The following is a 57,671-nucleotide window of genomic DNA, read 5'->3' as shown; positions in this document are numbered from 1 at the left end:
GAACTGGCGGAGCCAGACAATGGAGTCCGCATCCAGGTGGTTTGTCGGCTCATCGAGGAGCAACGTGGTTTGGGACTTACCCGAGCCCTCGCTGGCGGCAAAAAGGATCTGCGCCAGCTCCACGCGGCGGCGCTGGCCACCCGAGAGCGTCTTGAGCTGCTGGTCTAAAACGCGCTGCGGCAGCCCCAAGTTATCGCAGATTTGAGCGCACTCGGAGTCGGCCTCGTAACCGCCCAAGGAATCGAATTGTTCTTCCAGGCGGGAATATTTACGGATAGCTTTGTCACGGAACTTCTCATCCGTGGCCGTTTCCATCAGCTCTTGCTGCTTGGCCATCCGCCGCTTAATATCATCCAGCCCACGGGCAGAGAGCACGCGCTCGCGCGCGGTTTGCTCGATATTGCCTTCACGCGAATCCTGCGGAAGGTAGCCAATCGGACCCGAGCGAGAAACCGCGCCCCCATAAGGCTCGGTCTCACCGGCCAAGATGCGCATGGTCGTGGTCTTTCCCGCACCATTGCGGCCCACTAGTCCGATGCGGTCGCCGGGTTGGACGCGGAGGTGCTGTCCGGGGGCATCGAGAAGCGTGCGGGCGCCTACGCGTACCTCAAAATCATTGGTCACAATCACGACAAGCCAGTCTAGCAACCAAAGCACAAGGCACTAATTCACGCAGAAAAGCGGCGGTAGTACTACCGCCGCTTTCCCGCTATTCCGTGGTGATTAAACCGCGAAGCCCAGAGCTTGGAGCTGCTCGCGGCCTTCTTCGGAAATCATGTGTGGGCCCCAAGGCGGCATCCACACCCAGTTGATACGCACGCCATCGGCAAGCTTCTTGCCGGTAACGATGTCCTCAACCTGCTCCGCAATGACATCGGTCAAAGGGCAGGCCGGCGAGGTCAGCGTCATGTTAATCATGGCGAGCTCTTTGCCATCTTCTTCTTCCAGCCACAGGTCATAGACCAAGCCCAAGTCAACAACGTTGATGCCGAGCTCCGGGTCGATGACATCGCGCATGAACTCGGTGATGTCAAAGGCCCTCGACAGCTGTTCTTCCGTCTGCTCCGGCCGCTCACCGCCTGCGCTGAAGGACGAATTCTCGTTCTGGTAAGGATCTACGGGATCGGTCATTTACTTCTCCACTTCATTGAGCGCATCTGCGGTGGCGGCCTGAAAAGCCTTCCACCCTAGCAGCGCGCATTTAACTCGTGCCGGGTATTGAGAAACGCCTGCAAAGGCAACACCATCGCCGATGATGTCCTCATCGCCTTCGTCCTGGCCACGCGAGGTAACCATCTTTTCAAACTCGGCAAGCTTTTTATTGGCTTCCTCCAAGGGCAGGCCGACGATCTCTTCCGCCATGACGGACGTCGATGCTTGGGAGATGGAGCAGCCTTCGGCGTCGTAGGACACATCCTCAACGGTCTTGCCATCTGCGGAAAGGTTGACGCGCAACGTGAGCTCATCACCGCATGAGGGGTTCACGTGGTGGACCTCTGCCTGGAACGGCTCGCGCAACCCCGCGTGTTGCGGATTTTTATAGTGATCCAAGATCACGTCTTGGTACATCGAATCAAGATTCATTAGGCAACTCCAAAGAAATCGCGGGCGGCCTTAATGGCTTCTACCAGCTTATCTACTTCGGCTTCCGTGTTGTATAGGTAAAAGCTGGCGCGCGCGGTGGACTGTGCACCGCAGGCGCGGTGCAGCGGCCATGCGCAGTGGTGACCTACGCGGATGGATACGCCCTGGTCATCGAGCACCTGCCCCAAATCGTGCGGGTGAACGCCTTCCACGGTAAAGGAGATGGCCGCGCCACGGTTTTCAGCCGTTTCTGGGCCGATGATGCGCAGGCCAGGAATCTCACGAAGCTGCTCCAAGGCATAGGCGGTGAGCTTCTGCTCGTGGGCATGGATATTATCCATCCCCACCTCCTCGAGGAACTTCACCGCTGCACCGAGGCCGACGACCTGGCTGGTCATCTGCGTTCCGGCTTCAAACCGCGTTGGCGGTTCCGCGAAGGTGGTGCCTTCCATCTTCACTACCTCGATCATGGATCCACCCGTGAGGAATGGAGGAAGCTTGCGCAGCAACTCGTCCTTGCCGTAGAGCACGCCCACACCACTGGGGCCACACATCTTGTGGCCTGAGAATGCGGCGAAATCCACATCCAAGGCATGGAAATCTACCGGCATGTGCGGGACGGATTGGCAGGCATCGAGCACCACCATGGCATTCACCGCGCGGGCGCGGCGCACCATCTCCTCGACATCGGATACCGCTCCAGTCACATTGGACTGATGAGTAAACGCAACAACCTTGACGGACTCGTCGAGCTCAAGCGAATCCAAGTCGATGCGGCCATCGTCAGTCAACGAGTACCACTTCAAGGTGGCACCGGTGCGCTCACAGAGCTCTTGCCACGGCACGAGGTTAGCGTGATGCTCGAGCTCCGTGATGACGACGGTATCGCCCTCTCCTACATAGAGCTCGCCCGCGCGCTCATCAGAAAGCGTATAGGCAACCTCATTAAGCGCCTCGGTGGCGTTTTTCGCAAAGGCAATCTCATCGCGATCCGCGCCAACAAAGGCGGCAATGGCCTGCCGGGCCGACTCATAGGCGTTATCCGCCTCCTCAGCCAGCTGGTACGAGCCGCGGTGAACCGGGGCGTTGGTATGGAGAACGAACTCCTCCTCTGCCTTCCATACCGGCAGCGGGCGCTGGGAGGTAGCCCCCGAATCCAGGTACACCAGCGGCTTATCGCCGCGCACGGTGCGCTGCAGGATTGGGAACTGCTCCCTAATTGCGTTTACATCAAATCCAGACATAAAACTTCTTCGATTCATCGAGGATGAACCAGCACTGGGCTGGTCTTTACTGCAGGAACTGGTCGTAGCCGTCAGACTCAAGCTGGTCTGCCAACTCGGCCCCGCCGGTCTTAACAACCTGGCCGTTAGCGAATACGTGCACGAAATCAGGCTGGACGTAGTTCAGGATGCGCTTGTAGTGGGTAATCATCAAGATGCCGCCATTGGTGTCATCCTGGTAGCGGTTGATGCCATCAGAAACAATGCGCAGCGCGTCAACGTCCAAGCCGGAGTCGGTCTCATCCATGACCGCGAACTTGGGCTTTAAGATGTCCAGCTGCATGACCTCGTGGCGCTTCTTCTCGCCACCGGAAAAGCCCTCGTTGACGGAGCGGGAGATGAAGGACTTATCAATCTTCAGGTTCTCGCGAGCCTCAGTAAGTTCCTTATTCCACTCGCGCAGCTTGGGGGCCTCGCCGCGGATGGAAGTCACGGCGGAGCGCATGAACTGCGATACCTTCACGCCAGGGACCTCGGTGGGGTACTGCATGGCCAAAAACAGGCCGGCGCGAGCGCGCTCGTCAACGGGCATGTCGAGGAGATTTTCGCCATCGAGAAGCACCTCGCCCTCGGTGACCTCGTACTTCGGGTGACCGGCAATGGTGTAGGACAAGGTGGACTTGCCGGAGCCGTTCGGTCCCATGATGGCGTGGATCTCGCCGGAGTTGATGGTGAGGTTGACGCCCTTCAGGATTTCCTTGGGCTCGCCGTTTTCTTCATTCGGCAGAACCTGGGCGTGGAGATTCTTAATTTCCAGAGTAGACATAGTTTTTGTGGGTTTCCTTCTGTAAGTGCGTTAAGCGGAGATCTTTTCCAGTTCTTCGGAAATGCGGTTTTCCAGTTCCTCGGACAGGGATTGCACCGGAATGCGGTGGATGACCTCATTGAAGAAGCCACGAATGATGAGGCGACGAGCCTCTGCCTCCGGAATGCCGCGGGACATCAGGTAGAACAGCTCGATATCGTCAAAGCGTCCCACCGTTGCGGCGTGGCCGGCGCCGGTGATTTCACCGGTTTCGATTTCCAAGTTCGGGATGGCGTCAGCGCGCGCACCGTCCGTGAGGATGAGGTTATTATTCGTCTCATAGGTATCGGTGCCCTGTGCGTTGGAGCGGATAAGCACGTCTCCTACCCAGCAGGTACGAGCCTCGTTCTTCTTCTCGCCCTGCAAAGCGCCCTTGTACAGGACATTTGAGCGGCAATTCGGAACCGAATGATCTACGAGCATGCGGTTTTCGAAGTACTGACCAGAATCGGCGAAATACACGCCCAGCAATTCGGCGTCGCCGCCGGGAGCGGTGAAGTTCACGCGCGGGACGATGCGCACGACCTCGCCGCCGAAGATGGCGGAGTTATGGCGCAGCACGGCATCGCGTCCCACCTGTGCCACCTGGTTAGACAGGTGCACCGCGTCGTTTTCCCAGTCGACATCCACGATGACGGTCAGGTGCGCGCCATCGCCGAGGATGAACTCCACGTTATCCGCATGGGTGCCAGAGCCAACGTACTTCAGCACAACGGTGGCCTCCGCATGGTGGCCAACCTCAATGGAGGTGGCGCCGAACGAGGTCACGTCCTCGCCCTTGCCCGTATAGGTAATGGTGATGGGATCTTCCACCTGCACCTCGGGGTCAACGGTTACCACTTGACCTTCCGGCATGGAGGTCCATGCCTGGGCGGCCACGCGGTCAGAAGGCTTGCCTACGCGGCCAAGACGCTCATCGTCGCGGCTTACAGTCTCCGCAGAAACGCCGGGGTGCTCGCTTACCTTCACATCCTGGGCCACCGCTTGAGCAAATTCCCCGTTGTGCAGGCCCCGCAGCTTGCGGAGGGAAACAAAGCGCCACACCTCGTCGCGGCCGTGCGGTACCGGGAAATCCTCCACGTTAGTAGAGGTAAAGACGTCACCCTTGGTGATCTTATCCGGATTGAATTCGTTCGAAGCGACCATTTCTTTAGCCGACCGATCCTTCCATTTGCAGTTCGATGAGGCGGTTGAGCTCGAGGGCGTACTCCATCGGCAGCTCCTTAGCAATCGGCTCAACGAAGCCACGCACGATCATTGCCATTGCTTCTTCTTCCGCAATGCCGCGGGACATGAGGTAGAACAGCTGTTCTTCAGAAACCTGCGAAACGGTAGCCTCGTGGCCCAGCGTGACGTACTCGTTGCGGATGTCGTTATACGGGTATGTGTCCGAACGCGAGATATTGTCCACGAGCAAGGCGTCACATTCCACGTTGGACGTGGAGTGGTGCGCATTTTGGTTGACCTGCACCAGTCCGCGGTAGGCAGCGCGACCGCCGGCGCGGGCAACGGACTTGGAGACGATATTGGAGGAGGTGTAGGGCGCCATGTGCGTCATCTTCGCACCGGTGTCCTGGAACTGTCCCTCGCCAGCGAAGGCGACGGAAAGCACCTCACCCTTAGCGTGCGGACCGGTCATCCACACGGCCGGGTACTTCATGGTGACCTTGGAGCCGATATTGCCATCGACCCATTCCATGGTGCCGCCCTCTTCCACCTTGGTGCGCTTGGTCACCAGGTTGTAGACGTTGCTGGACCAGTTCTGAATCGTCGTATAGCGGCAGCGGCCGCCCTTCTTCACGATGATCTCCACCACCGCGGAGTGCAGGGAGTCCGACTTGTAGATGGGCGCGGTGCAGCCTTCCACGTAGTGAACGTAGGCATCCTCATCCACGATGATAAGGGTGCGCTCGAACTGGCCCATGTTCTCGGTATTAATACGGAAGTAGGCCTGCAGCGGGATATCAACGTGCACGCCCTTCGGAACGTAAATGAAGGAGCCGCCGGACCACACTGCAGAGTTAAGCGCGGAGAACTTATTGTCACCGGCAGGAATAACGGTGCCGAAGTGTTCCTTAAAAAGCTCTGGGTAATCGCGCAGCGCGGTATCGGTATCAACGAAGATAACGCCCTGGCTTTCCAAGTCTTCGCGAATCTGGTGGTAGACAACCTCAGACTCGTACTGTGCTGCCACGCCGGCAACTAGGCGCTGCTTTTCCGCCTCTGGGATGCCCAGCTTATCGTAGGTGGCCTTAATATCATCCGGGAGGTCGTCCCAGGTCTGCGCCTGTTCTTCGGTGGACTTGACGTAGTACTTGATCTGGTCAAAGTCGATGCCGGAGAGATCCGCGCCCCAAGAAGGAATAGGCTTCTTGTCAAAGATATTAAGAGCCTTGAGACGCTGGTTCAGCATCCACTCCGGCTCACCCTTCTTTGCGGAAATATCGCGGACAACGTCCTTGTTCAGGCCACGGGCGGCAGAAGCGCCGGCCGAGTCCGAGTCGTGCCAGCCGTACTCATACGCACCAATAGAATCGATGATCTCATCATCGGTCATCTTATTATCAGGTGCCGATTGTGCCTGGGTCATGACTCGCTCCTTTCAGTATTAGTTTTGACAGGTGTCAAGGGGATATTCGTGGTACAAATTCCGTGGCCATCTGCGATAGAAGCCAGAGGTTGTACGTGTTTGCCTAAGAGGGCGGAAAAGACTTCCTGCTCTGCCTCGCACAGTTCGGGATGCTCGGCCGCCACATGGGCTACCGGGCAGTGGTGTTGACAGATTTGCACGCCCTGTCCAGCACGGTCCACGGTTGCGGCGTAACCGTGCTTATCTAGGGTTTCAGCCAGTTTGCGCGCCACTTCCTCAACCGATTCTCCCGAGTCCACAAAGGGACGCGCATCGGCGATAATGCGCTCAAACCGAGCCTTAGCGAAGTTCTTTACAGCCTCTGAACCGCCCGCAGAGCGCAGCGCGGTCAACGCTTCAGAAGCTAATTCATCATAGGCGTGGCCAAATTGCGCACGCCCACGATCCGTCAGGCGGAAGTGTTTTGCCGGTCGCCCACGACCCGCTCCGGAATGCATCCGCGAACGAGAAACTGGACGGCGCTCGACAACTTCCGTTAGTTCTTCTTCCACCAGAATGTCTAAATGCCGGCGGATCCCGGCGGTCGAAAGACCAAGGCGCTCACCCAGGTAAGAGGCGGTTACAGGGCCGTCCTTAAGCAATAGCAGCAGTACCTGGCGGCGGGTATCACCATCCGTGGACCGTGATTCTTTCACCGCCACATGCGCCGCTGCCGCGCGCTGTGAGTTAGCCATGCCCTAAAACCTCCCTTCCTTAGGTCAGTTGCCTGCAGTCACCGCGCTCCGTCGCGCCGGAAATGCCGTCGCCACGCAAGCGCCATAACTGCGCTTTCATCATTAGACAACACTAGTGTTCCTTAATTCATTCCGGAATGCCACCATTGCAGTCACCGGGCGTGGCGGCGGGGGTAAATTTCCCACCCCACGGTCCTCGCGTAAGGTCTTAAGCCATGAAAGGGAAACTACGGGGAGTGCTCGAGAGCGTTAAGGCAGAATTGCCGCGCTTGGGCACCGCAGGTTCTCGTTCCGCGCAGCTGCACGCCGAAGGCACCGGCGCGCAAGCCGGGGATACTCGCTACGATTTCATCACCCAAGCGCCAGAGGAACTGCAGCACACCACGGTCTCCCAAAAGCGCACCTTTTTCATCTTGCGGTGGGCCGGAACCGTCGGTTCCCTCCTCATTGCCTTTGGCGCTTTGGGAGCAGGCGCGCTGCCTGTAGTGGGCAACCCTTATGACAATGTGCCATTTGGCTCGCTCATGTCGCGTATGCTGCAGACCTCGTCTGCGCTTGTCATGGTGGGCGTGGGGCTTTTAGTAACGGCCTGGATTTTCCTCGCCCCCTTCGTGGGCACCCCGCTGCGCCAGGCGCGACCCGGCGAGCCCACCAGCGATCGCTCCCGCCGGCTGGTCTCCCCGCGCCAGCTGTGGATCACGTGGGCTGGGTGGATCATCCCCCTCATCTTTACCGCACCCTTATTTACCCAAGACATCTATTCTTATTTGGCCAATGGCTCCATCGTGGCCCAAGGGATGGATCCCTATTCCGCCGGCCCAGTTCAGCTCTTGGGCGCTGGCAACGAGCTCGCGCGCTCCGTTCCGTTTATCTGGGCGAATTCACCGTCACCATATGGGCCCGTTGCCTTGGGGCTGGCGGCCATCGTCAGCATCATCACCGGAAATTCCATTGTCTTAGGCGTCATCGCCCACCGCCTACTTTCCATCGTGGGCATCATCGTGGCCGGCTGGGCCATCACACAGCTTGCTCAGCGATGCCGCGTCTCCCCTGCCTCCGCACTATGGCTCGGCATCTTGAACCCGCTGACCATCCTTCACCTCGTCGGCGGTATCCATAATGAATCCATCATGCTTGGATTGTCGTTGCTGGGCATGGAGCTTGGATTAAGGGGCATCGATAAGCTGGGGCAGGATAAAAGAGGAGCCTACGTTGCGCTTATAGCCTCTGGCTTTTTCCTATCCTGCGCCGGAATGGTCAAGGTCACCGGCTTTATTGGGCTCGGCTTTATCGGCATGGCGTATGCCCGCCACCTGCACGTGCAGGCGCGCGTGCCGCGCTGGCGGGCCTTATTTATAGCCATTGCCGTGCAGGGCGCGGTGCTCGTAGTCACCATTGCGCTCATCAGTATCATCACGGGCATTAACCTCGGGTGGATTACCGGGCAAGGCGGAGCCGCCACGATTCGCTCCTGGCTTTCCCTATCCACGGCCACGGGAGTGGGCGCCGGTTTCCTCGGCATGTTTTTAGGCCTTGGGGACCACACCGATGCCATATTGACCATCACGCGCAGTTTCGGCGTCTTGGTCGCCGTCGCCTTCATGTCCCGCATGCTCTTTGCCACGCTGCGCGGATATATCCACCCCGTGGGCGGGCTGGGAATCTCTACCCTCGTGCTCGTTATCTTCTTCCCAGTGGTCCACCCGTGGTACATCCTCTGGGCCGTTTTGCCGTTGGCGGCGTGGGCGAACCGGCACATCTTCCGGTTTAGCGTCGTTGCCTATACCGGCGCGATGAGCTTTTTCGTCCTACCGCGCGGCTTGGGTTTGCCTGCCGGGACGGTGCTTTCCATTTATATCGCCGCTGCCTGCACATTCGCCGTAGTAGCCGGCGTGTGGTGGGTTGCAATGCGCCGAAACGGAATCCGTGTCTTAAACTAGGCACCCGTGAATGCAATTCCAGCTGATAACCCCGCCCTGTCCTTGGACGGTGTGGTAAAGAAATTTGGCCCCACGGCAGCCGTCAATGGGCTCAGCCTGAGCGTTGCACACGGCGAAATATTTTGCCTGCTCGGGCCCAATGGTGCTGGCAAGTCCACCACCATCGAAATGTCTGAAGGCTTTATCCACCCCACCGCCGGATCCATTAAGGTCTTGGGCCTTGACCCCAGCACCGCACCAGATAAGGTGCGCGAAAAAGTGGGAATCATGCTACAAGGCGGCGGGTCCTATTCAGGCATCCGCGTGCTAGAGATGCTGGAATTGACCGCTCGCTATAACGCCAATCCACTGCCACCGGAATGGTTGCTCGAGACCCTCGGCTTGCAAGGCGTGGCACGCACGTCCTACCGGCGGCTGTCCGGCGGGCAACAACAGCGGCTATCGCTGGCACTCGCGGTCATCGGCAGGCCCGAGCTGGTTTTCCTCGATGAACCCACCGCAGGCATGGACGCCCAATCCCGCCTCGCCGTGTGGGACCTCATCCGCGCCCTCAAGCGCGACGGGGCCACCGTTATTCTGACCACCCACCTGATGGATGAGGCTGAATCACTGGCGGATCAGATCGCCATCATGGATCACGGCGCGCTCGTGGCGCAGGGAACGCCGGCGGAACTTACCGCCCAGGGCGAGGGCGCCGGTTTTAGTTTTAGTGCCAACTCCGCAGTCGATCTGGACGCCTTGCAGCGAATTGGGATCCCCACGACCGCCTCGCGGCCACTGCACTACCGCGTGAGCCAGCCCAGTTCACCGGAACTGATTTCCGCCCTCGCCGCCGAGCTCGCCCGGCAAGGAGTGCTTTTGCGAAGCCTGGAATCCCACCACCGGAACCTCGAGGAAGTATTCCTTGATCTCACAGGCAGGCACTTGCGCAGTTGATGAAGCCTCGTGCCTTGTCTTCATCCTAGAATCACCAATACACGCACCCACTACAAGCGAATTTTCAAGGAATAGGCCCCCGATTATGAGCACAACGTTTTCCCCCGGCACCTTCCGCCCAGCACCCAAGCGGGCGAGTGCGGGCGCCATCATCCTTGCCCAAGGCGTCATGGAAGCCAAGCTCATGCTGCGCCACGGCGAACAACAACTGCTCAGCATCGTTATCCCACTCGCCATCCTGATTGGGACCGCCCACCTGGAATCAACCACAGGCCATGGTCTACACGAGGTCTTTCCCATGGTGCTTGCGGTAGCGGCGACGTCGGCTGGTTTCACCGGGCAAGCAATTTCCCTGGCCTTTGACCGCCGCTATGGGGCCTTAAAGCGCACCGGCGCTTCCGGCGTACCGGCGTGGGCGATTATCGGCGGCAAGATCATAGGCGTGCTGACGATGGTGGTATTCCAGATTCTGGTGCTCGGTGCCACGGCCTTTGCCCTGGGTCTGCGCATCAGTGTGCCCGGTATTTTGCTCATGATCGTCTCGCTCATATTTGGCGTCGCCGCCTTTACCGCCATGGGTTTGGTGCTTGGCGGCACCCTTAGCTCTGAGGCCGTACTCGCGCTGGCCAACCTCATTTGGTTCATCCTGCTGGCGATCGTCGGCTGGACTCTTTACTCCCAGGGTTTGGGGGATAATGGCCTGCTCAACATCGTGCCCACCGTGGCGCTAGCGGGCGCGCTTGCCGATGCCTCCAATTCCACCTTTCCTGGCATCGAACTCATTTCCTTGACCGCGTGGCTGGCAGTGGCGTCGTATGCGGCCGTTCGTTGGTTCCGTTTCGACGGCTAAATGTGAGTTATACCCAGTTCCCCGCGAAATAGAGCCAAAGGTTTCGGCTCGCTACACACCCCCTAGTAAGATGCAGCTTGTGAATTACTGGACCAGAACTAAACGCTTTTTTAAAGAAGCCGTCCCTACCGTGGAGCAACAGCGACTTATCGCGCTGATCCTGATCTTCTGCCAAGGCGGCATCACCGTATCTGGTTCCATCGTCCGCGTCACCGGTTCCGGCCTGGGTTGCCCCACCTGGCCCCAATGCCAGCCTGGTTCCTTGGTACCGGTAGAGGGCGCAGCACCGGCAATCCACCAGATCATTGAGTTTGGTAATCGCCTGCTCACCTTCGTCGATTCCGCCGCAGCAGGCGCGGCAGTCATCGCCATGTATATGGCGTGCCGCCGGCCTGAGCTCAGGGTCTATGCATGGCTCAACGTGGCCGGCATCGTCCTGCAGGCCGTCATCGGCGGCATCTCCGTGCACTTGGATCTGCGCTGGTGGTCCGTGGCTCTTCACTTCCTGCCTTCCATGGTGCTGGTGTGGCTTGCCTGCATGCTGTATGCCCGCATCAAAGAACCCGATGATGGCACCGCCCAGCCGCGGTTCCCGCAAGCGATTCGCATCCTCGCCGTCATCGCGACCATCGCCCTCTCGATCGTCCTGATCACCGGGACGATGGTGACCGGTTCCGGCGTCCACTCCGGCGACTCCGGCGTGGGAATGGACGGCCGCTTGGATGTGGATACCGAGTCCATGGCCATCGCCCACGCCATGTGCATGTACGTCTACCTCATCTTTACCGCCATTACCGTCTTCCTGCTGTACAAGCACCGCACCCCGCAGGAGACCAAGAAGGCAGGGTGGGTCCTTATCGTCTGCATCCTCATCCAGTGGGCCGTGGGCGTCTTGCAGTTCTACCTGGGCGTGCCGCGGTGGACGGTCCCCTTCCACATAGGTATGTCCGCCGTGGTCACCGGCTTTACCGCCCTGCTCTGGGCACACGGGCGCCACCGCGTCGGTGGCACGCCAGACCTCATCTCGGGCTCTCCCGCCGGCGACGATAAATACGCCGTTCGCCAGCAATCATTAAATGAGGAACGCGCCGCCGTCTAGGATTTAGACAGCACAATTTTTCTGCAGCTACTGCGCTTTGTGGGATAGCATGGCCTTATGCATGCTATCCAGATCACAGAAACGGGCGGGCCGGAAGTCCTGCGCTACGCCGAGGTTCCTGCGCCCACGCCTAGTGAGGACGAAGTCTTAGTTGATGTCACCGTGGCGGGCGTGAACTATATCGATACCTACTACCGCGAGGGTATCTATAACGCCCAGACGCCTTTTATCCCTGGCTTTGAGGGAACGGGGCGCGTTGTCCACGATCCCAAGGGGGAAATTGCGGAAGGCTCCCTAGTGGCATGGCACCACGCCTTTGGTTCCTATGCCGAGCAGGTCTGCGTCCCCCGGAACGGCCTTGTCGCTGTACCGGATGATTTCCCCACCGAGATCGCTGCCTCCATGCTGCTACAGGGCATGACCGCCCACTTCCTTTCCCACGGCGTGTATGAGCTTGGCGAAGGCGCTACCTGCCTCATTACCGCTGGTGCGGGCGGTGTGGGCCAGCTGTTGACCCAAATGGCATCCTCTTTGGGGGCAACGGTCTATACGGTTGTCTCCACCGATGAAAAGGAAGAGATCTCGTATAAGTGCGGCGCCGACCATGTCTTTCGCTACAGCGATGGTTTGGGCGAGCAGGTTCGTCGGTTTAATGGCGGCCGCGGCGTCGATGTGGTCTATGACGGCGTGGGGCAAGCCACCTTCTTCGAATCGCTCGAGGCCGTTCGCCCGCGCGGCACCGTCGCGCTCTTTGGTGCCGCTTCTGGCCCGGTTGAGCCCATCGATCCGCAGCTGCTCAATAAGCATGGCTCCATCTTCTTGACCCGGCCTTCGCTCGGCGCGTGGACGGCGCAAGAGGGCGAATTCCAGATGCGTGCGCAAGCTGTCGTCCAGGCCGTGATGGACGGGGACCTCAAGTTCAACGTATCGGCCTCCTATCCCTTGGAAGAAGCAGAGCAGGCCCACCGCGACCTACAATCGCGTAGCACCACCGGTTCTATTGTTCTGCGGGTAAAGCAGGACTAAGGAAGAATAAAGCGCGAGCCACACGGGCTCGCGCTGCAGCGTGCTACTGGGTTCTAAAACAGGGTGGCGGACCAACCAAGCATCCGGCCGATTGGCTCCCAACCTATGACGGCATCGATGGACAGGCCAATAAAGAGTACCGACAGGTAGTTATTTGAATAGATAAACAGGCGCATGGGTTTTACCTTTGCGCCTTTCTTTACGCCTTGGTGCAGGCGGATGGCTAGCCATAAGAAAACCGCGCCAGAAGTTACGGCGGCAATGAGGTAAATCCACGATGCCGCGGGGACGATCAGCAGCGTGACGATAACCGTGCCAACGGAATACCACACGATTTGGCGGGTTACTTCTTGTTCCGTCGCCACGACCGGCAGCATCGGCACCCCGGCCTTGCGGTAATCTTCCTTGTATTTCATGGCCAAGGCCCAGGTATGTGGCGGGGTCCAGAAAAAGATAATGAGGAATAGGACTATTGCCTGCCACCAGCGGTCGGGCTCGCCCGCTGGCGCGTTATCGCGGATCACGGCCCAGCCCACCATGGCCGGCATACATCCTGCTAAACCGCCCCACACGATGTTTTGGGCATTGCGCATCTTCAAAAACTTGGTGTAGACGAATACATAGAAAAAGTTCGTGAGGATGACGAAGAACGCCGCCAACCAAGAATTTGCCAGGATGCCCAGCCACAGCACCGACACCACGAGCATGATCCAAGCAAAGATCGCCGCGTTCCGCTTCGAAATCGTGGCGCGCACAAGTGGGCGCGCGCGGGTGCGTTGCATCTTTTGGTCAATTTCATAATCGACCACATTATTAAAGGTATGGGCGGCCGCAGCGCCCATCCATCCACCGAAAATGGTGGAAATGATGAGCCAGATATTTTCAGAAACCGCCTCAACGCCCCGTTGTGCTTGGAGCATCGCCGGAATTGCGGCCACGAGGAGGAGTTCAATAATCCTCGGCTTCGTTAGCGCAAAATAGGCCTTGATGGTCTCCAAGGAATTCCTCCACTATCTGAACAGACGTTGATCTACAGCACACACGCTACACAGTGCGCTATGCCCACGGTGTAGTGGTCGCACGCTCCGGCACAAAAGTTCCGGAGAATTAATTCACACTATGGCTTACATATAAAATGCGCTACACATGGATCGTAGCAATGCAGCGGAAATGCAGAGAGTAACTAATGCTGTGCCGTACACCGCTTAGCCATGCCAGCTTACCGGTTCCCCGCGGCTTTCAATAATTCCGCACCGCCGTCAAAAAAGTAACTAGACTGTGTGGAGTTCAGTAATTAACGCCTAGATTTAAGCGAGGCCTTATACCGTGTCGAAAGATAATTTGTCCCCAGACCTGCAAGCTATGGTCGAGCGCCGTTATCCGGACGACTGGACAGACACTGATACTCGCGCGGTCGACACTGTGCGCGTGCTTGCTGCCGATGCCGTCCAAAACTGCGGCTCCGGGCACCCAGGCACGGCGATGTCGCTGGCTCCCCTCGCCTACACGCTCTACCAGCGCGTTATCAACCACGACCCCAATGACGTGAATTGGGCAGGGCGCGACCGCTTCGTATTGTCTGTCGGCCACTCTTCCCTGACCCTCTACATCCAGCTCTTCTTGGGTGGATTCGGTTTGGAGATGAAAGATCTCGAGCAGCTCCGCACCTGGGGCTCCCTTACCCCTGGCCACCCTGAGGTGCACCACACCGATGGCGTGGAGATCACCACCGGTCCACTCGGCCAGGGTCTGGCATCTTCGGTAGGTATGGCGATGGCCGCCCGCAAGGAGCGCGGCCTCTTCGATCCTGAGGCACCAGTCGGCCAATCCCCCTTCGATCATTACGTCTACACCATTGCCTCCGACGGCGACCTGCAGGAAGGCGTTACCGCTGAGGCATCGTCTTTGGCAGGCACCCAGAAGCTGGGCAACCTGATTGTCTTCTGGGATGACAACCGCATTTCCATCGAGGATGACACCAATATCGCCTTCAACGAGGACGTCGCTGCGCGCTATGAGGCATACGGCTGGCACGTCCAGACCGTTGAGTCCGGCGAGGACGTCGTTGCCATTGAAGAGGCAGTGCGCAATGCCCAGCAGGAAACGGAGCGCCCCTCCTTCATCCGCGTGAAGACGGTCATTGGCTACCCTGCCCCCACCAAGATGAATACCGGCAGCGTCCACGGCGCCGCGCTTGGCGATGACGAAGTTGCCGCCACCAAGGAAGTCCTCGGCTTCGACCCAGAAAAGACCTTCCACATTGATGATGAGGTCTTGGCCCACACCCGCAAGCTGCGCGAGCGGGGCGCCGAAAAGCACGCGCAGTGGCAAGAGAAGTTCGACGCGTGGGCGGCAAACAACGCAGAGAATAAGGCGCTCTTTGACCGCATGAGCGCCCGCGAATTGCCGGAGAACTTCGATGCCGAGCTCCCCGTATGGGAGCCAGGGGATGCGATTGCCACCCGTAAGGCCTCTGAGGCGACCATCCAGGCGCTGGCCGCCGCCTTGCCGGAAATGTGGGGCGGATCGGCCGACCTGGCGGGGTCCAATAACACCGTGATTAAGGGCGCGGATTCCTTCGGCCCTGAAAACATCACCACCAATAAGTGGTCTGCGCAGCCATATGGCCGCAACCTTCACTTTGGCATCCGCGAGCACGCGATGTCCGCCATCATGAACGGCATCGCCCTCCACGGAAATACCCGCGTATATGGCGGTACCTTCCTGATCTTCTCCGAGTATCAGTACCCTGCCGTGCGCCTCGGCTCGCTGATGTCTACCGATACCTACTACGTGTGGACGCACGATTCCATTGGTTTGGGCGAAGACGGCCCTACCCACCAGCCGGTAGAAACCCTGTCAGCCTTGCGCGCCATTCCGAATTTGTCCGTCATCCGGCCTGCCGATGCCAATGAAACCGCGCAAGCTTGGGCCGCAGCGATGGAATACAAGGCAGCCCCGAAGGGCCTTGCGCTCAGCCGCCAGAGCCTCCCCATCTTGGAAGGCACCAAGGAAAAGGCACACGATGGCGTTCGCCGCGGTGCCTACACCTTGGTCGCAGGCTCCAAGGATGAGCCCGATGTCATCTTGCTGGCCACCGGCTCGGAGGTACAGCTCGCCGTGGAGGCCGCCCAGCAGCTCGAAAGCGAAGGCACGGCCGCTCGCGTGGTATCCGCGCCGTGCCTGGAGTGGTTCGACGAGCAGGACACAGAGTACCGCGAATCGGTTCTGCCCAGCAGCGTGAGGGCCCGCGTTTCCGTCGAGGCCGGCCTCGCTCAGTCCTGGCACAAGTACACCGGTACTTTCGGCCGCAACGTCTCCCTAGAGCACTACGGCGCCTCCGCTCCCGGCGATGAGCTCTTCGAAAAGTTTGGCTTCACCTCTGCTGCGGTAGCCGATGCCGCACGCGAGAGCATCGCCGAAGCTCAAAGCTAAGCCCCACCTCACCGACGCTAAAAGGAATGACTATGAACAACATTTCTGAACTTGCCCAATTGGGCACCTCCACGTGGCTCGATGATCTCTCGCGCCAGCGCTTGGAATCCGGAAACTTGAAGGAGATTATTTCCTCCAAGTCCATCGTGGGCGTAACCACCAACCCGGCCATCTTCGCCACCGCCATGACCAGCGGCACGGCCTATGACGAAGACCTGGCGGCCTTGAAGGAGAAGAACGCTTCGGCCGATGAAGCCGTCTACTCCCTGGCCATTACGGACGTACAAAACGCCTGTGACCTTTTTGCCGATATCTATGCTGAGACCGACGGCCAGGATGGCCGCGTATCCATCGAGGTGGATCCGCGCATCTCCGACGATGCCGCGGCAACTCTCAAGCAGGCCCGCGAACTGTGGGACCAGGTGGCCCGCCCCAATGCGATGATCAAGATTCCGGCTACCAAGGGCTCCCTCCCCGCTATCGAGGATGCCTTGGCAGAGGGAATCAGCGTCAATGTCACCCTGATCTTCTCGGTGTCTCGCTACCGCGAGGTCATCTCCGCATTCCAGGCTGGGCTCAAGCGCGCGGCCGAGGGTGGCAAGGACATCACCAAGATCCATTCGGTCGCATCGTTCTTCGTCTCCCGCCTAGATACGGAAGTTGATAAGCGCTTAGAGGCTATCGGTTCCGAAGAGGCCTTGTCCCTCCGCGGCAAGGCCGGTGTCGCTAACGCGCAGCGTGCCTACGCCCTCTTCCAAGAGGAATTGCTCGGTGACAACGGCCTCCCAGAAGGCGCACCCGTACAGCGACCACTGTGGGCTTCCACGGGCGTAAAAAACCCTGACTACCCAGCAACGCTGTACGTGACCGAGCTGGCTGGGCCGCACACGGTAAATACCATGCCGGAAAAGACCATTGATGCGGTCCTGCAGGAAGGTGGTTTCCACGGAGATACCCTATCCACTGCCGGCGAAGAAGCCGAGAAGGTCTTCTCCCAGCTCGAATCGGTGGGCATTGACCTAGAAGATGTCTTTGTGGTCCTTGAGCGCGAGGGCGTGGATAAGTTCGTCGCCGCGTGGAATGACCTCCTTGATTCCCTCAATCAGCGACTCGCGTAAACTACGACCGTGGTCCTAGCCCCGCCGGAAAGCCGGCGGGGCATTATGACGCCATTAGTTGAAAGACTGCTTAGCTTTTCCCTCCAGGAAGGATAATCCGTGACGGACTCAGCCGCTTGGGCCAATCCCTTGCGTAATGCCGCCGATAAACGATTGCCACGCATCGCGGGCCCCGCAGGCATGGTCATCTTTGGCGTGACCGGCGATTTAGCTTTCAAAAAACTCCTGCCAGCCATCTATGACCTCGCCAGCCGCGGCCTCTTGCCCGCCGGCTTCACGCTCGTCGGCTATGGCCGCAGGGACTGGGATAACGCGGACTTCTGCGATTATTTCCGTAACGCGGTAGAAGCCGGTGCCCGCACTGACTTTAACCACGATGTGTGGGAGCACTTATCCCAGGGAATCGAGTTCGTGCAAGGCTCCTTCGACGATGAGGGCTTCGACAGGCTTTCTGCGCGGTTGGCCGAGCTGGATAAGGCCCGCGGAACGGGAAGCAACTGGGCGTACTACCTTTCGGTGCCGCCAGAGTTCTTCTCCGATATTTGCCACCAATTGGAACGCGTGGGCATGGCCAATTCCATGGAGGATTCCTGGCGCCGCGTAATCATCGAAAAGCCCTTTGGCCATGACCAGGAATCCGCGCGCGAGCTCAATGAAATCGTCAACGCGGTCTTCCCCGAATCGGCCGTCTTCCGCATCGATCACTACTTGGGCAAAGAAACCGTACAAAACATCATGGCCCTGCGGTTTGCCAACCAGATTTTTGAGCCAATGTGGAACGCTCACTATATCGACCACGTGCAAATTACCATGGCTGAAGATATCGGCCTCGGCGGCCGCGCTGGTTATTATGACGGAATCGGCGCTGCACGCGACGTTATTCAAAACCACCTTCTGCAGCTGCTCGCCCTCGTCGCAATGGAGGAACCCTCCTCCTTTGAGCCGGAGGCACTGCGCGCCGAAAAGGTCAAGGTGCTGCGCGCTACGCAGCCGGTGCATCCGCTGAATAAAACCACCGCTCGTGGCCAGTACACCGCCGGCTGGCAGGGCTCGGAATACGTGAAGGGCTTGCGCGAAGAAGAAGGCTTTGATCCCGCCTCCACTACCGAGACCTATGCGGCGTGTACGCTGGAGGTCAATTCGCGGCGCTGGGGAGGCGTGCCGTTCTACCTGCGCACGGGAAAGCGGCTGGGACGTCGCGTCACCGAGATCGCCCTAGTCTTCAAGGCCGCACCGAACCAGCCTTTTGTCGATGGCGAAACCGATGCCCTTGGCCAAAATGCGGTGGTTATCCGGGTTCAGCCAGACGAGGGCGTGACCATGCGCTTTGGCTCAAAGGTGCCGGGCTCCACCATGGAGGTACGCGATGTGAACATGGACTTCGCCTACGCCGAGGCATTCACCGAGGAATCCCCCGAGGCCTATGAGCGTCTCATCCTGGATGCCCTCCTCGATGAATCATCCCTGTTCCCCACCAATGAAGAAGTCGAACTATCATGGTCGATTTTGGATCCGATCATCGATTATTGGTCCAAGCATGGTGAGCCCGAAGATTATAAAGCGGGCACGTGGGGGCCCACCTCAGCCGATAAGATGCTGCGCCGCCGGGGTCATTCCTGGCGCCGCCCGTAGAAGGGACGTAGTCAATGATTATTCCATTGCCTAATACCACCACCGGTGAAATAGCCAAGAAGCTTGTCGATGCCCAAGAGCACTACACCCGCACCACGGGCCGGGTGCTCACCCTAATCGTGGAGGCACAAGAAGGTGACGATCTGGAGCAAATCCTTGCCTCTGTGCGCGATGCCTCTCATGAACACCCCTCCCGCGTGCTCGTCGTGGTCCCCGGCGACCCGAATTCTGATACCCAGCTCGATGCCCAGCTCCGCGTCGGCGGCGAGGCCGGTGCCTCTGAGACCGTCGTCATGCAATTGCATGGTGCGCTCGCGGATCAAGCCGAGTCCGTGCTCACCCCGCTCTTGCTGCCGGATACCCCGCTGGTCGCATGGTGGCCCAACGTGTGCCCCCAGGTGCCGTCAAAGAGCCCCGTGGGCAAATTGGCCCAACGCCGCATCACCAATGTGGCTCATAAAGGCACCGTGGGCGAGCAGGATCTGCGCGCGCTTTCTGATGGCTATTCCCCCGGCGATTCCGATATGTCCTGGGCCTCCATCACGCTATGGCGCGGGGTTGTCGCATCGGCGCTCGATCACCATCCCCATGAGAAGGTGATATCGGTAGAGGTCGCCGGCCCCGCCGGGCATCCTGCGCCAAACTTCGCAGCGGGTTGGTTGCTCGACCGCCTCAGCGTCCCGGTACAGCGCACGGCCGAGGAAGCTAATAGTGACTATTTCCCGGTTACCCACCTGCGCTTTAACCGGGAATCGACCCACGTGGATGTGGATGTCGTCGATGAGCGCACTGTGCGAGTGCGCGTACCGGGTACACCTGACTCGCTAGTCAGTTTGAGCCCGCGCACGCAAACCGAAATCCTCTCTGAGGAATTGCGACACCTCGATGCCGATAAAACTTACGCCCAGGCACTACGTGCTCTGGGAGAAGTAGACTACAGTAAGCTTTAACAGCGCACTTGTTTATACCGATTCTTTGCAAAGGATTCTGATACCGAATGGTAACGCTTCACCGCGTCAGCGATGTAGATGACCTTATTTCCCAAGCCGCACTCAAATTCATCGAGACCATCGCCGGTATCCAAGCCGGCAATGGTGGCCTCCATGGTGACGGCGTAGCAAGAATCGTACTAACAGGTGGGGGCGCAGGAATTGGACTGCTGCACGAGCTCGCGCGCCTTGACTTCGCCGCCCAGCAGCAAGGTGAGAACTATCCCGCCTTGCGCATCGATTGGTCCCGCGTGCATATCTTCTTTGGCGATGAGCGCAATGTTCCGGTCAGTGACCCAGATTCCAATGAAGGTCAAGCGCGTTCCGCGTTGCTCGACCACGTCGATATCCCCGATCAGAATATCCACGGATTCGACCTTGGTGCGGTCTCCATGGAGGCTGCCGCCAATGCCTACGAGCCAGAGTTGAAAGACTTCGCACCTTTGGGCTTCGATCTACACCTTTTGGGAATGGGCGCAGAAGGCCACATTAACTCCATGTTCCCCCACTCTCCTGCCATCCGTGAGCAGGAAGAACTCGCGGTACCGGTGCACGATTCGCCCAAGCCGCCGAGCGAGCGCATTACCCTCACGTTGCCGGCGGTCAATAGGTCCGAGCGCGTCTGGCTCTTAGTCGCTGGGGAAGAAAAGGCCGCTGCCGCAAAGAACATCGTTGACGGCGTCGACGCTGAAGAGTGCCCAGCCGCCGGTGCGCAGGGGACGAAGGAAACGATCCTGTTCTTGGCAGACGATGCCGCCCAGGAGCTGTAAAGCCAGCAGCGCCGGCACCGCCACTTAACGCATAAGCGCCGGTACCTCGGTCCTTTCCCTTCTCTACGAAGGGTTATGTGACTGAAGTACCGGCGCTGTTTTGCGCGGTTGGCCGCCGCTAGTGGTTAGCGGTGGCCTGCCGCGTGCTTCCTAAGAAGCGTAGGCCTGGATAAGGTTAAGGCCAACGATGCAGGCCAACCAGATAATCACCATGACGACGGTATAGCGGTCTAGGTTCTTTTCCACCACGGTCGAACCGGACAGGTTCGATTGCACACCGCCGCCGAAAAGGCTAGACAGGCCGCCGCCTTTGCCCTTGTGTAAAAGCACAAAGATGGACATCAAAATAGCTGAAATTAGCAAAATGATTTCCAGTGCTAAGACCATGAGGTTCTTCCTTTTCTCAACGTGCGCCCAGTGGCACCTTCGATGTACTACCGAAAGTCACGCTAGCCACCGGCGCGAAGTACTTACCTGCTTTGCCTACGCAAAGCAATCACAAGGGCCTACTGTACACCATGCCGCGGGCGGGGCTCACCCCAACCCGCGGCACACAAGTCACCTTGTGATGGTTGTTAACGCATGTTAACTAACGGCATTAGCGGCATTGGCAGCCAACTTGGCAAAGTCCTCTCCTACCAAGGAAGCACCACCGATAAGGCCGCCGTCTACGTCGGGCTTGCTGACGATATCAGCAACGGAATCGACCTTCACGGAACCGCCGTACAGGATGCGGATGCCCTCGGCGACCTCGTCGCCCGCGAGTTCCTTGACCAGGCCGCGGATGGCGGCGCACACTTCCTGCGCGTCATCGGCGGAGGCAACCTTGCCGGTGCCGATGGCCCACACGGGCTCGTAGGCGATAACCGTCTTGGATAGCTGCTCGGCGCTAAGTCCCTGCAGAGAATCGCGGGTTTGGTTCACCACGTAGTCAACGTGGGTTCCGGCCTCGCGCACGTCGAGCGGCTCGCCCACGCAGACGATGGGGCTGATGCCATTCTCCAGGGCCGCTGCGGCCTTCTCAGCGACCAGCTGGTCAGTTTCGCCGTGGTATTCGCGGCGCTCGGAGTGGCCGACGACTGCCCAGCTGCAGCCCAGTTTGCTCAGCATCTGACCGGATACCTCACCGGTGTAGGCGCCGGATTCGTGCTTGGAGATATCCTGCGCACCGTAGGTGATCTTCAGCTTATCGCCCTCAACGAGGGTCTGAATGGTGCGGATATCGGTAAATGGAACCATGTAGGCTACATCGACCTTGTCGTGGTAATCCTCCGGCAGGGAGAAGGCAAACTTTTGAATGGAACCGATGGCCTCGATGTGATCGAGGTTCATCTTCCAGTTGCCAGCAATAAGTGGTGTACGTGCCATAATTAATCCTTTCTGTGTACGCCTGTATTTAGCTGTTTTAAGCGGTTTATGCCTCGAGCACGGAAACGCCCGGCAGCTCCTTGCCCTCGAGGTATTCAAGGGATGCGCCGCCGCCGGTGGAGATGTGGCTAAAGCCATCCTCGTCGAGACCCAGGGTGCGCACGGAGGCTGCGGAGTCGCCGCCGCCGACGACGGAGAAGGAACCGTTGGAGGAGGTGGCATCGATAATCGCCTGCGCCACCCCAGCGGTGCCCTTGGAGAAGGCTTCCATTTCGAATACGCCCATGGGTCCGTTCCAGAATACGGTCTTGGAATCTGCCAGTACGTCGGCAAATTTCTCGACGGACTTGGGTCCGATGTCCAGGGACATCCAGCCCTCAGGGATGCCATCGAGCTCAACAACCTTGGTCTCAGCGTCTGCGGCGAACTCGCTGGCGGCGGTGAGGTCTACCGGAAGGACGATCTTGTCGCCGAAGCGCTCCAGCAGGCTCTTGCAGTTTTCGATCTGGTCCTCTTGCAACAAAGACTCCTGAACGTTGTAGCCCTTAGCGGCCAGAAGGGTGTAGCACATGCCACCGCCGATGATGATCTTGTCGGCCTTTCCGGCAAGGGCTTCGATAACGCCGAGCTTGTCGGAAACCTTTGCGCCGCCCAGAACGACGACGTAAGGGTGCGCTGGATCCTTGGCCACGGTGGACAATACGTCCAATTCCTTTTCCACCAGCTTGCCGGCGTAGGCGGGCAGGCGCTTGGCGACGTCATACACAGACGTCTGTGCGCGGTGAACAACGCCGAAGCCGTCGGAGACGAAGGCGCCGTTATCGGCAGCCAGGGCGACGAGCTCGTCGGCGAATTCGCCGCGCTCTGCCTCATCCTTAGAGGTCTCGCGTGGGTCAAAGCGAACATTTTCTACCAGCATGACATCGCCGCTGTTTAGTCCGTTGGCGCGCTCGTGGGCGTCTTCGCCGGTGACGTCGTTGGCCAAGGCAACGTACTGGCCTAGGGCCTCAGACAGCGCTTCTGCGACCGGAGCCAGGGAGTACTTGGAATTTACCTCACCCTTGGGGCGGCCGAGGTGTGCGGAAAGGATGACCTTCGCGCCGCCATCGACAAGAGCCTTAATGGTGGGAAGAGATGCGGTAATGCGGCCGGGATCGGTGATATTTCCATCATCATCCAGCGGCACGTTGAAGTCAGAACGAACCAGAATGTGGCGGTCCTCTACGCCTTCTTCTAGCAGGTTATCTAGGGTCTTAAAAGCCATGTGTTACTCCTTTTAAAGTGAACTCTACAGTTGAGGTTCCTACATAAAAGGATACCGGCCACAACGTCGTGCCGTCAGGGCGTTCGTTGTGGCCGGTATCGCATTAAGGACTGCTCTGTCTTAGAACTTTAGAGCTTTTCTGCAACCAGGTTGGTCATGCGGACGAGCTGGGAGGTGTAGCCCCACTCGTTGTCGTACCAACCCAGAACCTTGACTAGGTTGCCGTTGGAGACCTTGGTCATGCCGGCGTCGAAGATGCAGCCGTGCGGGGAGGTGACGATGTCGGTGGAAACCAGAGGATCCTCGGTGTATGCGAGGGTGTCCTTCAGCTCGCCTTCAGCTGCCTCCTTGAGTGCGGCGTTGATTTCCTCAACGGTGACGTCGCGGGAAGCGGTGAAGGTCAGGTCGGTTGCGGAACCGGTGATGACCGGAACGCGCATTGCGTAGCCGTCCAGCTTGCCTTCCAGCTCAGGCAGGACCAAGGACACGGCCTTAGCTGCACCAGTGGAGGTAGGTACCAGGTTGACGGCTGCGGCGCGGGCGCGGCGCAGGTCCTTGTGGGGAGCGTCCTGCAGGCGCTGGTCACCGGTATATGCGTGAACGGTGGTCATCAGGCCCTTTTCCACACCGAACTTGTCATTCAAGACCTTGGCCATAGGGGCCAAGCAGTTGGTGGTGCAGGAAGCTGCAGAAATAACGTTGTGCTCAGCTGGGTCGTAGGTGTCGGAGTTAACACCGTAGACGAAGGTTGCGTCAACTTCCTTACCAGGGGCGGAAATGATGACCTTCTTGGCGCCGGCCTCGATGTGAGCCTTTGCGTCGTTACCGTTGGTGAACAGGCCGGTGGACTCGATAACGAGGTCTACATCCAACTCGCCCCACTTCAGGTTCTTCGGGTCCTTCTCATTGAAGACCCGGATGCGGTTGCCGTTGACGGTGATGGAGTCATCGTCGTAGGTAATCTCGCCGTCGAAGCGACCCAGTACGGAGTCGTACTTCAACAGGTTAGAGAGAGTCTGGTTATCGGTCAGGTCGTTGACGGCAACGATCTCAAGGTCGTTGTCGGTCCGGTTAACAGCGTGGAAGAAGTTACGACCAATGCGGCCAAAGCCGTTAATGCCTACGCGGGTAGTCACTGTAAATCTCCTCAAAGAGTCGAGTAATTATTTCTATGGGCCTACCGCGGGTCCTTCGAGTACTTTACTGCTCTGGGTGAGTAAGGTGCCCGAGGCTTTGCCCAACAACCGCAATACTACAGAGCCTTTAAGCCGCGTGCAGAGGCCTTCACGGCTGGCAGTGCAGTATCTGAAACTTTCCCGATATGGGCGTATAATTTTCCCGAGTTCCTTTGTTTCTTCCGAATGAACCGGCTGTTCAAGCCCGTTTAGGTTGGTTCTTGTGGACTTTACACCGTTAATGTGCGATATATCACTACCCAAAGCATTTTTCCCACTTCGTCGCACACCGGTTGCCAAAGATACGGTGCTATAAACTAATTTAACCCAAATCACACCACAGCTTTTATGACGCGATATGCTTGCGCTAACTCACTGTGTTCCAGGTAGCACTCGGGCATTCGCTGGGCGCTAATCTCTCGCCTGAAACGCGTGGGCAACAAATTTACATCCCCCCGCAGACCGAATGCGCCTGCGATAGTACCCCCGTTAGAATCGAGGATACTCAATGTTTGAGATAAACACCTCTGTTGTGGGAGACAGTCTTGGGCTCACCGCGCTCGTGGCGATTCTCCCCCTCGTCGCTTTCTTCATTATGTTGATGGGCTTTAAAGCCCGCGCACATACATCAGGAGCCGTCGCCCTTGCGACCTCCATCATCCTAGCCATAATTGCCTTTGCGATGCCCGTGGATATGGCATTGTCCTCCGCGGTCCGCGGTGGGCTCTTCGGCCTATTGCCCATTGTCTGGGTCATTATTACGGCAATTTGGTTTTACGAGATCACGGTCGCCTCAGGCCGCTTCGAAGATCTGCGTAAGACCTTCGACCTCTTAGGCGATGGCGATATCCGCATCCAATCGATGCTCATCGCCTTCTGTTTCGGTGGCCTCCTTGAAGCCCTTGCGGGCTTCGGCGCCCCCGTAGCCATCACCGCCACCATGATTATGGCGCTCGGCGTAAAGCCCCTGCGCGCAGCCACGGTAGTCCTCATTGCAAATACCGCTCCAGTGGCGTTCGGCGCGGTTGGTATTCCAGTCACCACCGCCGGTGAGGTTGGCGGGCGTACCGCCGAGCAAACCCAAGATATTGCCGGCCTTATTGCCCTGCAGGTCTTGGTCATTGCCGCCATCGTCCCGTTCCTTATCGCATTCATCCTGGACGGCATGCGCGGCGTGAAGGAAACTGCGCCCGCCGCCGCGGTCATCGGTATTTCCTTTGCCGGAGCACAGTGGCTTACCGCAACCTTCTTTGCTTACCAGCTCACCAACGTTATTGCCTGCATTGTGTCCTTGGGGGCCGCCTTCATCTTCCTCCGCGTGTGGAAACCACGGGGCGTTACCCAGCTGCGCGAGCGCATGGAGCTGCCCGCCGCAGAAACCGCGACCGACTTGAACGGCCGCCGCATCTGGATGGCGCTGCTGCCCTACGCCGTCGTTACCGCAGTATTTGCCGTTGCTACCGCAGCACCAGCGATCTTCGGATTCTGGAAGCTGAAGTTCGCGTGGCCGCTGCTTGATGGCACCGTCATCGGCACTAATGGTGAGGCCATGGACACCAGCTTTAGCTTCAATGTCTTTGGCAACCCGGGTACCTTGCTCTTGCTCTCCGGCATTATTGTGGCCATCGTTTACCACTTCTGGAACGAAAACGGCCGCTACAAGCTCAGCTTCGCCCAACCCGTGCAGGCCTTTGGTGAAGTTGCCAACCGCATGAAGTTCTCCGGCCTGACCATTGTCTTGGTCCTCGCTCTGGCCTACACGATGAACTACTCGGGTCAGACCATCGCCATCGGTGAATTCGTTTCCTCCGCTGGTTCCATCTTCGCGCTCTTCGCTCCGGTGCTGGGCTGGATTGGTACCGCGGTTACTGGCTCCGATACCTCTGCAAATGCGCTCTTTGGCAACCTGCAGGTCGCCGCCGCTGACCGCATTGGTGTGAACCCTGACCTCATGCTGGCCGCCAATACCGCCGGTGGTGTTGTGGGTAAGATGATTTCGCCACAGTCCCTGGCCATTGCGGCAACCGCCGTATCCATGGAAGGCAAGGAATCTGTCATCCTGAAAAACGTCGTGGGCTACTCCATCGCGTTCTTGGCCGTTGTCTGTGTCATCGTCTTCTTGATGACCAACGTCTTGGGCTTCTTGGTCCCATAAAGCACAAGCCACCGCTAACTAAAAGCACCTCAGCCGCGGCACAACACAAGGCGGGAAGGAAAGCACCTCAATGCATTCCTTCCCGCCTTTCGTGGATCAATGAGCTGAAGTCAATCGTGCCCTGCGATTATGAGTCACCAAAAAGATCGTCCGAGATGGACTCGTTGGTATCGGGGATATCCAATTCTTCGGCCCGCTTATCCGCCATGGATAACAAGCGCCGAATGCGCCCGGCCACGGCATCCTTAGTCATGGGCGGATCCGCGAGCCTGCCAAGCTCCTCCAACGAGGCCTCGCGATGCTGCACGCGCAAGCGGCCGGCATCGGCTAGGTGCTCAGGAACGTCATCACCGAGGATTTCCATCGCCCGATCCACGCGCGCCGCGGCGGTCACGGCGGCCCGTGCCGAGCGGCGCAGGTTGGCATCATCAAAATTATCCAACCGGCGCGAAGTATCGTGCGCCTCACGCTTTACCCGCTTCTTTTCCCAAGACAAGCGGGTCACTTGCGCGCCCATGCGGGTAAGCAGTGCACCGATGGCATCGCCGTCGCGGACAACCACCCGATCTTCGCCGCGGGTCTCTTTAGTCTTCGCGGAAATCCCCAGGCGCCGTGCGCAGCCCACGAGTGCCAACGCGGCCTCTTGGCAGGGGCAGGTTACCTCCAATGCCGAAGAGCGCCCTGGTTCCGTCAGGCTGCCGTGCGCAAGGAAGGCACCGCGCCACGCCGCCTCGCTATCAGCCACGGTGCCGGAAATGACCTGCGGCGGAAGACCCACCACGGCATGACCGGAGCGAGTAATCAGGCCTAGGCGCCGGGTAAGCTCCCTCGCTCCTTTAGTGATGCGCACGATGACGCGCGATTTCTTCACCGTCCCCGCAGGGCCGACAACGTGGCTTTCCGCTTCTATCCCGTAAAGCTCGTCTAAAGCCACGATGATGCGCTGCGCAATTGCCTTGTTATCGAGCTCAAGCTCATAGGCCATGCTCTCGCCAGAGACATCTACCTCTCCGGCGAAGCGCAGGATAGATGCAAGCTCCGCAGCGCGCGCGGACTGACGTGTCACGCCAACCGCCGCTAGTTCTTCTTTGACCTGTTCGGTCAACGGTGTGGTCACCTAGTTCGCCCCATTTCTCTGTCACAGTCACGAATGACGCTTGTGCAATGCACGGTCCCACGCGCGCCAACTACTGCGTGGGAAACGGAATTCTCTTATTTTACCGAGTCCCGCGCCCTGAGGACTGGCTGGCCTGACCTTAGCTAGGCCCGCCGGTACTCGTTATAAAGATCCACGATGACAGAAGAAAGTTTGTCTGGATCGTGTTTCATCAATCGCTGTCCATTGTCATCCTGGATACTGACATCCGCAAATACCGCGCGTGCGCCCAAGGCTTGCGCGGCGCGCTGCACATATACCCGTTCGCTCTCATTTGGCAGCGCTGCCGCATCCACGACGATGCGGTCGATGCGCAAATCCGGGGCGTGACGGGCCAGCACATGCACGTGGCGCTCCGCGGAAAAGCCTTGGGTTTCTCCCGGCTCGGCCGACAGGTTGAGCATGACCACGCGCAAAGCATTGGACTCAGAAATGGCCTGGACGATTTCTGGCACCAACGTGTGCGGCAAGACCGAACTAAACCAGGATCCTGGACCGATGGTGATAAGGTCAGCCTGCCTAATGGCCTCCAGCGCGGCGGGATTGGCTTGTGGGGCTTCAGGCAGGATTCGCACGCGCCGCACATGCCCCGGCGTCGATGCCACCGCGACCTGGCCACGGACCTGGCGCATGACTCGGGGGTCATCGTCAAGCCCTGAGACATCGGCCTCAATCTCTAAGGGGTGCGGAACCACGGGGATGACCCGCCCGTGCGAGTGGGTAAGCTCCGCTACCGCGTCCAAGGCGGCCTGATAATCGCCCAAGACCCCGGTCAAACCCGCGATCATGAGGTTGCCCACGGCGTGGCCAGCCATGGCGCCATTGCCGCCGAAGCGATGCTGAAGGGTTTTGCCCCACAGCTCGCCTACGCGATTGTCATCGGCTAGCGCGGCCAACGCCATGCGCAGGTCACCGGGCGGAATGATATCCAGTTCCCGGCGCAGGCGCCCCGAGGAACCGCCATCATCGGCAACCGTCACGATGGCAGAAATATCCGCCGCATTACTGCGCCGTGCGGATAAAAGCGTTTGATAAAGGCCATGGCCGCCGCCAAGGCAGACCATATGAGAAGGGTGTTTCATACAGTTATTAATGCTCCTCAGCCCTAATTACGGGCGATATCCCGGTGCAAAATGCTGACGTCAAGGGTGTCATTGGCGCGCAGGCGCTTGGCGATGTCCTCCGCGACCGCCACCGAGCGGTGATGCCCGCCCGTACAGCCGACGCCCACGGTGATGAAGTTCTTTCCCTCGTGCCGGTATCCCTCCAGCATGGTGGAAAACATGGCGACAAAATTATCCACGAATTTCTGCGCGGCAGGCTGCGACAGGACATAATCGGCCACGGGCGCATCTGTACCGCGGCAGCCGCGCAGCTCCGGAATCCAATAGGGGTTGGGCAAAAAGCGCACGTCAACGACGATATCCGCATCGCGCGGGGAACCATTCTTGAATCCGAACGATTCCACCGTGACGTGCTGATTGGTATTTTGAAATTCGCCAAACGCAGCTTCGATAGCCCGGCGCAAATCATGAATCGACAGGTTCGTGGAATCAATGATGATATCGGAGCGATCCCGGATCTCCGCCACCGCTTGGCGTTCGCGTTGGATACCCACCTTCAAGGTATCGTCGCCCTGCAGCGGGTGGGTGCGACGCACGGAGTCGAAGCGACGGATGAGCACGTCATCGCGGGCGTCGAGAAAGAGCACAGTAGGCTTCATGCCCAATGCCGTTAGCTCATCAATGGTTTCCATGAGGGAGCCTGGAAACATGCGGGAACGCACGTCCGTAACCGCAGCGACCTTTTCAACGGGCGTTTCTTCCTGGTTGCACAATTTCCACAGATCCACGATGGCGCGCGGCGGGATATTATGCGCCACATAGTAGCCCTTATCCTCAAAAACCTTGGCGGCGGAGCTCAACCCGCCGCCGGACATGCCGGTAATCAAGATGGGCGGAGTGTCGAAGTGCGTCATGCACACCAGTCTAGCGTTTTCGCGCTCGGCACTTCTGCCAGAAAGCTGCTTATTTACTGTGCGTCGTGCAACTTATCGTAGACGGTCTGCGCCAGTTTCGGCCCAAAGCCGTTGACCTCGCAAATCTCATCCACCGTGGCCGCCTTGAGCTTTTTGACGGAACCGAAATGCTTGACCAAATCCGTCCGGCGTTGCGGACCAAGCCCCGGAATTGCATCGAGCGCCGAGGAGCGCATGCGCTTAGAGCGTTGTTGCCGGTGATAGGTGATGGCAAATCGGTGTGCCTCATCGCGAATTTGCTGCAGCAAAAACAGAGCCTGGGAATTGCGCGGCAAAATCACCGGTTCATCATCCCCTGGCACCCAGATTTCCTCCAAGCGCTTGGCCAGCCCCACGAGGGTGACATCGACGATGCCCAGCTCATCAAATACCTCTTGCGCCGCAGCCACCTGGGGCGCGCCGCCGTCCACGATGAACAGCTGAGGAGGATAGGCAAAGCGGCGGCCTGCCTCAGCGGATTCTTCTGCCACCTTTTCTTCCGCGAAGGAGGATTCTTCCTTTTCCTCATCCGGGTTCGCCAACTTATCTTGGTTGTGCCGCTTAAACCGGCGGCGCGTGATCTCCGCAATGGAGCCAACGTCATTGGAATGCCCGTCGCCGGCTGCTTCCTTGATGCGATAGCGCCGGTAATCGGACTTCTTCGGGATGCCGTCTTCAAAAACCACCAGGGAGGCGACGACATCGGTGCCTTGGATATGCGAAATATCGGTGCACTCGATGCGCAGCGGTGCCTGATCCATTCCCAAGGCATCCTGGATATCCTGTAGCGCTGCGGACCGCGCTGTGAGGTCGCCGACACGCTTGAGCTTGTGCTGGCGCAGCTGCTCCTTGGCGTTCTTTTCCACGGTATCCATAAGCGAACGCTTGTCACCCCGTTGCGGTACGCGCAGATCAACCCGCGCGCTACGCAGCTCTTCCAAGAGGGAGACCACTTGTTCGGATTCTTCCGGCATGGCTTGGACCAAAATCTCACGCGGTATGACGTGGACATGGCGCTGTTCCATGTGCGATTCCTGGTCCACGCCGCGTCGTGGCACATCCGCAGCTAAAGCCGCATCCTCACGGGCTTCTTGTTCTTCTCGCTCCACGGCATCGGAGTAAAACTGGATGAGGAAGTTTTGCACCAAGGCGGGCAAGGCCGGATCGGGTTGGCCCTCCTCGATGGGTTCAGAGGTTGCCTGGTCGCCGGCGCGTTCAACGACCCAACCGCGCTGCCCGCGAATCCTGCCGCCGCGCACGTGAAAGATTTGGACGGCGGCTTCTAATTCATCGGAATTAAACGCAATCAGATCGGCATCGGTGCCATCGGCGAAGACAACCGCTTGTTGCTCCATAATCTTATCGATGGCCCCAAGGTCATCGCGCAACCGCGCCGCGCGCTCAAATTCCAGGTTTTCGGCGGCAGCCTCCATGTCCTTGACCAGCTTGCGCCTAACGCCCGCCGTGTTGCCGTTCATGAACGAAACCAACTCATTGACGGTCCCGCGGTGTTCTTCCTTGCTTACCCGCCCGATACAGGGCGCGTCGCACTTGCCGATGTATCCCAAAAGGCACGGCCGTCCCAGCCGCTCATGACGGTTATATACGCCCTTGGAACAGGTGCGCATGGGGAAGACTCGGGTGAGCAGATCCAGGCTTTCGCGCACAGCCCAAGCGTGGGAATAGGGGCCAAAGTAGCGCACCCCCTTGCGGCGGGGGCCGCGGTAGAAAAAGGCGCGCGGGACGATCTCTCCCACCGAGACGGCAAGCATGGGATATGTCTTGTCATCGCGGTACATGACGTTGAAGTGCGGGTCGAACCGCTTAATCCAGGTATATTCCAGCTGCAGCGCTTCAACTTCGCTGGCAACAACCGTCCACTCCACGGAGCTGGCGGTCAACACCATTTGCCGCGTGCGCGGGTGCAGCTGCGTGATGTCTTGGAAATAATTGGACAGGCGCGCCCGCAGGTTTTTGGCCTTGCCTACGTAGATGACGCGCTTGTTTTCATCGCGGAACTTATAAACGCCCGGCTCCGTCGGAATGGTTCCTGGGGCGGGGCGATAGATGGTTGGATCTGCCAATGCTTAATCCTGCGGCATGTATTTGGCTTCCAGATCGCGGAAGTCACGGACTTTTGTGATCACGGTATCTTTATCGCCGGATTGCAGCGCCCACACGGGCACGGCCTCAAATTCGGGCAGCTCGAGGCGGGCCATGCGCTGGCCGACGGGGAAGGATAGTCCGTAGACCACCTGCCACGGGTAAAAGCGCGTGCCGATGATATTGCGGACCTCTACTCCATCCTCATTGGCTTGCAGCCACGGCCGGTTCAGCGCGATCCAGGACAAGATGGAAACGACTACGCCCACGCCGGGGAAAGCGAATTTATCGATAGTGGTCACGTGCGCGCCGGTAAAGGAGATATCGAGCGTGACACCCATGAAAATATGGATGGCCATAACCAGGATGACCCAGCCGATGGCGATCTTGCGCAAGAACGGGGACTTGGCGGTATATTCCCACGGCTTCGACGTGGTCCGTGCGAAGGGATCCGCGCTGGTATAGGCCAATACCTCTGCATCGCTGAGAGAGCGGCGCGGGTGGGATTCATTCGAGGCTGCGGCCTCATTCATGTGCTTTACTCCTCCGGAAGTCCTGCCTGCCTTTAATCTGCGTTTAGTCTACGCAATTGCAGCGCGGTATCTAAAGCCGCAATCATGGATTCTGCGCCCTTGTTTTCCGCCGAGTCAGGAAAGCCTGCGCGATCGATGGCCTGCTGCTGGTCATTGACCGTCAATACCCCATTGCCAATCGGCGTCGATTCATCCAAGGAGATGCGCGTTAGGGCTTGGGTGACGGAATCGCAGACGTAATCGAAGTGCGGGGTACCGCCGCGGATGACGCAGCCCAAGGCGACGACGGCGTCGAATTTCCGCGCGGCTGCTTGGACAACCACGCCTAGTTCCAGGGAACCGACGACGCGGAACTCCGCGACCTCTGCCCCATTAGCACGCGCCGTCTCCACGGCCTGCTGATGCAACTGATCGCAGACCTCCTCGTTCCACGTCGCGGTCACCACCGCAACGCGCAGGCCGCGCGCATCTACCTGGGCGATAGCCGGCAATCCTTCTTTACTCATTTACCTAATTCTCCTTCGTGCTGCGCGTCCCACTGTGCCACCTGCGGAAGATCGTGGCCCATGCGGTCGCGTTTGGTCCGCAGATAACGAATATTATCGGCGTTGGCGGCGATGGTAAGTGGGGTATGTTGGCTGACTTCGATGCCGAATCCGGCGAGCCCTTCCCCCTTGTGCGGGTTATTGGTCAACAGTTGTGCCGATTCCACCCCAAGGTCCTTCAGGATCTGGCCGGCCACAGAATACTCCCGGGCATCTTCTGGCAGCCCTTGTTCCGAATTGGCATCGACTGTATCCCAGCCCTCGTCCTGGAGGCGGTACGCCTGGAGCTTGTGCACCAATCCGATCCCGCGGCCTTCGTGGCCCCGCAGGTAAATGACTACCCCGCTGCCGGCTTCTTGCACCTTGCGCAGGGATTCCTGCAATTGGGGGCCGCAGTCGCACCGGCGCGAGCCAAAGACGTCACCGGTAAGGCACTCGGAATGCACGCGCACCACGACATCGCGGGCGCCGCGAAGCTGCGCGGGATCCCCGGCGATTAGGGCAATATGTTCTTGGCCGTCAAGGTCATGGCGGTAACCAATCGCGGTGAATTCGCCATACTCCGTGGGCAGGCGGGTTTCCACCGCGCGCTGGGTTTGCACCTCATGGTGGCGGCGCCACTCAATAAGCTGCGCGATAGAGATCAGCGCAAGGCCATGCTTATCGGCAAAGCGGCGCAGTTCCGGCCCGCGGGCCATATCCGTCGGGTCTTCTTCTGATACGACTTCACACAGCACGCCGGCGGGACGAAGGCCTGCAAGGCGCGCCAAATCGACGGCGGCTTCCGTGTGCCCATCGCGCTCTAATACTCCGCCGGGTCGCGCGCGCAGGGGGACCACGTGGCCGGGCCGGGTGAAGTCACTGGAGCGAGTCGAAGAATCAGCCAAGCGGCGGATGGTTTCCGCGCGGGAGGCCGCAGAAATTCCGGTAGAACCCGTCGCAGCATCCACGGTGACCGTATACGCGGTCTGGCGCACGTCCTGATTCTGCGCCATCATCGGCGGCAAATCGAGCCGCTGGCAATCTTCCGGCAATAATGAGGCACAGACATATCCGGAGGAATACCGCACCATAAACGCGACCAGTTCCGGGGTTGCCAGCTCCGCGGCAAAGATCAGATCCCCTTCGTTTTCCCGTCCTTCATCATCCATGACGATGACCGGCTTGCCGGCGGCAATCTCCGCAATGGCGTGATCGATGGCATCAAAATGGATGCTCTCTTCAGTCGCGAACATAACCTAGCAGTCTAGTCCTTTGCTTGAGCAATTCCGGATTCGGGGTGAAGCATCTTTTCTACATACTTCGCCAGCACATCCACCTCGAGGTTTACGATATCGCCGGGCTGAGATTCGCCGTGCGTCGTCTCCCGCAAGGTGGTGGGAATAAGGGAGACCTCAAACCAGTCGTCACCTACGGCGCTGACCGTCAAAGACGTGCCATTGACCGCAATAGAGCCCTTTTCCACGACGTACTGGGCAAGCTCGCGGGGCAAGCTAAAACGCAGCACGTCCCAATTCTCCGAATGCTCGCGCGAGACCAACCGTGCTGTGCCATCGACATGGCCCTGCATAATATGTCCACCCAGCCGCGTGGTGGGCAGTAATGCCGCCTCGACATTCACCCGCGCGCCTTCTTCCAGCTGACCGAGTCCCGTCCGGTCCAAAGATTCTCGCATCACATCGGCGCAGAAAATATCCCCATCCAATTCCGCGATGGTAAGGCACACGCCATTGATGGCAATGGAATCCCCTAAGCGCGCGTCACCCACCGTCTGCGGCGCGCGGATGCTCAACCGCAGCGCATCCGCCTGTGGCTCAAGTGCGGCCACCGTGCCTAGCTCTTGTACTAGCCCTGTAAACAATGATTCCCCTTGTATTTATCTCTAAAGTATCTAATCTTTTAACGCTCGTTCCGCGCCTCGTATTCGATGAGGACATCGGGCCCGAGGTTGGTGGTGCGCACGGTGGTAAAACGTGGGGCATCGGCAAGCGTGTGCGCCACCGCATTCGCCAGAACCCCGCGCCCCTGGCCTAGCAAAATAGGGGCAATATACGCAGCAAGCGCGTCCACAACACCGGCCTCGATGAAGCTCTGGGCTAGGCCCGCCCCACCTTCAACCAAGACGTCCCGCGCGCCGCTGGCATACAGCTCCTTCAACGCGCCCTCGATGGTGTCATATTGTTCGAATCCCAGTTGCTGCAGGTGAGAGACCTTCTCACCCGCGAACTGGAGCTCGCGCTTGCCGATGACCACCCGGCGCGGCTGGTGCTCCCGCAGGCTCCCATCGCCATTACGTGCGGTAAGCGAGGGGTTATCGGCAAGCGCGGTGCCGGTGCCGATGATGATGGCGTCGCGCCGCGCCCTATCGGCGTGGACCCACTCGCGGGCCTTAGGCCCGGTGATCCACTGGCTCGTGCCATCGGCGGCAGCGGTAAATCCGTCTAGGGTCTGCGCAAATTTCAGGGTGACATGCGGGCGTTGTAGCTTCACAGCGCGCAACCATGCAAGCACCGCGTCTTCGACGCCATCTGGTGCGGTGAGCTGGCCCACCTCAACCCCGGCTGCGGCTAAGGCCTGCGCTCCCCCGCCTGCTTGTGGTGTGGGGTCGGCATGCAGGTAGTACACGCGGGCAATTCCGGCATCGATAAGTGCGGTGGCGCAGGGACCCGTCCTGCCCGTATGTGCGCACGGCTCCAGGGTAACCACGGCCGTACCGCCGCGCGCCTTCTCGCCGGCCGCGCGCAGCGCCATGACTTCCGCGTGGGCACCGCCCACCGGCTGGGTCGCACCAATGCCCACAACGGCGCCGGTAGCAGACAAAATCACCGCACCTACCGGCGGATTCGGGCTCGTGGTACCGCGCACCGCCGCACCGGCCCGCATGGCCTCAACCAATGCTTCGGAAACGCAGGTTTCATCCATCGCGCCAGCCATTATGAACGCGTTGCAAGCGCGCGCAGTTCTTCCACCGCCTGCGCTGGATCATCGCTTTTGAATACGGCCGATCCCGCCACGAAGGAATCGCATCCGGCCTCGGCTGCCAAGGCAATCGTATCCGGATCGATGCCGCCGTCGATCTCAATGATGGTATCGAGATTCTGCTGGTCGATGCTCTCGCGCAGGGCGCGGACCTTATCCAGCATGGCGGGCATGAATTTCTGGCCGCCAAAACCTGGTTCCACGGACATGACCAGCACCTCATCGAAGTGATGTAGCTTGTCTAGCCACGGCTCGATGGGCGTATCCGGTTTGATGGAAAAGGCCGCACGCGCACCCAGGTCTCGGATCTTGTGGGCCAAGTCCACCGCGGCGACCTCATCATCTACCGCCTCCACGTGGAAAATGACAGAAGTGGCACCGGCCTTGATGTAGCTCTCCACCCATTTCGCCGGCTCCTCAATCATCAGGTGCACGTCAAGCGGCTTATCCGTGGACTTTCTCACCGTGGCCGTAATATCCGGGCCAAAGGAAAGGTTGGGGACAAAGTGGCCGTCCATGATGTCTACATGGATCCAATCAGCGTTGGAAATGGCCTCTAGTTGTTCACCCAACCGCGCGAAGTCAGCAGCCAAAATTGACGGAGAAATAAGTGGTGCAGGCATACCGTTAATTCTAGCTCCCTTCCTCATCGCCGCGCCGCAATACCGCCATGAACATGGCATCGGTGCCGTGGCGGTGCGGCCACATTTGGACAGATTTTTCTTTGCCCACATTGCCCATATCTGGGATAAATTCCCGCGCATCTAGCTCCTGTGCACCCAGCTTTTCTACCGCCTGGTCCACGATGGTGCGGGTTTCGCGCAGGTCCGGCGAACACGTGGAATACACCACGACCCCGCCCGGCCGCACGAGCTTGAGAGCAGAGGACAATAGCTCGAATTGCAATGTCGAAAGCTCGGCAATATCGGCTTCAGATTTCCGCCAGCGTGCCTCTGGACGGCGCCGCAAAGCGCCCAGCCCCGAACACGGCGCGTCCACTAAGATGCGATCGAAGCCCGAGCCCACCTGCGGGTCGCGGCCATCGGCCACATGGACGGTCACCGGCAACCCCTGCACGGTCTTTTCAATCAGTTTCGCGCGGTGCGGTGATACCTCCACCGCATCAACGTGCGCGGATTCGATGCGCGCTAAGGCCCCCATCAGGGCCGCCTTGCCGCCCGGGCCCGCGCACAGGTCGAGCCAACGTCCCTGATCAGTACCGCTGACGGGCACCTCGCAGACCGCGCGGGCGATAAGCTGTGAGCCTTCATCTTGTACCGCGGCCATTCCCTGCTGGACCGGTTCCAATTGGCCTGGGTCCCCGGAATCCATATACACCGCATAGGGCGAATAGGTACCTTCTTCATTTCCGGTAATCAGCGCCAATTCCTCGGCGGAAATTTCGCCTGGCCGCGCCACCAGGTGCACGCTCGGGCGCTCGGAATCCGCCGCTAAGGCAGCGGGCAATTCCTCGGGGTCGACAACGCGGGCAAAAGACTCCGCGATCCACGTTGGGTGCGCATGCCTAAAGGCCAGGCCTGCAATCTCGCCTTCTGGGGCCAGCCGCTTGAGCCACTCATTCGGCGGTGTGCGGGTAATGGTGCGCAAGATGCCATTGGCGAATCCCTTCGCTTTTTCTTCCCCTCCTGCCACAACGAGCCGGACGGAGGTATCTACCGCCGCGTGGGGTTCCACGCGCGTATACAGCACCTGGTAGGTACCCAGGCGCAGGGCATCGATGACCACCGGCGAGATTGACTCAAGCTCGCGCGAAGAACACCGCGCGATCACCGCATCGAGCACACCCAAGGTGCGCAGGGTGCCATAGGTAATCTCCGTGGCAAATGCGGCATCGCGGCCAGAAAGCTTCTGCTTGCGCAGTGCCTTGGGCAAGACGAGGTTGGCAAACGCATCCTCTTCACTTACCCGGCGCACCACATCGAAGGCAACGGCGCGGGCCGGATCCACGCCCTGGTCGATGGCGGCCTGCACAAGGGACTTCCCCGCGCCTGCGTTCTGCGCGCCCGCATTCCGGCTACCCCGGCCACCCCGGGTATCCCGATGACCTCGGTTGCCCTGGCGTTGCGGACCACGCTTGCTTTGATCACGCTTGCCTTGGCCACGCTGCGCACTACCGCGCTGCGCATTGCCGCGCTGGGGCGCACCATTCTTGCCGTGCTGCGTAGCCTCCGGCGCCTTGTCGCCAGACTTACTGCGGGAGCGGAATCCACCAGTCACTGGAACCTCACCTCTGCGTTCTTTCCTAATCCACGCGCCCAATCGGCCGCATTCATCATCTTTTTGCCCGGTGGCTGAATCCTATCCAGCTGCACCGGCTGCGTCGCGGTCCCGATATACACCGCGTCCTTGCTAATCAGCGCCTCGCCAGGCTGCAGGAGCTTGTCGATGCCCTCGGTGAGGCGGACCGGGCCTACCTTGAGGCGGGCATCGTCAAGCAGCGTCCACGCGCCCGGGCCCGGGGTGTGGGCGCGGATATGCCGGTCAATGGCAAACGCTGGCTGCGCCCAGTCAATGCGGGCTGCCGCGGTAGAGATCTTCGGCGCATAGGTGGCCTCCCCATTTTGGGCCTGCGGCTCCAGCGTGCCGGCCTCGAGCCCATCCATGGTGGCTACCAGGAGATCCGCGCCGGAATACGCCAGGCGGGTGAGCAGGTCGTCCGCAGTATCTGTCCCGGTGATGGTTTCTGTGACCGTGCCGAAGACCGGGCCCGTATCCAGGCCTTCTTCGATCCGGAAGGTGGACGCGCCGGTAATATCATCGCCCGCCGCGATAGCCGCTTGCACCGGTGCCGCACCCCGCCAGGCGGGAAGAAGGGAAAAGTGCAGGTTGACCCAGCCATGGCGCGCGACATCCAAGAGATCCTTGCTAATGAGATTGCCATAGGCCACCACCGGGATGGCCTCTGGCTGCAGCTCGGCCAAGCGCTGGCGCAGGTTATCGCCATCTTCCGTACCAGGCCGCAGCGTGGCCGGGGTTAGCACCTCGATGCCGTGTTCTTGCGCCAGCGCCTTCACCGGGCTCGGGTGAAGGCTGCGGCCCCTGCCCTTCTTTGCATCGGGCCGGGTAATGACCGCTACCACTTCGTGGCTGGAGGCAAGCAATTTCTCCAATGCCACCACCGCCGGCTCTGGGGTGCCAGCAAAAATAATCCGCATACTGGATGAGTCTCCTCGAGGTCTCGGGTGAAAATTCTAGGGTACAACGACCCCGCCTGCGTTGCCGAAGCTCGCCTAGCCCGCGGTATTAAACCACTCGGCTTCGCGGATAGTACGCATGGCGGCCTTGCGGTCGGTATCACCAAGCCGGCGCAGGAATAACACCCCATCAAGGTGATCGGTTTCATGCTGAATGCACCGCGCCAAAAGGCCGGAGGCCACCATTCCCACCGGCCGGCCTTCTACATCGCGCCCAGAGACAAATACCCGATTGTGCCGCGGCGTATCGGCGCGAATCCCAGGAATGGATAGGCAGCCTTCCGGGCCAGCCTGCATGTCTTCTCCCAAAGGCGTCCACACGGGATTAATCAGAGCCCCGCGCAACCCGGTCTGCGTATGCGAACAGTCATAGACAAAGATGCGCTTGAGTATGCCCACCTGGTTCGCCGCCAGCCCTACCCCACCTGCGGCATCCATGGTCTCCAGCAGGTTTTGCGCCAAAGTGCGAAGACCAGAGTCAAAGGTAGTAATCTCTTCTGCCCGCGTACTCAGTACGGGATCCCCGTAGAGCCTGATGTCTAATTCCGCCACTGAATCTTCCCTTCCTCATGTACTGCCTATTCACCTAAGTTTATGCGCACTTCTAACCCACGTGAATGGGATCGACCATGATGCGTAGTGGCAATTCATCCTTCCGGGCGCTGCGCGCCGCATTAGCCTTGCGCAATGCGCGCCCAAGCTGCGACCGCGGCCCCAGCGGGGCTCGCACCACTAGACGTTGCGGTGGGCCAAAGCGGTCCGCATCGTATTCCCCGGGGAGGCTGTCCCCTGGCGGGAGCGGAACCGGGCCTAGAACCTCGGCGTGCTCTGGCAGATCCACCAACTGCTCGAAGGAATCCAAAGCGGCGTCCGCCCCGTCAATGGCGGCGAAGTGCACGGCCGGCGGAAAGCGCACCTCGCGCCGGGCACGCAATTCTTCTGCCGCGGCCGCGACCATGTCCCAACTTATGAAGTGGCGAACCACGGGAAGTTCCGGATCCGCAGCGATGATGACGCGCCCGCCCTTAAAATGCGGCCTGACCATGGTGGCCGCCTGCGCCCATTTGGCCAGGCAGTCCTCGGTGGCGCGCAAGTCTTGCCGGTTTAACAAAGTGCCCGCATCCAATAAGAGGGCCGCGCCATAGGCGCCGCCTTTCACCCGCGGCTCAGCGCCCGGGGTGGCAATCACTAATGCCGGGGCATTTTCAATTGAGCCCACAACCTTATTTCCGCCGGAGACCACAACGGATGTATTGGGAAAGGCGCGCCCCAATTCCTCCGCGGTGCGTTCAGAGCCTAAAACGATGGCGCGCAGCCGCGGCGAGCCGCACTCGGTACAGCGGTGATTGGTGGCAATGCGCCCACACCAGCGGCAGGTAGGCATGACCGCCTCCTCGCTTGAGCGCTCGGAGCTCGGAGGCAACCCCAATGGCCCGTTACAGTGGCGGCACCGCGCAGGAGAATGGCACTTTCCACAAGCCAAAATAGGCGCGTAGCCCTTGCGCGGGACCTGCACAAGCACCGGTTCACCGCGGTCGAGGGCCTGCTGTGCTGCCTGAAAGGCCGGCGCTTGCACAGAGGTCGTACCGCCCTCCAAATCCCGGGAAATGGACAGCCCGTAGGCACCAATGGCCAAAATATCGGGCCGGCGTGCCTCTATGGTTGAGGCGCTCGGTATGAGGTCGTGTGCCCACCCTGAATCCACCAATAATTGGGTTTCTGCCGTGCGCGAATGGTTGGCCGCAATGAAGCTGCAATTTTCGAAGGCAGAGCGGGTAGTAAGCACCTCCCGGGCGTGGACGTAGGGCTTGATATTGTCCACCAAGTTATCGTTACCGTCATCAAAAATAACGGCTAGCTGGAGGTTGTCCACGGGAGTAAAAGCCGCCGAGCGCGTACCAATGACTATTCGCGCCTGGCCCACCAAGGCCGAAAGGTAGCGGCGATAGCGCGCTTGCGGGCCCATACTATTGGTCAGCACCGTGATTTGTTTCGGCCCCACGACAGCGCGCAGGGCGTTTTCCAGGGCATCAACCACCTTTTGGTCTGGGACGACGATAAGTACGCCTCCCCCGCCCAAGGCAACCTTGGCCGCCAAGGCCGCCAGCGCGTCTTCCCATTCATCGCCGGGGGCGATTTGCCACGCGGCGCGGGCTAATTTCCCGCCCAAGATGGAATCAACGAACGTTTCCCCATGCTGATAGGCAGACCACCCGGATAAATCGGGCTCGCTGGCTGCACCGAGGTCTTCCCACGGGGTATCCAAATCCGCTTCCTCCGCCTTTGCATGGCGCGGCGGAATGGCAGAGCGAATGATATCGGAGCAAATCCCGCCATAGCGATCCGCCAGGGCTTCTACCAGCCGGGACAGCTGCGGTGGGTAGACCTGGAATGGCGAGATGACTCGCTCAATAAAGCGCAGCTGGCCACCGAAGTCGGAATCATGCTTGCGCTCGACGATGATCGCATCCACCAGGCGCCCATTGAACCGGATGCGTACCTTCACCCCGGCTTGGGCGCTTTCAGATTCGGCCTCATCTACCAGGTAATCAAATCCCCGATCAAGGTGAGCAACCCCTAAAAGAGGCAACACCCGCGCGACCGGTTTCCGGACGGCGGGTGTTTTCTTAGGCATAAGCCCATATTCTACAGACCAGCGGCAGCGCGCAATTCCTCCACGCGGTCCAACTGCTCCCAAGGCAGGTCAACGTCGGTGCGACCGAAGTGACCGTAGGCGGCGGTCTGGGCGTAGATAGGACGCAACAGATCCAATTCGCGGATGATGGCGGCTGGGCGAAGGTCAAAGACCTTATTGACGGCAGCTTGGATGTGCTCATCGGTCAAGTTCTGCTTCGCGGTGCCGAACGTCTCGACGTATAGGCCGACCGGCTTGGCGCGACCGATGGCGTAGGCCACCTGCACCTCTGCGCGGTCTGCCAGGCCTGCGGCGACGATATTCTTAGCCACCCAACGCATGGCGTAGGCCGCAGAGCGGTCCACCTTGCTGGGGTCCTTGCCGGAGAAAGCACCGCCGCCGTGGCGGGCCATGCCACCGTAGGTATCCACGATGATCTTGCGCCCGGTAAGGCCTGCATCGCCCATCGGGCCACCCAAAATGAAGGAGCCGGAAGGGTTGACCAAGAGGTTGGTGTCCTCGGTGTAGTACTTATCAAGGCCGGCGTCCTTGATAACCCATTCCAACACCTCGCTGCGCAGGTGGGTTTCTAGCCACTTGCTATCTACCTCAGGATCGTGCTGGGTAGAAATGACGACCGTATCCAGGTGAGACGGCTCATTGTCCTCGGTATATGCGAAGGTCACCTGGGTCTTGCCATCCGGGCGCAGGTGGTCCACAATGCCCTCTTTGCGCACCTGAGTCAGGCGGCGGGACAGGCGGTGTGCCAAGGCGATGGGCAATGGCATGTACTCCGCAGTTTCATTCGACGCGTAACCAAACATCAGGCCCTGGTCGCCGGCGCCGGCGGTGTCATTTTCTTCGTCATAATCAGCACCCTGATCGCGTGCCTCGGTGGAGGTATCCACGCCCGCACCGATTTCCTGCGACTGCTCGCCGATGGCGATATTAACGCCACAGGTATTGCCGTCGAAGCCCACATCGGAAGAGGTAAAGCCGATGGACTTCAGGGTCTCGCGCACTAGAGCCGGGATTTCCACGTAGGCATTGGTGCGAACTTCGCCCACGACGTGTACTTGGCCGGTGGTAACCAGCGTTTCCACGGCGACGCGAGACTCCGGATCCTTTTCTAAAAGTGCATCCAAGATGGCATCCGAGATGGCGTCACAGATTTTATCCGGGTGCCCCTCAGTAACGGACTCGCTTGTAAAAAGACGAGCTTCCACTGCAGCGTTATCAGTCACAAAAACTTCCTTTGATTATTACTTATTCGATACCGAGGCATTCTGCCCCAACCCATTACAAGGCAACCCTAGACCAAGCGGTCTATAAACGCAATATTTAATTTCCCGATTCAATCATTTCATTCACGGCGCCCAGAATCTGCACCGCGACGACCTGCTTGGATCCATGCTCTACGCGCTGTGGTTCCTCGTTTCGCCGCAGGATCCACCCCTCGCTGCTTTCCTGGCCAAAGGTCACGCCGCGGCCGACCTCATTGGCCATCAGTACGTCGCACCCCTTGCGCGCAAACTTTTCTTTCGCGTAATCCAGCGCCGAAGAATCGGCATCTCCCGTCTCGGCCGCGAAACCGACGATGACGCATTTTTGCGGCACCTCGCCCTCCTCGCGCGCTGCCACGAGAGACTTCAAGATATCTGGGTTTTCCACCATCTCTAGCGTCGCGAGCGCATCATCGGCCTTGCCCTTTTTCATTTTGGACTCGGCCACGTTCGCGGGCCGGTAATCCGCGACCGCCGCGGCCATGATGACGATATCGGCATCGCGGGATTCCTCGCGCATCGCGGCCTCCAAGTCTTGCGCAGAAACGATATTCCGGATCGTAGCCCCGCTCGGCACCGGCAACTCCGCGGTATTGCCGGCCACAATCGTGACATCCGCGCCCTTGTGTGCGGCCACCTCTGCCAGCGCATACCCCTGCCTGCCGGAGGAACGGTTTCCTAAATAGCGAACCGGGTCCAATTCCTCTTGGGTGCCACCGGCAGAAATGACCACCTTCAGCCCCGCCCAGCTGTGATCGATATGAAAACCCGCGAGCTCGGTTCGCGCGATGGCCGCAATCTGTTCTGGATCCGGCAGCCTGCCTGCGCCCGTATCCTTACCCGTAAGGCGCCCGTGCGCTGGTTCCATGACGGTAATTCCGCGCCGGCGCAGGGTCTTTACGTTGTCTTGTGTCGCTGGGTTATTCCACATTTCGGTGTGCATGGCGGGCGCCACGATGATGGGACACGTTGCCACCAGCACGGTCGCGGTCAACAGATCATCGGCGCGTCCCGCAGCCAAGCGCGCAATGAGGTCAGCCGTGGCAGGGGCGATGACCACGGCATCGGCCTCCTGCCCTACAGCTACGTGTTGAACGTCCTCTACGGCCTCGAAAACACTGGTTGAGACGGGGTTTCCGGATAATGCCTCAAATGTTGCGGCGCCGACGAAATTCAAGGCGCTTTCTGTAGGAACGACGCGGACGTTATCGCCGTGTTCTTTAAAATTGCGCACTAGGTGGCAGGCTTTATACGCGGCGATGCCACCGGCAACGCCCAGCACGATATTGCGAGGAGAATTTGAAACAGTCACATCGCACAATCGTACCGTGCAGGCATGACAAGAGCCCCGCCCGGCCACCACGTTAGTTCCACAAAAGTGAAACCATTGGGGATTAGCCGGACGGGGCTGAAATGAGGCACAAGGTGCGCACGCGAAAGCGCGCGCTACTTACTTGCCTTCCTCGTGGTCCAACAGGCCTGCGTCGATTTCGCGCAGCGCGATGGACAGTGGCTTCTCGCCGGGTTCTGGGTTAACCAGCGGGCCCACGAACTCAAAGACGCCTTCATCTTGCTCTTGGTAGTAGCTATTGATCTGGCGCGCACGCTTGGCAGCGAAAATTACCAAGGCGTACTTGGAAGAAACCTTGTCCAACAGCTCATCGATTGGCGGGTCAGTAATACCAATCGGATCATCAAATACCGGTTCCGACTTTGCGGATTCAGTGTTAGAAGGGGTGGTCACGTTAGTCACATGCACCTTTACATTGGTTGAAGATGGTCAAAGGAAGAATCTATCCTCGCAGGATATCACTAATGGCGGCCACTGCCTCATCTAGGTTTTCATTGACCACAACGTGATCAAACTCATCCTGTGCAGCTAGTTCCTCATACGCAGTGTGCAACCTACGATCGATGACGTCTTGTGGTTCGGTACCGCGACCGGTCAGGCGCTCTACCAACACCTCCCAGGAAGGAGGGGCCAGGAAGACCAAGTCCGCTTCCGGAAGGGCCTTCCGGACGCTACGCGCACCGGCCAGGTCAACCTCGACGAGAACCGGGCGCCCTGCTGCCAAAGCCTCTTCTACGGGACGGGCAGGTGTTCCAGAACGCTGCAATCCGCCGTGAATATCTGCCCATTCGAGCATCTCACCGGCATCAATGCGTTCTTGAAAAGCCTCAGGGGTGACGAAGAAATAATCCACGCCGTCTTTTTCCCCGGGGCGGGGCTGGCGCGTAGTCATAGACACGCTGAAATACAGCCCCTCGACGTCATGTCGTAGACGCGACACTACGGTGGATTTACCCACTGCGGAGGGACCCGCCAACACGACGAGGCGACCGCGAGCAGTTGCGTCAGCCATGGACGTGATTATTCGTCGTCGTAACCGAAGCGCTCAAGAAGAGCACGACGCTGGCGCTCACCCAGACCGCGCAGGCGGCGGGTCTGTGCAATCTCCAGATCTTCCATGATTTCCTTGGCCTTGACCTTGCCAACCTTAGGCAGAGCCTCGAGGAGTGCAGAAACCTTGGTCTTGCCGATGATCTCATCGGTCTCGGCCTTTTCCAGCACGTCCTTTAGGTCGGTCTCGCCGCGCTTAAGCGCAGCCTTGAGCTCAGCGCGAGCCTTGCGGGCCTCAGCGGCCTTTGCGAGAGCTTCCTTACGCTGCTCATCAGTCAACTTTGGAAGGGCCACGAGTTTCCTCCGATTCATTAGATTGGTTCTATTACTTCTGGCACTGGGTACCAGACTCCGGTTGCCAAACGCGATGTAAATACCGCGGAAAGTTACCCTGAACCTTCGAGCACACCGACTTCTGATTATCCTAGCACCGCTAGTGACACGATGACGATCAACAGCCCAAATGGGCCACTCGTTTTAGCACGTCAACGCACATGCTTAGACCAAAATACCAGGTAAACGGCGCGGCCGTTAATCGACCCCGCCGCGTGTTCTAATCCCGGAATTGGTCTGCGGTATCGATCACCGCTTTACGCAGGTCATCGACCTGAGGACCGCGCTGCAGGACGGCGCGCGAGACATTCGCAAAGCCCAGCTGCGGGCACTCAGACACAATGGCGTGCACCTGCTCGGGGCCCGCCCCCTGGGCACCGACGCCGGGAAGCAGCACCGGGCCATTAAGCGAGTCCAATCCGGGCGGATTATCCACGGTCGCGCCCACCACAACGCCGACGCTTCCAGCAACACCGGCCTCTTTCGCCGAGGCATTGAAGGCGGCGCACTCGTCCACGACCGCCTGGGCAATCGAGTCCGCAGTGCCCGCAGGCACTGCCTGAATGGCGCGTGCCTCCGGATTAGAGGTAGCCGCGAGGACGAATACACCGCGGTTGTTTTCTTGCGCCGTGGCAATGGCCACGCCCAATGCCCCAACACCGAGGTACGGCGAAAGTGTCACCGAGTCAGCGCGCAGGGGCGAGGTCTCCCCTAGCCAGGCATCGCCATAGCCTTCCATGGTGGAGCCGATATCGCCACGCTTGGCATCCGCCACCGTCAGGCATCCTGCCTCGCGCAAACCGGCCAGCGTTTCTTCCAAGACCGCAAAGCCTGCGGCACCGAAGCGCTCAAAGAAGGCCACTTGCGGTTTTACCAAGGCTGCGGAATCCGCGAAGGCCTCGACGCAACGCATGCTGAAGGTGCGCAGGCCTTCTGGTGAATTATCCAGCCCCCATTGCTCTAAGAGGTACGGGTGCGGATCGATGCCTACACACAGGCGACCTCGTTCGCGGCCGGCGTCCTCTAGGCGCTGGCCAAAGGTTTTAGTTGCGTGGTCCATGCTCAAGCTCCTGAAGTGCGCGGACCTGCAAATCACCCTGGCGCAGCGCCTCGATGCCCTGCACCGCCGCCGTCACGCCTTGAACCACCGTGACCAGCGGCAGTCCCATGTGCACCGCTGCAGCGCGGATATCGTAGCCGTCGTGGCGGGAACCGGCGGAACCTGCTGGCGTATTGAGGATCCAATCCACCTCGCCGTTAAGGATCTTGTCCACGATGGACTCTTCGCCATCCTTGGCTTCAGAGACCTTGACGGCGACCTCACACTCGATGCCGTTGCGGCGCAGCATCTGCGCGGTACCCGCAGTAGCGATGATGTTGTAGCCCATCGTGGCCAAGCGCTGGATGGGGAAAATCAGCGTTCGCTTATCCCGGTTGGCTACGGAGACGAAGACCGTGCCTTCAATCGGCGGACGAGCAAACGCGGAGATCTCCGCCTTGGCAAAGGCCGCACCGAAGTTGGTGGCCAAGCCCATGACCTCACCGGTGGACTTCATCTCGGGCGATAGCAAGGAATCGAGCAGGCTGCCATCTGGGCGGCGGAAACGGTTAAAGGGCAAGACCGCTTCCTTGACCGCAATCGGGTGATCAAGCGGCAAGGAACCGCCATCGTAGGAGGATGGAATAAGTCCTTCTTCTCGCAGTTCCGCGATGGTGGATCCCATCATGATGCGAGCGGCGGCCTTGGCTAGCGGCACGCCGGTCGCCTTAGAGACGAACGGAACGGTACGCGAAGCGCGCGGGTTAGCCTCGATGACATAAAGGATGTCGTCCTTCAAGGCGAACTGGACGTTCATCAGGCCCTTGACGCCGATGCCCTCGGCCAAACGGCGCGTGGACTCGCGCACATTCTCGATGTCCTCTGGGCCCAGCGTCATCGGCGGCAGGGCGCAGGAGGAGTCACCGGAGTGAACGCCGGCCTCCTCGATGTGCTCCATCACACCGCCGAGGTAGACCTCGTTGCCGTCGCACAGGGCATCGACGTCGATCTCGATGGCCGAGTCCAAGAAGCGGTCCACCAGGACCGGGTGGTCTGGGGAAAGCTCTGTGGCGCGCTCGATATAGTTCTCCAGCGACTGCTCATCGTAAACAATTTCCATGCCGCTGCCGCCCAACACGTAGGAAGGACGAACCAGAACTGGGTAACCGATGGACGCTGCTACCTTCCGGGCCTCCTCGAAGGAGGTGGCGGTGCCGAATTGCGGTGCGGCAAGCCCACCGGCTTCCAGCACCTTGCCGAATTCGCCGCGGTCCTCGGCGGAGTCAATGGCGGCGGGGCTGGTGCCCACCACCGGCACGCCGGCGGCATCGAGGCGCTCTGCCAAGCCCAACGGGGTCTGGCCGCCCAGCTGCACCAGCACGCCGGCGACCTCGCCGGAGGCTGCCTCTGCGTGGTAGACCTCCATGACATCTTCGAAGGTCAGCGGCTCGAAGTACAGGCGATCAGCGGTGTCATAGTCGGTCGATACCGTCTCAGGGTTGCAGTTGACCATCACGGTCTCATAGCCCTTGCGGGAAAGCTCAAGGGCGGCGTGCACGCAGGAGTAATCGAATTCGATGCCCTGACCAATGCGGTTCGGGCCAGAGCCCAAGATGATGACCTTGCCCTTCGAGCCTTCCGGCGCCGGGTGGACCTCGGTTTCGGCATCGGGGTCCAGCTCATAAGAGCTGTAGTGATACGGCGTTTGAGCCTCGAACTCGCCGGCGCACGTATCGACGGTCTTGAAGACGGGGCGAATGCCCATGCGCCAGCGCAGGCTGCGCACGCCGTCTTCGCCGTTGAACTCGGGGCGCAGGGCGGCAATTTGGGCATCGGAAAGCCCAAAGACCTTGGCCTCGCGCAGGAGCTGCTCGGTGAGCACGGGGGCATCAACAAGCTCCTGGCGGAATTCCACCAAGCCCTCGAGCTCCGCGATGAACCATGGGTCCACGCCGGAGGCCTCGTGGACCTCGTCAACCGTAGCGCCGAGGCGCAGGGCCAGCTCGATATCGTACATGCGGCCCTCGGTGGGGCGCTCGAGATCCTTGAGCACCGCCTGCACGTCGGTGGCGCGCTCGCCCGCAAAGTACTCATCTGGCTTGGTCCAGAACCCGTTGGGCTTGTTTTCCAGCGAGCGCATGACCTTATTCAGGCCGGAGATGTAGTTGCGGCCAATGCCCATGGCCTCGCCCACAGATTTCATCGTGGTGGTCAAGGTGTCATCGGCGCCGGGGAATTTCTCGAAAGCAAAGCGGGGCGCCTTGACAATGACATAGTCCAAGGTCGGCTCGAACGCCGCCTGGGTTTCTCCGGTGATGTCATTTTGCACCTCGTCCAAGGTGTAGCCGATGGCCAATTTCGCGGCCAGCTTGGCAATGGGAAAACCCGTGGCCTTGGATGCCAGCGCCGAGGAGCGGGAGACGCGCGGGTTCATCTCGATGACGATGATGCGGCCATCATCGGGGTTCAAGGCGAACTGGATATTGCAGCCGCCGGTATCAACGCCCACCTCGCGGATGATGTCGATGCCCAGATCGCGCATCTTCTGGAACTCGCGGTCCGTCAGCGTCAGCGCCGGCGCCACCGTCACGGAGTCACCGGTGTGCACGCCCAGGGCATCGACGTTTTCGATGGAGGCGACGACGACCACATTGTCATCGCCATCGCGCATGAGCTCGAGCTCGTATTCTTTCCAGCCGAGGATGGATTCCTCGATGAGCACGTTAGCCTCAGGCGAGGCCGCAAGCCCGCCGCCGGCGATGCGCTCAAGATCTTCGTTATTGAAGGCTAGGCCGGAGCCCAGTCCACCCATGGTAAACGACGGGCGCACCACGACGGGCAGGCCGAGCTTGTCGACGGTCTCGTGGACCTCATCCATGTTGTGGCACACCGCCGAGCGGGCGGATTCCCCGCCTACCGAGGCCACAATGTCCTTGAACTTCTGGCGGTCCTCGCCGCGCTCGATGGCATCGATATCGGCGCCGATGAGCTCGATATCGTACTTATCCAAAATGCCCTGGCGGTCCAGCTGCACCGCGGCGTTCAACGCGGTTTGCCCGCCCAAGGTAGCCAGCACGGCGTCGATGGGGTGGCCTTCCTCGGTCTCCTTGACCAGGATCTTTTCGATGTATTCCGGCTCGATGGGCTCGACGTAGGTGTGGTCGGCGAATTCCGGATCCGTCATGATGGTGGCCGGGTTCGAGTTCACCAGGGTCACGCGCAGGCCCTCGTCCTTGAGGACGCGGCAGGCCTGGGTGCCGGAGTAGTCGAACTCGCAGGCCTGGCCGATGACGATGGGCCCGGAGCCGATGACCAGGACGTGATTAATGTCAGTGCGCTTTGGCATAATATTTCTTCCTTTTCCTGGGTGACTACTTATTCGGGGTGTGGTTGGCCATGAGCTCTAAGAATTGATCAAAGAGCGGGTTGGCATCATGCGGGCCGGCGGCTGATTCTGGGTGGTACTGCACCGAGAAGGCCATGCCATTGCGCAGGGCGACGCCCTCGACCGTGTCATCGTTTAGGCAGATGTGCGTGATGTGGGCTGGGCCGAAGTCCGAGGCGAATTCAGCATCTTCATCGGCCAGGTCGTAGTTATCTGGGGCTTGCAGCGCGAAGCCGTGGTTTTGGGAGGTGATATCGATCTTGCCGGTGAGCATGTTGCGTACCGGGACGTTGATGCCGCGGTGACCGAACTTCATCTTGTAGGTGGATAGGCCAAGCGCGCGCCCGAGCAGCTGGTTGCCAAAGCAGATGCCGAAGAACGGGATTTTCGCCTCGAGCACCTTCTTAATGGTGGCAACAGTGTCGTCGGCGGTGGCCGGGTCACCCGGGCCGTTGGAGACGAAGACGCCATCCGGGTTATAGGACTGGACTTCTGCAAAGGTGGTGGTAGACGGCACCACGATGGTCTCAATGCCGCGCTGGGACAGGTAGCGCGGCGTTGCGGATTTCACGCCCATGTCAAAGGCGACGATGGTGTATTTCTTCTCTCCCTTGGCCTCAACAATGTAGGGCTTATCGGTAGATACCTCGGCGGCAAGGTCCGCGCCCTCCATGGAGGACTGGCTCTGTACCTCCTCGAGGAGTTCCTCTACGGGCCGGGTGGCAGCCTCGCCGGAGAACAGGCCTGCGGAGATGGAACCGTAGTTGCGCAGGTGGCGCACCAGGGTGCGGGTATCGATGCCGCGGATGCCGATGACGCCTTGCGCCTGCATTTCCTCGCTCAAGCTGCGCTCTGCGCGCCAGCTGGATACGCGGCGGGACAGATCGCGGATAACCAGGCCTGCGACCCAAATATTATTGCCGTGGGACTCGTTGTCCTCATCGTTCCAGCCGGTATTGCCAATGTGCGGGGCGGCGGAGACGACGATCTGGCGGTGGTAGGACGGGTCCGTCATCGTTTCTTGGTAGCCGGTCATCGCGGTGGTAAATACGGCCTCGCCGAGGGTGGTGCCGGTAGCGCCGAAGCCGTAGCCACGGAAGGTACGCCCATCTGCAAGGACGAGGATTGCTGGGGTTTTATCAGTCACGTCGTGGCCTTTCTGTGCCTTGATTGGGTGTTGTGTGCAAGGTTAGTCCTGAGTAGCGGCGTTCAGATCGAACGTTACCGAGCCGCGCAAGATGGTGTGAGTAACCCGCGCGCCGAATTCCTCGCCCGCATAGGGGTTGTTCTGGGACTTGGATGCAAGCTGCGCGGAATCGGATACCCAGTGGTGTTGTGGGTCAACGATGGTCAGGTTGGCTGGCTCCCCCACTTCCAAGGGGCGACCGTGGCCTGGCAGGCGCGTGATCTCAGCGGGGCGCTCGGACATGACGCGGGCGATAAAGCGCCAGTCCGCCAGGCCGGTTTCCACAAAGAGCTTGGCGATGACCGCCAGCGAGGACTCCAGCCCCAGCATGCCGGGGCGCGCGTTTTCGAACTCCACGCACTTGTCCTCGGAGCCGTGCGGCGCGTGGTCGGTGGCGACGCAGTCAATGGTGCCGTCAAGAAGCGCCTGGCGCAGCGCCTCCGTATCGCGCTGTTCGCGCAGCGGCGGGTTCACGCGGAAGAGGCCGTCATAGGTGCGCAGTTTGTCATCGGTCATCAGCAGGTGGTGCGGGGTGACCTCTGCGGTAAGCGGAATATCGTGTTCCTTTGCCCACTGCAGCAGTTCCACCGTGCCCTGCGTGGAGGCGTGGCAGATGTGCACGCGGTTGCCGTAATCGCGGGCCAGCAGGGCGTCGCGGGCAACGATGGATTCCTCCGCCACGCGCGGCCAACCGCGCAGGCCCAACCGGGCGGCGTTTTCACCCTCGTGGGCAGACGATCCACCGGTCATGCGGTCATCCTCGGCGTGCTGGGCCAGCAGCACGTCCATGCCCTTGGCGTATTCCAACGCGCGGCGCATCAGCTGTGGGTTTTGCACGCACTTACCGTCATCAGAGAACATGCGCACCTTGGCATCGCTGCGCGCCATCATGCCGAACTCCGTTAAGGACTTGCCTTCCAGGCCCTTGGTGATGGAGCCGACTGGGTGGACATCGCAAAGCCCCAGTGCCTGGGACTTTGCCCACACGGATTCGGCGATGATGGGCTGGTCCGTGACCGGCGTGGTATTGGCCATGGTAAAGACCGCGGTAAATCCGCCCTTGGCCGCGGCCTTGGAACCGGACTCGATGGTCTCGGTGTCCTCACGGCCTGGCTCACGCAGGTGCACGTGCATATCAACCAGGCCCGGCAGCAGCACGTTGCCTTCGCCCTCAATGGTCTCCGCAGCACCCTCTGCTTGCACCTCGGGCCCGATGGCGTCAATAACCCCACCGCGAACGAGAACGTTGGTGGGCTCGCCTTCCCCATACAGGCGAATATTTTTAATCAGTAGGGGGTTCTCAGCCGGTGCGGACAGCCGGCCGGTAGCTGGGTACGTAGTCATTTTCTCTCCCTTTTACGTGGCTATGGTCTGCCCGAATTAAATCCCGGCGTTATCGCCATTGGTCAGCAGCGTAAAAAGCACTGCCATGCGCATGTGGACACCGTTGTTGACCTGCTGCAATACCGTGGTTTTATCCATATCGGCCACGGCATAGTTGATCTCCATGCCGCGCAGCATGGGACCTGGGTGCATGACGATGGCATCCTTGGGCAGCGCCGCAGCGCGCTGCTGCGATAGCCCGAACAGCTGCGCATACTCGCGGTGGGATGGAAAGAAGCCGCCGTCCATGCGCTCTTGCTGCACGCGCAGCATCATCACGACATCGGCATCTGAAAGCTCTGCATCAAAGTCATAGGACACGCGCACCGGCCACTTGTCCACACCCCACGGCATCAAGGTCGCAGGCCCCACGAGGGTGACCTCCGCGCCCAAGGTGTGCAGGAGATCCACGTTGGAGCGCACGACGCGCGAATGCAGGCAATCGCCCACAATCTTTACCTTCAGGCCCTCGAAGCCATTATCGCCGCGCAGGCCTAGGCGCTGGCGCATCGTAACGGCATCAAGCAGCGCCTGCGTCGGGTGCTGGTGCGCACCGTCGCCGGCGTTGATAACGGCGGGGCCATGCCCATCCGGGTCCACCCACTGGGCCAGCTGTTGCGGCGCACCGGAGGATGGGTGGCGCATGATGATGGCATCGGCGCCGATGGCCGCCAACGTCAGGCCCGTATCCTTGAGGGACTCGCCCTTTTTCACGGACGAGGTCGAGGCCGAGAGGTTGATCACGTCAGCGGACATCCACTTGCCGGCTGTTTCAAAGGACGAGCGCGTGCGCGTGGAGTTTTCATAAAAGAGCGTATAAATCGTGCGCCCGCGCAGCGTCGGCAGTTTTTTGACCTCGCGGCCATCAAGCGCCTCGCGGAAGCGATCGGCCTCATCCAAAAGGCCGATGATCTCTGCGCGGGATAGTTCCGCGCTATCGATGAGGTGTTTCATGAGTGCGTTCCCCTTATCTGCGCGGCATCGTCCGCGGACATAGAGCGGGTGAGAACAACGGCATCGCGGCCATCGATGTCTTGGATATATACGGAGACATCTTCTTCCCGCGCCGTGGGCAGGTTCTTGCCCACATAATCGGCGCGGATGGGGACTTCGCGGTGCCCGCGGTCGACCAATACGGCCAACTGGATAATCGAAGGCCGGCCGACATCGCCCAGCGCATCGAGGGCGGCGCGGATGGTGCGGCCGGAATAAAGGACATCATCGACCAAGATGACCGTGGCATTATCGATGCCGCCGTCTGGGATGGAGGTCGGTTGCAGGGCGCGGTGCGGGAAATTGCGCAAATCGTCCCTGTACAACGTGATGTCGAGCGAGCCCCATGGAACGGGGACCCCGGAAAACTCGTGTATTTTCTGCGCGAGGCGCTCCGCTAGGGGCACTCCGCCTGAGGGGATACCCAGCAAAATGACCCGCGGGGCTTCCGCGGAATCGAGCGCCGTCTTTTCAATAATCTGGTGCGCGATGCGTGCAACGGTACGCGAGACATCATCGGAGCTCAAAAGCTCCAACTGGTTCGCGTTCACGTCAGTTCCACTCATCGTGACCTCCTTCCCCGCCTCACGGTGCGGTCATTAAAGGATGCCTGTCAATGAACTTGTAGACGTCTATGCTGATAGACACGTATTACTCTAGCACCTTGCCCACCCGTGGGTGAGGCTAAGCCGAAAGAGGTGCATTACGCAGTGAGTTTTTCCGCGCAGCACGTAGTCCCAGCCACCCGCGAACACGTCTGGCAATGGCATTCCCGGCCAGGGGCCTTGGCGCGCCTGAACCCACCTTTCGCATTCATGAAGCCAGTGCAACAGGCCACCGATCTGGGCGATGGCACGTCCCTGCTTTCCCTCCCCGGCGGCTTGCAGTGGACGGCCCAGCACGATCTATCCCGCTACCAGGCCGGCTATAGCTTCAGCGATGTCTGCATCAACGCACCCATCCGCAAATTTGCCAAGTGGCGCCATACGCACCGGTTTTCCGATCACCCAGGCGGCACGCTGATTACAGACGAGGTCGATACCCGCATCCCCGCTGCGGCCCTCAACTCGCTATTCGCCTACCGGCAGCACCAGCTCACCCAGGATATTTCCTTTGAAAACCGCCTGCGCGAAGGCCAGCTCGGCCAAAAGCCGTTAACCATCGCCATCACGGGCTCTCACGGCAGCGTGGGCAGCGCTCTGACCGCACAGCTACAAACTTTGGGTCACACCGTGATCCCGCTCGTGCGCGGCAGCGCGGAACCCGGCCAGCGCGAGTGGCGCCCACACCACCCGCGGCCCGATCTCCTCGAGGGCGTCGACGTGCTAGTGCACCTGGCCGGCGAACCCATCTTTGGGCGCTTTAATGACAACCACAAAGCCGATATCCGCGACTCCCGCGTGGGCCCCACCGAAAACCTCGCCCGCCTGGTGGCCACCACCGATTCTGTACAGGCCATGGTATGCGCCTCTGCCATTGGTTTTTACGGTTCCGAACGAGGCGATGAGCTGCTTTCCGAGGACGCCGAGCGCGGCGAGGGCTTTCTTGCCGATGTCGCAGCGAGCTGGGAACAAGCCTGCGACCCCGCCCGCGAGGCCGGAAAGCGCGTGGTCAATATCCGCACCGGCATCGTGATGTCCGGCAATTCCGGCCTACTACCGCTGTTGCGCGCGCTGTTTTCCACAGGGCTTGGCGGCGCCTTTGGTGACGGCAACTTTTGGTACAGCTGGGTGGCACTAGACGATCTCACCGATGCCTATATCCGCGCCATCGTGGATGAGAAGCTTGCGGGGCCGGTCAATGGGGCATCGCCAAGCCCGGTGCTCAACAAGGAATTCGTTTCCGCCTTAGGCGCCGAATTGCACCGGCCCACCATACTGCCGATTCCCCAATTCGGCCCCGCCCTGCTCCTGGGCAAGCAAGGCGCGCAAGAACTCGCCTTGGCCGACCAGCGTGTGAAGCCACAGGTGCTGGAGGATTTAGGCCATACCTTCCGCTACCCCACCATCGACGCAGCCTTGGCGCACGAACTCGGCGGCGAAAGCCTGCTCTAAGTCCAGGCCATTGCAATACTCCTGGCGGCCGAAACGCCTCTACGCAGGCAAGAGCTCCGAGGCCTCCCCGACCACGCTGACTAGGAGCATGTCGCGGGCACGCGACGCCGCAACGTAGAGCAGTGCGCGCTCGCGCTGTAACGCTTCGTCGGCCTCGGCGGGTGCCAGGCCTTTAAACAGGTAGCGCTGCGGGAGGGCCTCGGCGTTGACGTCAAGCAGGATGACGTGGGTAAATTCCAGCCCCTTCGCGTTGTGCATCGTCATAACGGCGACTGGGCGCTCCTGCGAGGTACGGCGGCCGGCGCTAACGGCAACGTCGTGCTCGCCCAACTGTCGGGCAATCTCTTCCCCGCGCTGGTTGGTGCGGGTGAGCACGCCGATGGAGACGTCCTCCTCCCCCTGCGTCCATTCCTTAATGTGGGCGGCAAGCACCGCGGCCTCCTCCGCCTTAGGGGAGGACTGCACCACTATGGGCGCAGGGCCCTGGCGCGCCGAGTGATACCCGGTGAGTTCATCCACGTCCTCTTCGGAGTCCACCCACTCTGTGCCCTCCAGAATCGCGGTGGCATAGCCCAGACGGCAAAGAGCAGTCCAAACGAGTCTCAGCGACAGCCGGCAGACTCATGGAAGGAGCCCGAGTTTCCGGCTGGAAACAAGCCATCACCCAAATGGCCGTGGCCTACCCCGACAGCTTCGACAAATACCTATAAACCTAACCCCACACTCAAGCTATATACATATTCGATCCATCCCCGATCGGGCCTGACCCCGGTGTGTTTACTTTCCGAGGTCAAGCCCTACCCTCCCCTCAATCCTGATAGCGCCTATCAACCAAATAAACGTACTAATCCCCCTTCCTCGCTAGCAAACCACCTTCACAAGTCGAGTAGCAAGACTGGCCCAAGGCTGACTCTAGATCGTTAGAATAGATAATTGAATGGGTTCAACACGGCACCGCATAGAAACAAAATCTATTGGAAGCGTTTCACCCATCGCGCCCCGCCCGCTAAAGTTGAATGACGCTGACACATGCAAGCAGTTTCACTACATCGGGAAAATTATGATTCAGAGCCCTGGGGTTGCCCGCAAATCGTGGACACGTAGTTAAGCTGCTTAGGGGTTAAGCAGCGGCCTTCTTATTACCATTTTGATCAGCGAGCTGGGCTTCGAAATCGACGGGGCTTACCATCCCGATGGACGAGTGGCGACGGCGCCGGTTGTAGACAATCTCAATCCAGCGAGCCACCGCCTTCCGGGCTTCGTTGCGGGTTCGCCATTCCTTCCGATCGTAAAATTCGGTCTTCAATGTCGACCAGAACGACTCGGCCATCGCATTGTCAAAGCAGACACCAGTACGGCCGACCGATTGTGCAATCCCTAGTTCTTGACAGACCTGCCACAGCTGTTCGCTGGTGAACTGGGTACCACGATCGGCGTGGAAGACCACGCCGTCGGGTACTTCACCACGCAGGGTGTAAGCCATGCGCAGTGCACGTTCAACTAGGTAAGAATCCTGCACACTATCCATGGACCAGCCTAGGACTCGGCGGGAGTGTCCATCGCGGATAACGCATAGGTACAGCCAGCCCTCATTCGTGCGTAGATAGGTAATATCCGACATCCACACTCGATTAAGCTGCCCTTGATCAAATAGGCGTTTCACTAGGTCTGGAAGCGT

At 59.8% G+C, this 57,671-nt stretch carries 52 protein-coding genes (1 of these 52 running past the window's edge); 12 read left to right on the top strand and 40 right to left on the bottom strand.

Annotated features, from left to right (window positions below):
- The 8 genes from ABRP93_RS01040 to ABRP93_RS01005 form a co-directional block, all read right to left on the bottom strand.
- Window positions 1-630, bottom strand: the 5' end (the start) of a protein-coding gene (locus ABRP93_RS01040) for an ABC-F family ATP-binding cassette domain-containing protein (RefSeq protein WP_034659222.1). 1,002 nt of this gene lie to the left of the window's left edge; the window shows 630 of its 1,632 coding nt (coding positions 1-630); the start codon lies at window positions 628-630; its stop codon lies beyond the left edge, outside the window.
- A gap of 93 nt (window positions 631-723) precedes the next feature.
- Window positions 724-1,131: a metal-sulfur cluster assembly factor gene (locus ABRP93_RS01035; protein ID WP_349886529.1), complete on the bottom strand. Its 408-nt coding sequence runs from the start codon at window positions 1,129-1,131 to the stop codon at window positions 724-726.
- Complete coding sequence (sufU, locus tag ABRP93_RS01030) at window positions 1,132-1,584, bottom strand: Fe-S cluster assembly sulfur transfer protein SufU (protein WP_005279143.1); 453 nt, start codon at window positions 1,582-1,584, stop codon at window positions 1,132-1,134.
- Complete coding sequence (locus ABRP93_RS01025; protein ID WP_349886528.1) at window positions 1,584-2,828, bottom strand: cysteine desulfurase; 1,245 nt, start codon at window positions 2,826-2,828, stop codon at window positions 1,584-1,586. Before ABRP93_RS01025 ends, sufU begins: the two co-directional genes overlap by 1 nt.
- Window positions 2,829-2,874: 46 nt before the next feature.
- The gene (gene sufC / locus ABRP93_RS01020; RefSeq protein ID WP_005279139.1) at window positions 2,875-3,633 is read right to left on the bottom strand and encodes a Fe-S cluster assembly ATPase SufC; all 759 of its coding nucleotides are present in this window, start codon (window positions 3,631-3,633) and stop codon (window positions 2,875-2,877) included.
- 30 nt (window positions 3,634-3,663) lie between these two features.
- Entirely contained in the window at window positions 3,664-4,818 is a 1,155-nt protein-coding gene (sufD, locus tag ABRP93_RS01015; protein ID WP_023022419.1) for a Fe-S cluster assembly protein SufD, read from the bottom strand.
- A 4-nt stretch (window positions 4,819-4,822) separates the two neighbouring features.
- A complete protein-coding gene (gene sufB, locus ABRP93_RS01010) occupies window positions 4,823-6,262 on the bottom strand; it encodes a Fe-S cluster assembly protein SufB (RefSeq protein WP_349886527.1) in 1,440 nt (479 codons plus the stop codon).
- On the bottom strand, window positions 6,259-6,996 hold the full coding sequence (locus ABRP93_RS01005; protein WP_349886526.1) for a helix-turn-helix transcriptional regulator: 738 nt from the start codon (window positions 6,994-6,996) through the stop codon (window positions 6,259-6,261). The genes sufB and ABRP93_RS01005 overlap by 4 nt, the downstream gene beginning before the upstream one ends.
- A gap of 215 nt (window positions 6,997-7,211) precedes the next feature.
- Here ABRP93_RS01005 and mptB point away from each other — a divergent pair, with 215 nt between their 5' ends.
- From mptB to ABRP93_RS00980, 5 genes are all read left to right on the top strand, one after another.
- The gene (gene mptB / locus ABRP93_RS01000; RefSeq protein WP_023022424.1) at window positions 7,212-8,936 is read left to right on the top strand and encodes a polyprenol phosphomannose-dependent alpha 1,6 mannosyltransferase MptB; all 1,725 of its coding nucleotides are present in this window, start codon (window positions 7,212-7,214) and stop codon (window positions 8,934-8,936) included.
- Window positions 8,937-8,942: 6 nt separating this feature from the next.
- Window positions 8,943-9,872 (top strand): ABC transporter ATP-binding protein, encoded by a 930-nt coding sequence (locus tag ABRP93_RS00995; RefSeq protein WP_023022426.1) that lies wholly within the window; start codon window positions 8,943-8,945, stop codon window positions 9,870-9,872.
- 85 nt (window positions 9,873-9,957) lie between these two features.
- The gene (locus ABRP93_RS00990; RefSeq protein WP_023022428.1) at window positions 9,958-10,722 is read left to right on the top strand and encodes an ABC transporter permease; all 765 of its coding nucleotides are present in this window, start codon (window positions 9,958-9,960) and stop codon (window positions 10,720-10,722) included.
- A gap of 70 nt (window positions 10,723-10,792) precedes the next feature.
- Window positions 10,793-11,821: a COX15/CtaA family protein gene (locus ABRP93_RS00985; RefSeq protein WP_349862209.1), complete on the top strand. Its 1,029-nt coding sequence runs from the start codon at window positions 10,793-10,795 to the stop codon at window positions 11,819-11,821.
- 57 nt (window positions 11,822-11,878) lie between these two features.
- Window positions 11,879-12,847 (top strand): quinone oxidoreductase family protein, encoded by a 969-nt coding sequence (locus ABRP93_RS00980; protein ID WP_023022432.1) that lies wholly within the window; start codon window positions 11,879-11,881, stop codon window positions 12,845-12,847.
- A 53-nt stretch (window positions 12,848-12,900) separates the two neighbouring features.
- On the opposite strand, the gene ABRP93_RS00975 is transcribed toward ABRP93_RS00980, so the two are convergent.
- Complete coding sequence (locus ABRP93_RS00975) at window positions 12,901-13,845, bottom strand: heme o synthase (protein WP_005279123.1); 945 nt, start codon at window positions 13,843-13,845, stop codon at window positions 12,901-12,903.
- A gap of 364 nt (window positions 13,846-14,209) precedes the next feature.
- Here ABRP93_RS00975 and tkt point away from each other — a divergent pair, with 364 nt between their 5' ends.
- The 5 genes from tkt (at window position 14,210) to pgl (ending at window position 20,791) form a co-directional block, all read left to right on the top strand.
- Complete coding sequence (gene tkt / locus ABRP93_RS00970) at window positions 14,210-16,282, top strand: transketolase (protein ID WP_349886577.1); 2,073 nt, start codon at window positions 14,210-14,212, stop codon at window positions 16,280-16,282.
- Window positions 16,283-16,314: 32 nt separating this feature from the next.
- Window positions 16,315-17,400, top strand: coding sequence for a transaldolase (gene tal / locus ABRP93_RS00965; RefSeq protein WP_349886524.1), 1,086 nt, complete (start codon window positions 16,315-16,317; stop codon window positions 17,398-17,400).
- A 99-nt stretch (window positions 17,401-17,499) separates the two neighbouring features.
- Window positions 17,500-19,032: a glucose-6-phosphate dehydrogenase gene (zwf, locus tag ABRP93_RS00960; RefSeq protein ID WP_349886522.1), complete on the top strand. Its 1,533-nt coding sequence runs from the start codon at window positions 17,500-17,502 to the stop codon at window positions 19,030-19,032.
- Window positions 19,033-19,046: 14 nt separating this feature from the next.
- Window positions 19,047-19,982, top strand: coding sequence for a glucose-6-phosphate dehydrogenase assembly protein OpcA (locus ABRP93_RS00955; protein WP_349886521.1), 936 nt, complete (start codon window positions 19,047-19,049; stop codon window positions 19,980-19,982).
- Between the two features lie 47 nt (window positions 19,983-20,029).
- The gene (gene pgl / locus ABRP93_RS00950) at window positions 20,030-20,791 is read left to right on the top strand and encodes a 6-phosphogluconolactonase (RefSeq protein ID WP_349862205.1); all 762 of its coding nucleotides are present in this window, start codon (window positions 20,030-20,032) and stop codon (window positions 20,789-20,791) included.
- 150 nt (window positions 20,792-20,941) lie between these two features.
- On the opposite strand, the gene secG is transcribed toward pgl, so the two are convergent.
- The 4 genes from secG to gap all read right to left on the bottom strand — a co-directional run bounded on the left by secG (window position 20,942) and on the right by gap (window position 24,559).
- Window positions 20,942-21,178 carry a preprotein translocase subunit SecG gene (gene secG, locus ABRP93_RS00945; protein WP_005279116.1) on the bottom strand — a complete coding sequence of 79 codons (237 nt, stop codon included), beginning with the start codon at window positions 21,176-21,178 and terminating at the stop codon, window positions 20,942-20,944.
- A gap of 198 nt (window positions 21,179-21,376) precedes the next feature.
- The gene (gene tpiA, locus ABRP93_RS00940) at window positions 21,377-22,159 is read right to left on the bottom strand and encodes a triose-phosphate isomerase (protein WP_349886519.1); all 783 of its coding nucleotides are present in this window, start codon (window positions 22,157-22,159) and stop codon (window positions 21,377-21,379) included.
- Window positions 22,160-22,205: 46 nt separating this feature from the next.
- Window positions 22,206-23,423 carry a phosphoglycerate kinase gene (locus ABRP93_RS00935; RefSeq protein ID WP_302520569.1) on the bottom strand — a complete coding sequence of 406 codons (1,218 nt, stop codon included), beginning with the start codon at window positions 23,421-23,423 and terminating at the stop codon, window positions 22,206-22,208.
- Between the two features lie 128 nt (window positions 23,424-23,551).
- Window positions 23,552-24,559 carry a type I glyceraldehyde-3-phosphate dehydrogenase gene (gene gap / locus ABRP93_RS00930; RefSeq protein WP_349862203.1) on the bottom strand — a complete coding sequence of 336 codons (1,008 nt, stop codon included), beginning with the start codon at window positions 24,557-24,559 and terminating at the stop codon, window positions 23,552-23,554.
- A gap of 547 nt (window positions 24,560-25,106) precedes the next feature.
- Between gap and ABRP93_RS00925 the strand changes: the two genes are divergently transcribed.
- Window positions 25,107-26,753 carry an L-lactate permease gene (locus tag ABRP93_RS00925; RefSeq protein ID WP_349862202.1) on the top strand — a complete coding sequence of 549 codons (1,647 nt, stop codon included), beginning with the start codon at window positions 25,107-25,109 and terminating at the stop codon, window positions 26,751-26,753.
- 127 nt (window positions 26,754-26,880) lie between these two features.
- Here ABRP93_RS00925 and whiA read toward each other — a convergent pair whose 3' ends face one another.
- From whiA to pyrR, 25 genes are all read right to left on the bottom strand, one after another.
- Complete coding sequence (whiA, locus tag ABRP93_RS00920) at window positions 26,881-27,870, bottom strand: DNA-binding protein WhiA (RefSeq protein ID WP_023022454.1); 990 nt, start codon at window positions 27,868-27,870, stop codon at window positions 26,881-26,883.
- Window positions 27,871-28,013: 143 nt separating this feature from the next.
- Window positions 28,014-28,991, bottom strand: coding sequence for a gluconeogenesis factor YvcK family protein (locus tag ABRP93_RS00915; RefSeq protein ID WP_023022456.1), 978 nt, complete (start codon window positions 28,989-28,991; stop codon window positions 28,014-28,016).
- Window positions 28,992-29,014: 23 nt separating this feature from the next.
- The gene (gene rapZ, locus ABRP93_RS00910) at window positions 29,015-29,896 is read right to left on the bottom strand and encodes an RNase adapter RapZ (RefSeq protein WP_198010490.1); all 882 of its coding nucleotides are present in this window, start codon (window positions 29,894-29,896) and stop codon (window positions 29,015-29,017) included.
- A gap of 44 nt (window positions 29,897-29,940) precedes the next feature.
- On the bottom strand, window positions 29,941-32,010 hold the full coding sequence (uvrC, locus tag ABRP93_RS00905; RefSeq protein ID WP_349886517.1) for an excinuclease ABC subunit UvrC: 2,070 nt from the start codon (window positions 32,008-32,010) through the stop codon (window positions 29,941-29,943).
- A 3-nt stretch (window positions 32,011-32,013) separates the two neighbouring features.
- On the bottom strand, window positions 32,014-32,562 hold the full coding sequence (locus ABRP93_RS00900) for a PH domain-containing protein (protein ID WP_349886516.1): 549 nt from the start codon (window positions 32,560-32,562) through the stop codon (window positions 32,014-32,016).
- A 32-nt stretch (window positions 32,563-32,594) separates the two neighbouring features.
- On the bottom strand, window positions 32,595-33,068 hold the full coding sequence (gene ribH / locus ABRP93_RS00895; RefSeq protein WP_284609441.1) for a 6,7-dimethyl-8-ribityllumazine synthase: 474 nt from the start codon (window positions 33,066-33,068) through the stop codon (window positions 32,595-32,597).
- A complete protein-coding gene (locus ABRP93_RS00890) occupies window positions 33,065-34,342 on the bottom strand; it encodes a bifunctional 3,4-dihydroxy-2-butanone-4-phosphate synthase/GTP cyclohydrolase II (RefSeq protein WP_349886515.1) in 1,278 nt (425 codons plus the stop codon). The genes ribH and ABRP93_RS00890 overlap by 4 nt, the downstream gene beginning before the upstream one ends.
- Before the next feature lie 11 nt (window positions 34,343-34,353).
- The gene (locus ABRP93_RS00885; protein ID WP_023022467.1) at window positions 34,354-34,968 is read right to left on the bottom strand and encodes a riboflavin synthase; all 615 of its coding nucleotides are present in this window, start codon (window positions 34,966-34,968) and stop codon (window positions 34,354-34,356) included.
- Between the two features lie 38 nt (window positions 34,969-35,006).
- On the bottom strand, window positions 35,007-36,041 hold the full coding sequence (ribD, locus tag ABRP93_RS00880; RefSeq protein ID WP_023022468.1) for a bifunctional diaminohydroxyphosphoribosylaminopyrimidine deaminase/5-amino-6-(5-phosphoribosylamino)uracil reductase RibD: 1,035 nt from the start codon (window positions 36,039-36,041) through the stop codon (window positions 35,007-35,009).
- Complete coding sequence (gene rpe / locus ABRP93_RS00875; protein ID WP_023022470.1) at window positions 36,041-36,709, bottom strand: ribulose-phosphate 3-epimerase; 669 nt, start codon at window positions 36,707-36,709, stop codon at window positions 36,041-36,043. Before rpe ends, ribD begins: the two co-directional genes overlap by 1 nt.
- A 10-nt stretch (window positions 36,710-36,719) precedes the next feature.
- A complete protein-coding gene (locus tag ABRP93_RS00870) occupies window positions 36,720-38,324 on the bottom strand; it encodes an RsmB/NOP family class I SAM-dependent RNA methyltransferase (protein WP_349886513.1) in 1,605 nt (534 codons plus the stop codon).
- The gene (gene fmt, locus ABRP93_RS00865; RefSeq protein WP_023022474.1) at window positions 38,321-39,262 is read right to left on the bottom strand and encodes a methionyl-tRNA formyltransferase; all 942 of its coding nucleotides are present in this window, start codon (window positions 39,260-39,262) and stop codon (window positions 38,321-38,323) included. The genes ABRP93_RS00870 and fmt overlap by 4 nt, the downstream gene beginning before the upstream one ends.
- Before the next feature lie 75 nt (window positions 39,263-39,337).
- Window positions 39,338-39,853, bottom strand: coding sequence for a peptide deformylase (gene def / locus ABRP93_RS00860; protein WP_349886512.1), 516 nt, complete (start codon window positions 39,851-39,853; stop codon window positions 39,338-39,340).
- A 52-nt stretch (window positions 39,854-39,905) separates the two neighbouring features.
- The gene (locus ABRP93_RS00855) at window positions 39,906-41,936 is read right to left on the bottom strand and encodes a primosomal protein N' (RefSeq protein ID WP_023022478.1); all 2,031 of its coding nucleotides are present in this window, start codon (window positions 41,934-41,936) and stop codon (window positions 39,906-39,908) included.
- Window positions 41,937-41,947: 11 nt separating this feature from the next.
- Window positions 41,948-43,180 carry a methionine adenosyltransferase gene (gene metK / locus ABRP93_RS00850; RefSeq protein ID WP_349886511.1) on the bottom strand — a complete coding sequence of 411 codons (1,233 nt, stop codon included), beginning with the start codon at window positions 43,178-43,180 and terminating at the stop codon, window positions 41,948-41,950.
- A gap of 97 nt (window positions 43,181-43,277) precedes the next feature.
- Window positions 43,278-44,531: a bifunctional phosphopantothenoylcysteine decarboxylase/phosphopantothenate--cysteine ligase CoaBC gene (gene coaBC / locus ABRP93_RS00845; protein ID WP_349886510.1), complete on the bottom strand. Its 1,254-nt coding sequence runs from the start codon at window positions 44,529-44,531 to the stop codon at window positions 43,278-43,280.
- Between the two features lie 138 nt (window positions 44,532-44,669).
- Window positions 44,670-44,972 (bottom strand): DNA-directed RNA polymerase subunit omega, encoded by a 303-nt coding sequence (gene rpoZ, locus ABRP93_RS00840; protein ID WP_005279075.1) that lies wholly within the window; start codon window positions 44,970-44,972, stop codon window positions 44,670-44,672.
- Between the two features lie 40 nt (window positions 44,973-45,012).
- On the bottom strand, window positions 45,013-45,582 hold the full coding sequence (gmk, locus tag ABRP93_RS00835; protein ID WP_349862192.1) for a guanylate kinase: 570 nt from the start codon (window positions 45,580-45,582) through the stop codon (window positions 45,013-45,015).
- Between the two features lie 8 nt (window positions 45,583-45,590).
- Window positions 45,591-45,914, bottom strand: coding sequence for an integration host factor, actinobacterial type (mihF, locus tag ABRP93_RS00830; protein ID WP_023017443.1), 324 nt, complete (start codon window positions 45,912-45,914; stop codon window positions 45,591-45,593).
- Between the two features lie 259 nt (window positions 45,915-46,173).
- Window positions 46,174-47,013, bottom strand: coding sequence for an orotidine-5'-phosphate decarboxylase (gene pyrF / locus ABRP93_RS00825; protein WP_349862191.1), 840 nt, complete (start codon window positions 47,011-47,013; stop codon window positions 46,174-46,176).
- Complete coding sequence (gene carB / locus ABRP93_RS00820; RefSeq protein WP_349886509.1) at window positions 46,997-50,338, bottom strand: carbamoyl-phosphate synthase large subunit; 3,342 nt, start codon at window positions 50,336-50,338, stop codon at window positions 46,997-46,999. The genes pyrF and carB overlap by 17 nt, the downstream gene beginning before the upstream one ends.
- 25 nt (window positions 50,339-50,363) lie before the next feature.
- The gene (carA, locus tag ABRP93_RS00815) at window positions 50,364-51,524 is read right to left on the bottom strand and encodes a glutamine-hydrolyzing carbamoyl-phosphate synthase small subunit (protein WP_349862189.1); all 1,161 of its coding nucleotides are present in this window, start codon (window positions 51,522-51,524) and stop codon (window positions 50,364-50,366) included.
- A gap of 42 nt (window positions 51,525-51,566) precedes the next feature.
- The gene (locus ABRP93_RS00810) at window positions 51,567-52,907 is read right to left on the bottom strand and encodes a dihydroorotase (RefSeq protein WP_349886507.1); all 1,341 of its coding nucleotides are present in this window, start codon (window positions 52,905-52,907) and stop codon (window positions 51,567-51,569) included.
- A gap of 36 nt (window positions 52,908-52,943) precedes the next feature.
- On the bottom strand, window positions 52,944-53,900 hold the full coding sequence (locus tag ABRP93_RS00805) for an aspartate carbamoyltransferase catalytic subunit (protein ID WP_349886505.1): 957 nt from the start codon (window positions 53,898-53,900) through the stop codon (window positions 52,944-52,946).
- Window positions 53,897-54,505 carry a bifunctional pyr operon transcriptional regulator/uracil phosphoribosyltransferase PyrR gene (gene pyrR, locus ABRP93_RS00800; RefSeq protein WP_349886503.1) on the bottom strand — a complete coding sequence of 203 codons (609 nt, stop codon included), beginning with the start codon at window positions 54,503-54,505 and terminating at the stop codon, window positions 53,897-53,899. The genes ABRP93_RS00805 and pyrR overlap by 4 nt, the downstream gene beginning before the upstream one ends.
- A 144-nt stretch (window positions 54,506-54,649) precedes the next feature.
- Between pyrR and ABRP93_RS00795 the strand changes: the two genes are divergently transcribed.
- A complete protein-coding gene (locus ABRP93_RS00795; RefSeq protein WP_349886502.1) occupies window positions 54,650-55,993 on the top strand; it encodes a TIGR01777 family oxidoreductase in 1,344 nt (447 codons plus the stop codon).
- Window positions 55,994-56,032: 39 nt separating this feature from the next.
- Here the strand turns inward: ABRP93_RS00795 and ABRP93_RS00790 are convergent, their stop codons facing one another.
- Both ABRP93_RS00790 and ABRP93_RS00785 read right to left on the bottom strand, forming a co-directional pair.
- Window positions 56,033-56,530, bottom strand: coding sequence for a 3'-5' exonuclease (locus ABRP93_RS00790; RefSeq protein WP_349886501.1), 498 nt, complete (start codon window positions 56,528-56,530; stop codon window positions 56,033-56,035).
- Window positions 56,531-57,113: 583 nt separating this feature from the next.
- On the bottom strand, window positions 57,114-57,671 hold a 558-nt coding region (locus ABRP93_RS00785; RefSeq protein ID WP_349886500.1), incomplete at its 5' end, for an IS3 family transposase.

The sequence above is a fragment of the Corynebacterium sp. KPL2850 genome, from assembly GCF_040225855.1.
In the GTDB taxonomy this organism is placed as follows: domain Bacteria; phylum Actinomycetota; class Actinomycetes; order Mycobacteriales; family Mycobacteriaceae; genus Corynebacterium.
This window is presented reverse-complemented; position numbering and strand designations above follow the sequence as displayed.

Coding starts and splice junctions, on each gene's coding strand:
- mptB (WP_023022424.1), top strand. CDS start 7,212: ATGAAAGGGAAACTACGGGGAGTGCTCGAGAGCGTTAAGGCAGAATTG.
- ABRP93_RS00900 (WP_349886516.1), bottom strand. CDS start 32,562: ATGAATGAGGCCGCAGCCTCGAATGAATCCCACCCGCGCCGCTCTCTC.
- ABRP93_RS00915 (WP_023022456.1), bottom strand. CDS start 28,991: ATGAAACACCCTTCTCATATGGTCTGCCTTGGCGGCGGCCATGGCCTT.
- ABRP93_RS00805 (WP_349886505.1), bottom strand. CDS start 53,900: ATGAAACACCTCATCGATAGCGCGGAACTATCCCGCGCAGAGATCATC.
- pyrR (WP_349886503.1), bottom strand. CDS start 54,505: ATGAGTGGAACTGACGTGAACGCGAACCAGTTGGAGCTTTTGAGCTCC.
- ABRP93_RS00980 (WP_023022432.1), top strand. CDS start 11,879: ATGCATGCTATCCAGATCACAGAAACGGGCGGGCCGGAAGTCCTGCGC.
- sufD (WP_023022419.1), bottom strand. CDS start 4,818: ATGGTCGCTTCGAACGAATTCAATCCGGATAAGATCACCAAGGGTGAC.
- ABRP93_RS00925 (WP_349862202.1), top strand. CDS start 25,107: ATGTTTGAGATAAACACCTCTGTTGTGGGAGACAGTCTTGGGCTCACC.
- tal (WP_349886524.1), top strand. CDS start 16,315: ATGAACAACATTTCTGAACTTGCCCAATTGGGCACCTCCACGTGGCTC.
- ABRP93_RS01035 (WP_349886529.1), bottom strand. CDS start 1,131: ATGACCGATCCCGTAGATCCTTACCAGAACGAGAATTCGTCCTTCAGC.
- ABRP93_RS01025 (WP_349886528.1), bottom strand. CDS start 2,828: ATGTCTGGATTTGATGTAAACGCAATTAGGGAGCAGTTCCCAATCCTG.
- ABRP93_RS00935 (WP_302520569.1), bottom strand. CDS start 23,423: ATGGCTTTTAAGACCCTAGATAACCTGCTAGAAGAAGGCGTAGAGGAC.
- ABRP93_RS00990 (WP_023022428.1), top strand. CDS start 9,958: ATGAGCACAACGTTTTCCCCCGGCACCTTCCGCCCAGCACCCAAGCGG.
- ABRP93_RS00890 (WP_349886515.1), bottom strand. CDS start 34,342: ATGTTCGCGACTGAAGAGAGCATCCATTTTGATGCCATCGATCACGCC.
- tpiA (WP_349886519.1), bottom strand. CDS start 22,159: ATGGCACGTACACCACTTATTGCTGGCAACTGGAAGATGAACCTCGAT.
- gmk (WP_349862192.1), bottom strand. CDS start 45,582: ATGGCTGACGCAACTGCTCGCGGTCGCCTCGTCGTGTTGGCGGGTCCC.
- ABRP93_RS01005 (WP_349886526.1), bottom strand. CDS start 6,996: ATGGCTAACTCACAGCGCGCGGCAGCGGCGCATGTGGCGGTGAAAGAA.
- ribD (WP_023022468.1), bottom strand. CDS start 36,041: ATGGCTGGCGCGATGGATGAAACCTGCGTTTCCGAAGCATTGGTTGAG.
- sufB (WP_349886527.1), bottom strand. CDS start 6,262: ATGACCCAGGCACAATCGGCACCTGATAATAAGATGACCGATGATGAG.
- pyrF (WP_349862191.1), bottom strand. CDS start 47,013: ATGGACCACGCAACTAAAACCTTTGGCCAGCGCCTAGAGGACGCCGGC.
- tkt (WP_349886577.1), top strand. CDS start 14,210: ATGGTCGAGCGCCGTTATCCGGACGACTGGACAGACACTGATACTCGC.
- pgl (WP_349862205.1), top strand. CDS start 20,030: ATGGTAACGCTTCACCGCGTCAGCGATGTAGATGACCTTATTTCCCAA.
- sufC (WP_005279139.1), bottom strand. CDS start 3,633: ATGTCTACTCTGGAAATTAAGAATCTCCACGCCCAGGTTCTGCCGAAT.
- ribH (WP_284609441.1), bottom strand. CDS start 33,068: ATGAGTAAAGAAGGATTGCCGGCTATCGCCCAGGTAGATGCGCGCGGC.
- fmt (WP_023022474.1), bottom strand. CDS start 39,262: ATGCGGATTATTTTTGCTGGCACCCCAGAGCCGGCGGTGGTGGCATTG.
- ABRP93_RS00985 (WP_349862209.1), top strand. CDS start 10,793: ATGCAGCTTGTGAATTACTGGACCAGAACTAAACGCTTTTTTAAAGAA.
- ABRP93_RS00955 (WP_349886521.1), top strand. CDS start 19,047: ATGATTATTCCATTGCCTAATACCACCACCGGTGAAATAGCCAAGAAG.
- rpe (WP_023022470.1), bottom strand. CDS start 36,709: ATGCCTGCACCACTTATTTCTCCGTCAATTTTGGCTGCTGACTTCGCG.
- secG (WP_005279116.1), bottom strand. CDS start 21,178: ATGGTCTTAGCACTGGAAATCATTTTGCTAATTTCAGCTATTTTGATG.
- carB (WP_349886509.1), bottom strand. CDS start 50,338: ATGCCAAAGCGCACTGACATTAATCACGTCCTGGTCATCGGCTCCGGG.
- ABRP93_RS00810 (WP_349886507.1), bottom strand. CDS start 52,907: ATGACTACGTACCCAGCTACCGGCCGGCTGTCCGCACCGGCTGAGAAC.
- sufU (WP_005279143.1), bottom strand. CDS start 1,584: ATGAATCTTGATTCGATGTACCAAGACGTGATCTTGGATCACTATAAA.
- ABRP93_RS00855 (WP_023022478.1), bottom strand. CDS start 41,936: ATGCCTAAGAAAACACCCGCCGTCCGGAAACCGGTCGCGCGGGTGTTG.